Annotated in this window: 28 protein-coding genes, 6 pseudogenes and 1 riboswitch (1 of these 35 cut by a window edge); of the genes and pseudogenes, 16 read left to right on the forward strand and 18 right to left on the reverse strand. The window is 57.2% G+C overall.

Translation table 11 applies throughout. The features are described from left to right. The 6 genes in view from IB265_RS31885 to IB265_RS31910 are tightly spaced (at most 10 nt apart) and all read left to right on the forward strand, a layout consistent with a single transcriptional unit that may run on beyond the window. A protein-coding gene (locus IB265_RS31885; protein ID WP_192495746.1) for a glycosyltransferase family 2 protein crosses the window boundary here: on the forward strand, positions 1-46 show its end. Its footprint begins 2,207 nt before the window's first position; 46 of the gene's 2,253 nt are visible here — the last part of the coding sequence; its start codon lies off the left edge, out of view; the stop codon is at positions 44-46. Beyond that, the gene (locus IB265_RS31890) at positions 43-888 is read left to right on the forward strand and encodes a class I SAM-dependent methyltransferase (protein WP_112994975.1); all 846 of its coding nucleotides are present in this window, start codon (positions 43-45) and stop codon (positions 886-888) included. Before IB265_RS31885 ends, IB265_RS31890 begins: the two co-directional genes overlap by 4 nt. Next, positions 885-2,147 (forward strand): glycosyltransferase family 4 protein, encoded by a 1,263-nt coding sequence (locus IB265_RS31895; RefSeq protein WP_192495747.1) that lies wholly within the window; start codon positions 885-887, stop codon positions 2,145-2,147. The genes IB265_RS31890 and IB265_RS31895 overlap by 4 nt, the downstream gene beginning before the upstream one ends. 10 nt (positions 2,148-2,157) lie before the next feature. Further along, positions 2,158-2,889: a hypothetical protein gene (locus IB265_RS31900; RefSeq protein WP_057249436.1), complete on the forward strand. Its 732-nt coding sequence runs from the start codon at positions 2,158-2,160 to the stop codon at positions 2,887-2,889. Positions 2,890-2,898: 9 nt separating this feature from the next. Beyond that, positions 2,899-5,118: a hypothetical protein gene (locus IB265_RS31905; RefSeq protein WP_192495748.1), complete on the forward strand. Its 2,220-nt coding sequence runs from the start codon at positions 2,899-2,901 to the stop codon at positions 5,116-5,118. Then, positions 5,115-6,416: a glycosyltransferase family 4 protein gene (locus IB265_RS31910; protein WP_192495749.1), complete on the forward strand. Its 1,302-nt coding sequence runs from the start codon at positions 5,115-5,117 to the stop codon at positions 6,414-6,416. The genes IB265_RS31905 and IB265_RS31910 overlap by 4 nt, the downstream gene beginning before the upstream one ends. Before the next feature lie 156 nt (positions 6,417-6,572). Here the strand turns inward: IB265_RS31910 and thiD are convergent, their stop codons facing one another. The 5 genes from thiD to IB265_RS31935 all read right to left on the reverse strand — a co-directional run bounded on the left by thiD (position 6,573) and on the right by IB265_RS31935 (position 14,482). Continuing rightward, positions 6,573-7,382, reverse strand: coding sequence for a bifunctional hydroxymethylpyrimidine kinase/phosphomethylpyrimidine kinase (gene thiD / locus IB265_RS31915; RefSeq protein ID WP_192495750.1), 810 nt, complete (start codon positions 7,380-7,382; stop codon positions 6,573-6,575). A 246-nt stretch (positions 7,383-7,628) separates the two neighbouring features. Then, a riboswitch (TPP riboswitch) is annotated at positions 7,629-7,731 on the reverse strand. Between the two features lie 304 nt (positions 7,732-8,035). After that, complete coding sequence (locus IB265_RS31920; RefSeq protein WP_192495773.1) at positions 8,036-8,317, reverse strand: hypothetical protein; 282 nt, start codon at positions 8,315-8,317, stop codon at positions 8,036-8,038. A gap of 122 nt (positions 8,318-8,439) precedes the next feature. Next, on the reverse strand, positions 8,440-9,594 hold the full coding sequence (locus IB265_RS31925; protein ID WP_192495751.1) for an amidohydrolase: 1,155 nt from the start codon (positions 9,592-9,594) through the stop codon (positions 8,440-8,442). A gap of 314 nt (positions 9,595-9,908) precedes the next feature. Next, on the reverse strand, positions 9,909-13,220 hold the full coding sequence (gene traA / locus IB265_RS31930) for a Ti-type conjugative transfer relaxase TraA (protein WP_192495752.1): 3,312 nt from the start codon (positions 13,218-13,220) through the stop codon (positions 9,909-9,911). 371 nt (positions 13,221-13,591) lie between these two features. Continuing rightward, on the reverse strand, positions 13,592-14,482 hold the full coding sequence (locus IB265_RS31935) for a LysR family transcriptional regulator (RefSeq protein WP_192495753.1): 891 nt from the start codon (positions 14,480-14,482) through the stop codon (positions 13,592-13,594). A gap of 105 nt (positions 14,483-14,587) precedes the next feature. On the opposite strand from IB265_RS31935, the gene IB265_RS31940 reads away from it, so the two are divergent. Further along, positions 14,588-14,863: a helix-turn-helix domain-containing protein gene (locus IB265_RS31940; RefSeq protein WP_192495754.1), complete on the forward strand. Its 276-nt coding sequence runs from the start codon at positions 14,588-14,590 to the stop codon at positions 14,861-14,863. Positions 14,864-15,155: 292 nt separating this feature from the next. After that, complete coding sequence (locus IB265_RS31945; protein ID WP_043625102.1) at positions 15,156-15,566, forward strand: transposase; 411 nt, start codon at positions 15,156-15,158, stop codon at positions 15,564-15,566. 46 nt (positions 15,567-15,612) lie between these two features. Here IB265_RS31945 and IB265_RS31950 read toward each other — a convergent pair. The 4 genes and pseudogenes from IB265_RS31950 to IB265_RS31965 all read right to left on the reverse strand — a co-directional run. Continuing rightward, positions 15,613-15,728: pseudogene (locus IB265_RS31950) on the reverse strand (transposase domain-containing protein); the annotation flags it as partial. Positions 15,729-15,842: 114 nt separating this feature from the next. Beyond that, positions 15,843-16,844 (reverse strand): tyrosine-type recombinase/integrase, encoded by a 1,002-nt coding sequence (locus tag IB265_RS31955; protein ID WP_192495755.1) that lies wholly within the window; start codon positions 16,842-16,844, stop codon positions 15,843-15,845. After that, on the reverse strand, positions 16,841-17,764 hold the full coding sequence (locus IB265_RS31960) for a tyrosine-type recombinase/integrase (RefSeq protein WP_192495756.1): 924 nt from the start codon (positions 17,762-17,764) through the stop codon (positions 16,841-16,843). Before IB265_RS31960 ends, IB265_RS31955 begins: the two co-directional genes overlap by 4 nt. Continuing rightward, complete coding sequence (locus IB265_RS31965) at positions 17,761-19,002, reverse strand: site-specific integrase (protein ID WP_192495757.1); 1,242 nt, start codon at positions 19,000-19,002, stop codon at positions 17,761-17,763. Before IB265_RS31965 ends, IB265_RS31960 begins: the two co-directional genes overlap by 4 nt. 127 nt (positions 19,003-19,129) lie before the next feature. Here IB265_RS31965 and IB265_RS31970 point away from each other — a divergent pair. Next, positions 19,130-19,267, forward strand: a pseudogene (locus IB265_RS31970) (transposase domain-containing protein); the annotation flags it as partial. Positions 19,268-19,301: 34 nt separating this feature from the next. Beyond that, positions 19,302-19,762: pseudogene (locus IB265_RS37860) on the forward strand (IS3 family transposase); the annotation flags it as partial. A 291-nt stretch (positions 19,763-20,053) separates the two neighbouring features. Here IB265_RS37860 and rfbB read toward each other — a convergent pair. The 3 genes from rfbB to IB265_RS31990 form a co-directional block, all read right to left on the reverse strand. After that, the gene (rfbB, locus tag IB265_RS31980; RefSeq protein ID WP_192495758.1) at positions 20,054-21,112 is read right to left on the reverse strand and encodes a dTDP-glucose 4,6-dehydratase; all 1,059 of its coding nucleotides are present in this window, start codon (positions 21,110-21,112) and stop codon (positions 20,054-20,056) included. A gap of 154 nt (positions 21,113-21,266) precedes the next feature. Then, positions 21,267-22,586, reverse strand: coding sequence for a cytidylyltransferase domain-containing protein (locus IB265_RS31985; protein ID WP_192495759.1), 1,320 nt, complete (start codon positions 22,584-22,586; stop codon positions 21,267-21,269). A gap of 87 nt (positions 22,587-22,673) precedes the next feature. Further along, positions 22,674-24,770: a hypothetical protein gene (locus IB265_RS31990; protein ID WP_192495760.1), complete on the reverse strand. Its 2,097-nt coding sequence runs from the start codon at positions 24,768-24,770 to the stop codon at positions 22,674-22,676. Positions 24,771-25,113: 343 nt separating this feature from the next. Between IB265_RS31990 and rfbC the strand changes: the two genes are divergently transcribed. The 6 genes from rfbC to IB265_RS32020 all read left to right on the forward strand — a co-directional run bounded on the left by rfbC (position 25,114) and on the right by IB265_RS32020 (position 37,956). After that, a complete protein-coding gene (gene rfbC, locus IB265_RS31995) occupies positions 25,114-25,686 on the forward strand; it encodes a dTDP-4-dehydrorhamnose 3,5-epimerase (protein WP_192495761.1) in 573 nt (190 codons plus the stop codon). Positions 25,687-25,712: 26 nt separating this feature from the next. Then, a complete protein-coding gene (rfbD, locus tag IB265_RS32000) occupies positions 25,713-26,603 on the forward strand; it encodes a dTDP-4-dehydrorhamnose reductase (RefSeq protein WP_309140545.1) in 891 nt (296 codons plus the stop codon). Continuing rightward, complete coding sequence (rfbA, locus tag IB265_RS32005; RefSeq protein ID WP_192495763.1) at positions 26,600-27,490, forward strand: glucose-1-phosphate thymidylyltransferase RfbA; 891 nt, start codon at positions 26,600-26,602, stop codon at positions 27,488-27,490. Before rfbD ends, rfbA begins: the two co-directional genes overlap by 4 nt. A gap of 85 nt (positions 27,491-27,575) precedes the next feature. Continuing rightward, positions 27,576-28,430 (forward strand): capsular biosynthesis protein, encoded by an 855-nt coding sequence (locus IB265_RS32010; protein WP_309140544.1) that lies wholly within the window; start codon positions 27,576-27,578, stop codon positions 28,428-28,430. A gap of 275 nt (positions 28,431-28,705) precedes the next feature. Further along, positions 28,706-32,338 (forward strand): glycosyltransferase, encoded by a 3,633-nt coding sequence (locus tag IB265_RS32015; protein WP_192495764.1) that lies wholly within the window; start codon positions 28,706-28,708, stop codon positions 32,336-32,338. 47 nt (positions 32,339-32,385) lie between these two features. Further along, on the forward strand, positions 32,386-37,956 hold the full coding sequence (locus tag IB265_RS32020) for a glycosyltransferase (protein ID WP_192495765.1): 5,571 nt from the start codon (positions 32,386-32,388) through the stop codon (positions 37,954-37,956). A gap of 239 nt (positions 37,957-38,195) precedes the next feature. On the opposite strand, the pseudogene IB265_RS32025 reads toward IB265_RS32020, so the two are convergent. The 6 genes and pseudogenes from IB265_RS32025 to IB265_RS32050 all read right to left on the reverse strand — a co-directional run. Beyond that, positions 38,196-39,083 (reverse strand): annotated as a pseudogene (locus IB265_RS32025) (IS3 family transposase); the annotation flags it as partial. 114 nt (positions 39,084-39,197) lie between these two features. Then, positions 39,198-39,974: an IS21-like element helper ATPase IstB gene (gene istB / locus IB265_RS32030; protein ID WP_014330258.1), complete on the reverse strand. Its 777-nt coding sequence runs from the start codon at positions 39,972-39,974 to the stop codon at positions 39,198-39,200. A gap of 18 nt (positions 39,975-39,992) precedes the next feature. Next, positions 39,993-41,546 (reverse strand): IS21 family transposase, encoded by a 1,554-nt coding sequence (istA, locus tag IB265_RS32035; protein WP_014330257.1) that lies wholly within the window; start codon positions 41,544-41,546, stop codon positions 39,993-39,995. Between the two features lie 198 nt (positions 41,547-41,744). Further along, a pseudogene (locus tag IB265_RS32040) lies at positions 41,745-42,068 on the reverse strand (transposase); the annotation flags it as partial. Beyond that, on the reverse strand, positions 42,035-42,286 hold the full coding sequence (locus tag IB265_RS37865) for a transposase (RefSeq protein WP_375293101.1): 252 nt from the start codon (positions 42,284-42,286) through the stop codon (positions 42,035-42,037). The pseudogene IB265_RS32040 and the gene IB265_RS37865, both read right to left, overlap by 34 nt. 302 nt (positions 42,287-42,588) lie before the next feature. Next, a pseudogene (locus tag IB265_RS32050) lies at positions 42,589-42,876 on the reverse strand (transposase); the annotation flags it as partial. Positions 42,877-43,001 lie beyond the last annotated feature (125 nt).

The raw sequence follows: 43,001 nt of genomic DNA on the forward strand, positions 1-43,001 counted from the left end.
GGCAGCGCCGAGCGGTCACAGGACTGCCGCCAGGAGCGCCGCATGAACCAACCCGCACTTCGCCACGCAGACAGCCTACAAACGGCCTGGCAGCCGAACGAGGACCGCATCGACGGGATGCTTCAAACGGTTCTCAACAATCGTTTCCTGCCACAGCCCGACAGCAACAGCGTGTTCGTCGGAGACGGCAACTACCGGGCGGTTGGCGCCGAGTTTCTCGGCCATTTCATCCGCATGGGCGGATTGCAGCCGGAAAGCAACGTGCTCGACATCGGTAGCGGCATCGGCCGGATGGCAGTTCCGCTCACACAGTATCTCGACGCCGATCGCGCCCGCTACGTCGGCGTCGATCCGGTCGAAGGCGGTGTCGCCTGGTGCCGCAAGTCCGTGACGCCCGCCTACCCAAACTTCACTTTCGAGCATGTGGACATTGCCCATGAGCTCTACAATCCCATGGGCAAGATCAACGGTAAGGCGCTGAAGCTCCCCTATCCGGATCGAACGTTCGATTTCGCGATCATGACGTCGATCGTCACGCATCTCCCGCCAGATGAAGTGCTTGTCTATTTCAGCGAGATCAGCCGGATGCTGAAGCCCGGTGGCCGGCTTTTCGTGACGGCGTTCTTGGTCGATCGCGTGGCGGCGAAGAATGAAAACGGCAGGCGGGATCCGCGCCTTGGCTTCAATCGCAGCGGCGATGGTCCCTGCTGGTTCGTGCCGGGCCTGCCGCCGCTTGCCGCCGTCGGTTTCGATGACGGCTTTCTCGATCGGGCGCTCGAACGGGCGGGCTTTTCAACCATCCTGAAATCACTCGGCCATTGGCGCGGGCAGGATGCCGGCCACTACCAGGATGTCTTCGTTGCCGAACGCCGGGGTGCAAACGGATGAAGAAGCGCATTCTGGTCGCCGCGCACAATCATCCGGCGCTCCATCCGGGCGGTACGGAGATTTTCGCGCACGACCTCTTCCGCGCCTATCAGCGCGCCGGCCATGAGGTACTCTTCCTCGGCGCTACCAACCAGACCCATCGGCAGGTGCGCCCAGGCACGAGCTTCCAGGCGATTGGCTCTGAGGGCGACGAGGTGCTGTTGTGGTCCGGTCATTTCGACCGCTTCTTCATGAGCCAGATCGACCTCTATGGCGTCGTTCCTGATCTGACCGAGCTCTTGCGCGATTTCCAGCCGGACGTGGTCCACATTCACCACCTGCTGCTGCTCGGCGCCGAGTTTCCGCACATCGTGCGCCGGACTTTGCCCGAGTGTCGCATCGTCATGACGCTGCATGACTACTATCCGCTTTGCCACCATGACGGACTGATGGTGCGAACCAGCGGCAAGGAGCTTTGCCACAAGTCGACGCCCGACCGCTGCCACGCCTGCTTCAAGGATATCCCGCTCGACCGCTTCGTGCTTCGCGAGCAGCATCTTAAAGCCCTGTTGCGCACGGTGGACCGTTTCGTATCGCCGAGCCAGTTCCTGAGGCAGCGATACATCGACTGGGGGCTCGACGGGGAGCAGATCGATGTCATCGCGAATGGCTTGCCACGGCGGGACCTTCCGACGCGGAAGGATCGGCAGGAAAACGACCGGCCGATCTTTGGTTATTTCGGCAACCTCAATCCCTGGAAGGGCACCACCGTGCTGCTTGAGGCCGCGCGGCAACTGATCGACGAGGGCCTGCGCTTCGAGCTCAGGGTACACGGCGGCGCGCCGTTCCAGAGCGATAGCTTCAAGGACGAGATCGCCCGCCTGTTCAAAAAGACCGCCCCCACCGTCCAGCAGCGCGGAGCCTACCGGCGCGACGACATTGCCGACCTCATCGCCGGGGTCGATTGCACCATCGTGCCTTCGATCTGGTGGGAGAATGCGCCGCTCGTCATCGGCGAGGCGCAATCCCAGCGCAAGCCCGTGATCGCGAGCAATATCGGCGGCATGGCCGAAATGGTTCAGGACGGCGTGAGCGGCTTGACCGTTACGCCCAACGACCCGCGGGCGCTTGCCGCCGCCATGCGCCGCATCGCGGAAAACGCCGATCTCAGGCGGCGCCTTTCGGCGAACGCCCGCAAACCCGATGATATCGACGCCACTGCCCGCCGCTATCTCACGCTCATCGATAAGATAGAGCCGGCACGAACCGCCGCGGCCTAGAGGAATGACCATGTCTGTAGCAGCCGACAAACCGGATGTCGCACCGGAACAAAACAATGCAAAGCCCTTGAAGGGCCGGGTGGACGCGATCGACCAGGGCCGCGTTTTCGGTTGGGCATTCGATCCTGAGACGCCAGAGAAACGGCTCGCCATTCGCGTGCTGCTCGATGGCAAGGTGATCGCCGAGGCACTGGCCGACCGCAACCGATCCGATCTCAAGCGCAACGGGATCGGCGACGGCAACCACGCCTTCGAGATCGCGCTGCCTGACATGGCCAGTGCCCGCACCGGCGAACTGGTTGTCATGGCCTCGACGGAAAAAGGCGGCGAACTGCCGCTTCGCGTTCCCAAGCCCGACGAACAGGCGGCCGAGGCCATGATCGCCGCGCCGCTGGCAAAGGTCCTCGACAAGCTCGATGTGCTGATGGCGGCACAACGTCAACTTCAGGTCTCTCAGCGCTCGGCCATCCGGCAAAAAGTCGATGACGGCGAGGAAGGCGAAGCTGCAGGACTTGCCGCAGTCAGTGACGACGTCGCGAGCCTGCGCACAGAAATCACCCAACGATTGACCGATCTCGACGTGCACCTGATGCGCCTTGATGGGGTTGTGGCTGGCATGGAGAAGAGCCTCAATGCCTTGAAGCAACGCTCGAACGGAGACTTGAAGCCGGCATTTCTGCTTCTCTTTGTGCTTGCGGGCTTTACCGCAGGTGCGATCCTGACGCTTCTCCTGCGGACCTGAGGGCGTCTCATGCCCAATCAGGAGCTTTCCCTTTCGCCAAGCCCCGCACCGCTTGCCCGCATCATGCGCAGCGGACGGATCGTGGTGTGCCCGATCGACGAGGCGCTGCTGATGGTGATCGGCGCCGGCGGCCCGTTGGCCGATCAGCTGCCTGTCGAGATCGACGAAGAACCCGCGACCCAGGCGATCGCTGCCATCATCGGCTGGCGGCTTTCCGCGCCACAGGCATCCGCCACCCATGGTTTCGCCGCGCTTATCCCTGTCGACCGCACCCGTGGCATGCCGGCAACGCTGCGGTTCGGAAAGGAAGGTGGCGGCAAACGCTACATCGTTGCGCCCCGTACCGTGTCGGCAGGTGATGTCGCCGCCATGCTGAAAGAGCTCGCCGGCCCGCAGGTCGTACACGTGCTTGGCCGCCTGGTGGACGTGTTGATGAAGCCGCCGCTCGATCCACGGAAGCTGACGGCAATCACAGCCCTCCTCAAGGCGGGAACAGCGAAGGACGGCTACATCGAGCTGCTCGGTGAAAGTCACGATGACGCGATCGCGCTCAAGGGCTGGGCGAATGACATCGCCGCGGGCGTTAGCCGCGCCATCATCAGGGCCGAAAACGCATCGGTCGCCGAGTGCAGCATCGCGGTTTTCCCGCGCAACGACGCACCGGAAGATGCGGTCGGTTTTCTGGGCCTCCTGTCTGCGGATGATCTGCCGCGGGCGCGTGACATCCAGGGCATTTTCTATCGTGGGCGTGGCGCCTGGCGCTATGCGCCGGTCCACGAGCGAAAGTTCGTTGCTGGCCCCCTTGAAACGCCGGGTCATCTTCGCGCGATCCTGCTCCAAAGCCAGAGTTCGCCGCAGGTGCTGTTGCGCCTGCGCGAAGCGGCCAACGGCTTTGACGGTACAGAAACGATCTCAAGCCTCCCCGTTCCGGTCCGGCTCGGCGTCGACGCACTCTATCAGGGCGATGAAGGCGCCTTCCTGATCTCAGGCTGGATGCTCGATCCGGACGATCATGTGCAGAGCGTTCGGCTGCGTCGGGGGCGCGCCGGGGCGCGACTTGATGGCGCCTGGACCCGCACCGAGCGGCTCGACGTGGAAGAAGCCTTCGTGGACCGGCCGGAATTCAAGGGCGCGATATCCGGACATCGCCGTTCGCACGGTTTCATCGCTTTCGCGGATGGCCTCGTCGGCGATCCGGCAGCACCCCTTCACCTCGAAATCACCCTTCGCGATTCTCGCCGCGCCTATATGCCGCTTCACCCGACACGGCTGTCGGCAAGGCATTCGGCGCTGCGGCTGCTGAACGCTATCGATCCGACCAGTTGGGCCTTGCCCGATATCGTCGATCGCCAGATCGTTCCGTTCATCACTGCGGCTCGCACTGATGCTCCGACCATCGAGACCGTCATCGACATTGGCCGCTTCGGTGAGGCTGTGGGGGCGGCAATCCTTGTCGCCGTGGGAGCGGCCGAGGAGGATTTCGCCGCCCTGTTGGGTCTTCTGGCGCTCGATCCGCATACGCGGCAGGCGCCGATCGTGCTCGTCCTGCAATCGGAACAGTTTCGCCGGCGCGCCGCCGGCATCCGGCAGCTTGCGGAATTCTATCGCTTGCCGATGCGCCTTTTGTCCGTCGAAGGTTCGGGCGATGCCAGCGACCTGGCGCGGACTGCGGCGCGGGCCATCGACAATGAAACCGTCATCCTGCTGTCTGCGTCCCTGACGCCGGCCAATCCCGGTTGGTACCAGACGCTCGTTGCGAACTATGAGACAAAAAGCGGAAGCATCATCTCGCCGACCCTTGCCTATGAGGATCATTCGATCCGCTGGGCCGGCAGTTCGTCGCTCGATCGCGCGGATCATCTGCAGTCGAGCCGCTATGCCGGCTATCCCGTCGGCGCTGTGAACCGCCTGAAGCTGACGCGGGTGGCGACCGCGTCGCTCGAGTGCTGCATCATGCCCCGCAAGGCGCTTCTCGACGATACCGGCCCTTCGCCGGCCTATCTCGGTGCGTCTCTCAATGGGCTGGACCTTGCCTTGAGGCTGAGCCGCAGGGGCTACGAATCCTATTGGCTGCCCGCCTTGCAGATGCTCGGGTCGGATGAGGCGTCCGGCGCCGTTTCGGCAGCCACGGCCAGGTACGTGGAGCGTGTCGATCAGACGCTGTTTCGTGGCCGCTGGATGCAGACTGTCGAGACAGAAAACACGACCCACAATGAGGTTTCGGCATGAGTGAGAAACTCCGCGTGCTGGTCGTCTCGCACGGCCACCCGACCCATTCATTGGGTGGTGCTGAGATCGCCTCCCATGGCTTGCACAAGGCATTGAACGGCCTGCCGGGGATTGAATCGATCTACCTCGCCCGCGTCGGCAATCCCGTGCCGCGCCACGGCGCGTCGGCGCTGATGAGCCTTCGCCTGGCGATGGACGAGGTGCTCTACCATGCCGAGGACTTTGATCATCTCTTCCTGTCCAACGGCGATACCGACGCGATCCGTCGCGACCTCTTGCGCTTTGTGGGAGACATCAAGCCGGACATCGTCCACTTCCACCATATCATCGGCTTCGGGCTGGAAGCGCTCTATGCGGTGCGCGACGCTCTGCCGAAAGCGCGCATCGTCGTGACCTTCCACGAATACCTGCCGATTTGCCACAACCACGGACAAATGGTGAAGCGGCCCTCGGGTCAGCTTTGCAATGGCGCTTCGCCAATCAGTTGCCACACGTGTTTCCCCGAAATCCCGGTGTCGCGTTTCGTGCGCCGCGAGCAGTTCGTGCGGGGCATGCTGAACCTTGCCGACGCCTTCATCGCCCCAAGTGCTTTTCTCGCCAATCGCTATGTCGAGTGGGGCATCGCTGCCGAGAAGATTTTCGTGATCGAAAACGGCATCGTCCTGGGTGAAATGACGCCCGCGCGTGAATTGCCTGCGCCGGCGGCACGTCGCAATCGTTTTGCCTATTTCGGGCAGATGACCCCCTTCAAGGGCGTTCACGTGCTGATCGACGCGGTATCGCGCGTGCCGGAGGACATCTGGGGTGACGATTCCACGCTGATGATCTTCGGCGGCAACCTCGAGCGTCAGCCGACCGAGTATCAGGAACGCGTGGCGAAATTGATCGAAGACGCCGGCCGCCGCGTCCGCTTTTACGGCTCCTACCAAAACCAGGACATGCCGCGGCTGATGCGATCGGTTGACTGGGTTGTGATGCCATCTGTCTGGTGGGAAAACTCGCCGATCGTGATCCAGGAAGCGCTGCACCATGGCCGGCCGATTATTTGCTCCGACATCGGCGGCATGGCCGAAAAAGTCCGCGACCGGCTGGACGGCTATCATTTCCGGACCGGCAGCGCACAAGACCTTGCCGATCGCCTTATAGACGTGCTGAGCACGCCAAGGTCATGGGACAACCTCAGGGCAACGCTCAGGCGCCCGATAAGCCATGTCGACTGCGGCCGCGAACATGTCGCGCTCTACCGGAAACTGCTCAAGGAGGAGCAGCCGGTGCACCCCAGCGCCGCTGTGGCCTGAACCGAAAAGCGCTCCGTCCCCGGCACTCACCTCGCATTTACAAGCGGCCGACTTCCCGACTCGACGGACATTCCATTGCTTATCGGGCAATGGAATGTCCTGGTTTTTTAAAGGTCAACTTGAACGGTGGAACCGGCGCCAAGCGCCGGAATGGAATTAATCGCCGTTCGGTGCCCACCATCGATGGAAGTGATGAACCGGTCCCCGCCCCTGCCCGATTTTGAGCGCTGCTGCGGCAACAAGCGCCTCATGCAGATAGGCCTTGGCAGCGATAACCGCGTCTTGAAGCGTCTGCCGACGGGCAAGACCGGCGGCGATTGCGGCAGACAACGTGCAGCCGGTGCCATGATCGTTTGTCGTCTCAACCCGCGGGCGCGACAGGCGCAAGGAAGTGTCCCCGTTAAAGAGGATATCAGCCGCTTCATCGCCCTTGGCATGCCCGCCTTTCATCAGCACGGCGCGCACACCAAGCTTCAGGAGCATCTCCGCCTGCCGGGCCATTTCCGTCTCGTTCTCGGCAATCGCGCGGCCCGTCAACAGAGCCGCTTCGGGCAGGTTGGGCGTCACGATAAGCCCAAGCGGCAGCAATTCCTCCTTGAGCGTCGCGATCGCATCCGGACGTAACAAAATGTCCCCTGAAGTGGCGACCATCACCGGATCGATGACTGCTAAATGCCCGTATCGCTTCAAACCGGACGCGATCGCAGCAATGGTCTCCTGGCGGGACACCATTCCGACCTTCGCAGCGCCAACCGCGAGATCCGAAAACACGGCATCGATCTGAGCTGTGACAACAGCCGGAGAGATATCCTCGACGGCCGCTACCCCGCGGGTGTTTTGCGCGGTGATGGCCGTGATCACGCTGGCACCATAGACGCCGATCGCCGAAAACGTCTTCAGATCCGCCTGGATACCGGCACCGCCACCGGAATCTGAGCCTGCGATGGTAACGGCGATAGCGGTCATGCCTGGCTCCGCTGAAATGTAGAAGCGGGTCCAATGATGGCGAGCGCGCACTCAAGCCACCGGCTCAAACACGCGCAAACTGAGGCGGGTCTTCCGGGCAACCTGGAAGATAGATTGAGCCGATGGGTCGGTCGCCCCGCTCCCTGTAGTTCTACGTCGCTACATTCTGAACAGCGTATTGGCACCAACGATCTCCCGAAACCAAAATCACGGAGATCCGGATGAACGGCGAAGACGCGGGAGTGCCAGAAAGGCCCTTGCCGTTCCTACGCCGGTATGATCCGGATCAGGTTCAAGGGTCTGGCTCACCGCCATCTCAGCACCGTCAGGTGCGCCCCTCGGCAGGCATGAATGCTATGGGAGCGTGGGAGGGGATGTCAATTGCTTGAGTTCAGCATGCGCGTATGTAAGCCGGTTCGATGCGGGCGAAGGAGGCCCTTAAAGGATACAAACAGAAAAAGGCCCCTTTTGCCTCAAGAGCATAAGGAGCCTTCCGTCTGAGCGTTCGACTTCACAGACGCTGGTAGACTAGCCACGTCAAGGCCGTTAAGGCAAGGGGGTTTGGAACGCGAACCGGAGCTTCGGAAGGCAACTTAGGAAACCGGTCCCTGCATGTTGCTGAACGGCTGCGGGAAATTTCTGACCGCAATGTTCTATTTAGCTGTCCGCTTAGTGCACTGGTTCTCTCGCTTGATGCAAGCTATCTCCGCCGTCGAGCATTCGGCAACGCCGTTGACGACCGCGCAATGCGAGCACTGATCGGTGAACTCCAGGCAATCCGGATTGGCCTTGATGAAGGCCTGCAGACTAACATTCTCAGTCTGTCGCGGCTCAGGAACGATATCTGCAACGGGCATATCCGCCGCGTAAGCGCTCGCCATTCCCGCCATGGCAATCGCGAGGCAAACCGCGTCACGGAAGCTGAAATGGCTCATCCATTTGGTCCTCCTGAAGGCAGTTACGGACGCGGCGCGAAACGGCTCTCCGTCGGGAACTGCGCAATTTCTGAGAGTGCCGTCAAAACAACCGTTGAGCAAGCGACTTTCCGGCGCTGCCCTCACCCCAGCTCGTTGCGGATCGCCCGCATGAACACCCGTGCGCCCATGCCGATCAGCCCGTCAGGAAAATCATAGTCCGGATTGTGCAGCCGCGCGTGGTTCTCGCCGGCGCCAAGGAAGAACATCGCCGCGGGCGCCACCCGCCCGAAGAGCCCGAAATCCTCCGAGCCCTTCATCGGCAACACGCCCTCGCCGTGGTCGTGGCTGACGCCCTCCTCGTCCATGGCGTGTTCCAGCGCGATGACTGCCGCTTCCGCATTGCTGCATTGGTGGAACACGTCCTCATAGCCGATCGTAACCTTCAGCCTCGCAGCCTCCGTCTCCTTGGCAACCAGCGCCTCGGCGGGGGCCACGAGATCGGCCATGCGTTCATCGGTCAGCGTCCGCAGCGTCGCCCAGATCTCGGCATAACCGGGGCTGATGCCGAAGGCCGCCTCGCCGAGGCGGGCATGCGTCACCGTCACCAGCGTATAATCCTCGTCGAGCGGCCCGTTGTTGCCGAGCGCCGTCAGGCCGGAAAGCAGCGCGGCAACAGCGAAAGTCGGCGCAATGCCGTCCTCCGGCGTCGAGGCATGCGCCGTCTTGCCGGACAGCGAAATGCGCATACCGCGCGAAGCGCAATTGACCGGACCGGTGCGCAGCGCCGCATGGCCAAAGCTTAATCCCGGAAAATTGTGCAGCGAGAACACCAGGTCCGGCTTGATCGCCGCAAATTTCGGATCGGCGAGCACCGCCGCAGCCCCGGCACCGTTTTCCTCCGCCGGCTGGAACATCAAGATCGCCCGGCCCCTCGCCGGCCGCTTCTGTCCAAATCCCTTGGCGAGCGCCATCAGGATCGTCATGTGCCCGTCATGACCGCAGAGATGCCCCTTACCGTTGATTTCAGAGCGATGCGCGATCTGCGAAATCTCCTCGATCGGCAGCCCGTCGAGCTCGGCGCGCACCATCACCGTCGGCCCTGGTTCGCGCCCCTCATAGATCGCCGCCACCCCGTGCCCGCCAAGGCCTGTCATCACCGCATCCGGCTTCGTATCAGCCAACGCCGCAACGATCGTTTCCGCCGTCTCCCGCTCCTCGCCTGAGACCTCCGGTCGCCGGTGCAGTTCGCGCCGAAACGCCACGAGCGCCTGAAGTTCACGGTCAATCAGAAACATTATGGTACTCCACGAAAAACTCCGCGCTCTCGCCACAGCCCCGCGTCATGAAGCCGAATCACGGCTCTCTCCATCAGCCTGGACGTGTCCGAAGCCTCACGTTACACCACCTCAACACTTCAATGGAAAGCCTAAAGCGGCGAGCGATACCAACCATATGATCGCGAACCGATTTGGTGCCACGGAGCTTGTTGTTTCTCCAGCACGACCAGCGGCGGACCGACCGAGCCATTGAGAATAATTGCGCGATGGCTTGTTGCCCTTTCCGCCCCTGCTTATGAGAAACGCAATCTCCGTTCCTCACGCGCGCTTCGTTATCTGGGCGACAGCCCTTGGCTCCTGGTTTGCCGGAGAGACGCTGCTTGCTTCAACGCGACGGACACTCGTTCATGGGCAGCAACTTGTTGTATTGTCCGCAACAGACTCCAGACCGCCCGCAGATCTTCCCTTTGGGTCGCGGTCATCCCGGCTGCGACCTCTTTGAAAACCGATCCATTGGCATCTTTCGCCGCAATTACCAGAAAAGTGCGCTCACCAAACCTCTCGGTCACGGCCCTCGAGAACCGTTCAAGCTCGGCTCTCACCTTGCTGTCGGCATGCACAACGTGGAGAGCAATTTGCGCATCATTGCGGCCGATCGCATCTCGTGCCTCCGTGAGAACCTTCCTCGCCTGTGATGAAAGCGCCGGGATGTCGATCGCGAGCTTCGTTCGCAGTTTCTGCTCTTCCGCTTGGTATTTCTCTTCTGCTTGGCGACGAAGTCGGATGTAGCTCTCAAGGTCCCCTGAAAGGGCAGGCACGTTGGCCAGGGCGCGTGCGCGGTCCTGTTTGTCAGTCCGCCACGCGAGCATGCCGCTACTTCCTTTGATGGCACCAAACGTCTCTGGGCGACGTGCGATCTTGGCGAGAGTTGCCCTGGCCACGTCTCCGTTCTTAAGCATGACGTCGACGTCAATCGCATTGAGGGCCGTCTGTGGATCAGAGTAGACGAGCCGAAAACGCAAACTCACGTCCTCCCATTGGCGTTTCAAACTCACATCGGCCGCAAGCCTCTCCTCGATTGTCTCGGCTATTGTCTTCGGGAAGGTTTTGATTCCGGCCAGCATCGGAGCTTTGTCGTCGCCTGTGCCGGGCTGCTTCATTTGGGCGGCCGATGCGGCGAGCAGAATGCTATGGCCGATGGTGGTCAACCTCTGAACAAGGTCGCTGAGCCGCTGCTTCTGTCGGACAGTCCATTCGATACGATCACGAACGAGCGTTCGTGCCACTGCCATCAAATGCAAACCTCGTAACTCGGCGAAGCGCAGGGCATGCCGGTAGAGGGAACGATCTGTATAGTCGAGCGTTGATTCCTTTGCATTTGTGCGCGACAGCACTGAAACCAGCCCACCAGCATTTTCAAACGAGCGTCGTCCATAGTAGACCGCCAGTTCTTCGCGGTGTCGCGTCATACCGACATAAGCGAGATGTCGATCGAGTGAGAGGGAAGCTAGTAACTTCACACTATCGACCGTGGCACCTTGGCTTTTGTGTATCGTGGTAGCGTAACCAAGATCTACGTTCGGGTATATTCGGCTCTCGATGGTCACAGGGCGGCGATAGCCAGGCTCACCGACCTCCACAACGATCCGATTAAGGCGAGCTTCGAGTACACGCCCGATCATTCCGTTTTTGACGTTTAGTATCCCGTCGTTTTTCAAGAAGACAATTTGGTCACCCGGCGCGAAGTGGCGAACGCCCTCTTGCGTCGCAAACGGAAGCCCTTTTCCAACCACACCGCGCTCGACAAGTTTGGCACGGGCCTTCTCGTTCAATGTCCGAACGTCGCGACGCAAGTGCGCGAGGATCAACGAGGTCTTTGTTGGATTGTGGTCTCTATCCCAATCGGCGATCAGCGCTTCCACTGCTTCGGCTTTCAGCCCGGTACTGACGATTCTGTCGTGAGCTTCGTAGGCCCGGACCGCATCCCCGACTTGTCCGCGAGCGAGAGCCAGTGACGCCGTTCGCATCCAGTCTTGGCGTTGGCGGTATATAGTATCTAGTTCGGAGTAACCGATGCGCTCCACAATGGCGCGGAATGGCGCACCCGCCTCGATTGGCTGGAGCTGATCCGGGTCGCCAACCAACACGAGCTTCGCGCCCTCCTTCGCGACAGTCTCGATCAGGGACGCCATCTGCCGCGACGAGACCATGCCTGCCTCATCAAGAATGAAAACTGTCTTGTTGTTGAGGGTAGCGTTTCCCTCGGCCCAACGCCGCTCCCAAGAAGAAAGTGTTGCGGCGCAAATCCCCGCCTCCTTCTCCAATCCCTCTGCAGCCTTGCCCGCCAACGCACCACCGACCACTTGATACCCGGCTGCCGTCCAAATTTCGCGTGCAACTTTCATCATTGTGGTCTTGCCGGCGCCGGCACGACCGACAACCGCAGTAAGTCGGCCCTCACCCGTAACATTCGCGATGGCCGCCTGTTGCTCTGTGGACAGGCGCGACACGGACATAGCACGCGTCAGCTCTTTCCGGATGCCGTGGGTTGATTGACGCGCCAACCAAGCAGCCCGTTTGGCCATTTCGGCTTCCAGACGGATCAGTTTCCGCGTGGTGTATTTGGCTGGAAAACGAGCGCCGGTCATTAAGTCAATACGCTCGCGATCGATACGCAAGATCTCCGGAGATTGGAGGATACGTGCCATGAGTTGGGCGAACACCCTCTCATCGTCGGTATATCGATGAAGCACTTTGGCGATGTCGCGTTCGTCGAAGACACTTTTTTGGCTGGCAATGAGGTCAATCGCTATTTCCGGCCGGCGTTGAATGCGGCGGGTATTCCTGGCACGCAGCTCCGCTTGCAACTCAATCGACTTCGGTTTTCGGAAAACCGGTGTCTTTTCGCGCTCTATTCTCCGCTCAATAGCCTTCGTTTCAGCGCTAAAGCGGATGATTGGCTCAAGGTCGATGCCCTGCCGCTCGAATGATCTCCCATCAATCCGGAGATCGAGACCAGCAAGCGCCAAATGACGGTTTTGGCAGGCGAACCAACCGTCACGAAAGGCATTGAATTCCGCAAGTCCGCCAACCCAATTTCGGTAGACAATTCTGCCATTGGAGCTGCGCCGCGGCGTACCATCGGTTGAAACCACCTTTATTTTCTTCGATCCAAAGCCATAGACGGTGAGCGGCCGGAGCGTCATCATAAGATGTGCATGAGGATTTCCGGGAGTGTTGTGGTAGGCCCAATCAGCCACCATGCCGTTCCCTAGGACATGTTGCTCAATGAACTCGCGCACCAATGCAATGTTCTGATCGCTCGTAAGTTCGATTGGAAGTGCAAGTGTCACATCCTTGGCAAGCTGGGCGTCCAGTCTCTCTTCGAAATTCTCCACGCGGTTCCAGAATGCTTCGGATGCTCGTGCGGCCGAGGGATCAGCCGCAAGCAACCGCAACCACTCCGGCGCATCGACGGGAATGGCAAATTCCTCGTACAAAAGATCACGCTTCTCAGAATAGTTCGCCGTAGTGGCTTCGCGCTCGAAGTACATCTTAGCCCGATGCTTATAAGCAGCGGAAAGAACGGCGCTACGCCCTTTTCCGCGGCTAATAACGTTGACGTCAAAATGGGGGCTGACCATGATATTTTCTCCCGGTACAGTGCGAATTTCCGCCGATTCCGGGGGCGCCATCCGGCTATGTAAGGAGCGGAGCCTTAGGCGCATGTCTGGCCTTGCCGGGCGCTTCCCGGAAATGCCAATGAAGGTCTGTGTTCCATGCCCATAGCGAAAGGGACAAAAGTGCTCCCCAATTTGCGGGGTGAGCGCTTTGGCGGTTCAACGGTCTGGCACAGGCCCAAGTATTGCGGCTGCAGGCGCTGAAGTAGGCTTCACAAATCCCGCCCATGTCGCGCTAGTTCACAATCAAACGAGAATGCAAGCCGACGAGGTGAGAGACCGCATGCCGCGCGGTTATGCGCAAGCGAGGGCGGCAAAAGGAACCGTGGCCTACCTTACCTGCCCGGCCGCGCCAGCGACCGGGCAATGTCGATGATGTCGTCGCGTGCTGCGGTTGGATCTTCCTTGTTCCAGGCAACGCCGAGCCCGATCTTGAGATCGACGCCGCGCACCGGCCGAAGTTCGAAGTTGCGGTTCGGCAGGTCCTTCGTCCATTCCGGCGCAAAGCCGATGCCGAGCCCTGCCGAGACCAGAGACACCAAGGAGAAGGTGTCATCGCAGCTATAGGCGATGTTGCCGGTCAGGCCATGGGTCTCGAACATTTCCGAGAAATAGCGTTCGCTGTAGGAGAGGTTCTGACGGGAGAAGGCGATGATCTTCTCGGAGCGAAGGTCCTCGATGTCGATCTCGCTTCGAAGAGCAAGCGGGCTCGTCTTTTCGACCGCCAGCAGATAGCGCTCATGTGCAATCGAGAAGAAGCGCAAGGACCCGATGTTTTCGACCGGACGGATGAAGCCGAGATTGATCTGGCCGTTTTCTAGTCCGCGGATGATGTCGCTGGTCGAGCCACTCGTTACATGCAGGGCAACATCAGGGAACTTCCGGAAGATACGCGAAAGAAACGCCGGCAGCACGCCTATGGTCGCAGGATAGACAGTCCCGATCTTGATCGTGCGCGCCGCCTTGCCAGCCACCGATCGCGCCACCTCCATCGACAGCCCGACATCACCGATGATCCGGACGGCCCGATCGTAGAACACCTCCCCTGCCCGCGTCAGCTCAACCCGCCGCGTCGACCGCTCCAGCAGCCGGACACCGAGTTCCCTCTCCAGCGCCTGGATGTGCGAGCTCAACGCCGGCTGGGCGATGCACATCCGCGCAGCCGCCCGATTGAAGTGCAGCTCTTCGGCCACCGCAATGAAGTAGGAAAGTTGGCGTAGCTCCATGGCAACCTCCTTCGAAGGTGTAGCCTCGGGGCGCCACACGTACTGATTCCTTTCATAGTTCTATAATACGTGGTTTCATAGATTGTCAAATGCTGTTTTGCAGCTATGGACGTACGGCAGCTGGTCGCTCTGAATCTTCGACGATTACGGGTTGCGCGACAGATATCGCAAGATGATCTGGCGCTGGCGGCAGGTATCGAGCGCTCGTACGCCGGCCACCTAGAACGCGGCACCAAAAACCCCACCATCGTTACACTTGAAAAGCTCGCTCAAGCTATGGAATGCGAGATCGGCGAACTCTTTGAGAAATTTCCAGAAGGCACAACTGGAATAGATCCGCTCAAAAGCGGGCGGCGAACGGCGGCAATAAAGACGAGGTAAGTGTCCGGAAGACGACGTTCGCCCAAGGGCTAGTTGCCGACAACAAATACTCGTTCCATACCTCATGCGGTACGAGTATTTTTCGGGAGCAAGTTGTCCTGAGATTTCCCCTTGAAATAGTCCATTTTGAAGTAGGCTCTGGCCCATTGAGAGGACCAGGGAATGAAGTGCAATCACTTCACGGATCTGATGAGCCAACACGGTTGAGCGTAGGGTAAGCCTCCGGTGAAGGCCGTCTTGTGAGGTGATACCAAACATCGGAAGTCCTAGTGCTAGCACTAGGAGTAGTCATATGACGAAGCATCCGATTGAAGTGATCACGTCCGTCGAGCGCCGGCGGCGCTGGTCCCGCGACGACAAGGAACGCCTCGTCGCTGCCTGCCTTGAACCGGGCGCAGTGCTCTCCGAGATCGCCCGCGCCGCCGGGATCCACGTCAGTCAGCTCTTCCGTTGGCGCAAGGAGTTTTGTCGTATTGAGGAGCCGTCGATGCAGACGGCGAACACGTTGGTGCCTGTAATCGTGTCGGAGGCCACACCTGCAGCCCAACCCGTTGTCTCGGAACCGTCGGTCCCATCGCATTCTCGTCGGAAGCGCAGCGATGTGACGATTGAACTGGGACGAGGTCGACGTGTCCGGGTAGACAGCGACATCGACACCGAGGCGCTGGGTCGCATTCTCGACGTCGTGCTGGCTCGGCGATGATCCCGGTCCCGACTGGTGTGAAGGGTAAGCGACAAGCCGGGGCCGTTCAGGCGGCGTAGTTCCACGGCATGAGCGCGTCACGCTGCTGGGCCATCCATTTGCGAGGCGCTCAAGTGTCTGGGTAAGCCAGGCTTGCGGATCGACGGCATTCATCTTTGCTGTTTATGCCGACCGGCGAACTATGCCGAGCACCTCTTCCAACTTACCAGTTGAAACGCGCTTCTCTTGCCGTTTTGGTCGAAGACCCGTCGTTGGCACTCGGCATAGTTCTCATGCTCAGAGGGCGTTCAGGAATTCCAGAAGGTGGTCGTTTGGTCGAAATCGCTCGGCCTTGGCGCGTTCGTACGGCTTCAGCTTTGCGAGTGCGGATTCCTTCAGTTCAAGATGTGCATGAAGATAGGTCAGCGTCGTTTCCATCGCCTCATGGCCCAGCCACAGGGCAATGACCGAGCAGTCGACGCCCGCCTGTAGTAGCTCCATGGCAGCGCTGTGCCGCAAGACATGGGGCGACACCCGCTTCGAGCGGAGGGAGACGCAGTGCTCGCGCGCTTTGGCGACATATTTGTTCAGCAGTGCCTGCACGCCGTCGGCGCTGAGCCTGCCACCGTGCATATTCGGAAAGAGAGCCGTTGCGCCTCGCTTCCCGGGTTCCTTGAGCCAACGCCGGAGGGCTTCCTGTGCAACCTTTGTGAGCGGCGTACTTCGCTCTTTGCGGCCCTTACCAACGCATTGCACATGCGCACCGCGGCCGAGCATTACCGAGTCTCGGTCGAGGTCGATGACTTCCGAAACCCGCAGCCCCGTTTGCGCGGCCAGCAATAGCAGAGTGTAATCGCGGCGTCCCAGCCACGTGCTTCGATCCGTGCAGTCCAGGATCGATTCAATCTCGGGCCTGGTTAGGAACTGAAGCTGCCGCTTGTCGCATCGCTTGCTGGGGATCGCGAGCACGCGCTGGATGTGGGCGCTATGTGCCGGCTCCTCGAACGCCGCATATCGGAAGAAAGATCGAATGGCTGTGAGGCGGAGATTCCGGGTCCTCACCGAGGCGGCTCTCTGCGTCTCGAGGACTTCCAGGAATGCGCCGATGAACGGAGCGTCCAAATCCCGCAGTGTCAATTGAGATGGGGACCTCTCAAGGCGCGCCTGCGCGAACGCAAACAGGAGCCTGAACGTGTCGCGATAGGAGGCAATGGTGTTGGAACTTACACCTCGATGCTTCATGAGCCGATCTGTGAACCACCGCTCGATCAGCACGGCTAAGTCGTTCGTTCGTCTCATGACCGAACCTCCCACCGCTTATCCAATCGCCGAACGGCATGATTCATCAGCTCCGGCGCGGCGGACAGATACCAGTAAGTGTCGCGAACATTGGCATGGCCGAGGAAGGTCGAGAGTACCGGCAGCTCGCGTTCCACATCTTCGCCAGCGCGATGCCAGTTGATCAGGGTTTGGACGGCGAAACGGTGACGAAGATCGTGAACCCGCGGGCCACCGCGATCCCCCTCCTGCCGTAAACCAATTTGCCGGGATAGTCGCCAGAACACCCGGTGCACGTATTGATGCAGCAATCTGCCGCCCTGTTCGGCGACGAAGAAATAGGGACTGCGCGGCGTGCCAAGGTGTGCATCGCGTCGGGCAGCATAGTTTGTAAGGACAGCGATTGTCGTGGCATGCAGCGGCACCAGCCGTGACTTGCCGAACTTTGTCTCTCGGATAGTGAGGACGCCCTGCTCGAGATCGACGTCGGCCCGGAGCAGGCCGAGCGCTTCAGAATGGCGCAGTCCGGCGACCGCTATCAGTCCGAACAGGCAGTGATACGTCCAGCGTCGAAGGGCGTTGGCTGGCGGCAGCGACAGTGCTGCCGCCAGCAGCGCCTGAATCTCAATGTCGCTATAGATGTAGGGCTTTGTCCGCCGAGCCGGCGGCACTGCGTCGCTCGGTGGCACTTCCGTCAGAGGATCGAAATGACTGAGGTGCTGGGCGAAGCAGCGCACATCAGCCAGGCGGATGGACCAGCTCGGCTGTCGGCCCATCGACGTCACCCACTGCATTGCCAGGTCCGACGTGATGGTCTCGGCGCCGCGGGCTTCCATGAAGGTGACGAATGCCGACAACCGTCGTGCCGGCCCATCATATTTGTATCCCAGCCCTTGGCGCATGCCGACATAGCGGTTGAGGGCAGTGCGAAGCCGGCTCATTGGACACCTCCCGGCCAGGGCAGGCTCAGTCCACGCAGCTTCTCAACATCGAGCTTGGCATAGATCCTTGTGCTGTCGATGTTTCGATGGCGGAGCAGTTGGCCGATCTCGGCAAAACTGGCACCCGACCGTAAAAGGTCGGTCGCGAGGCTGTGGCGGAAAAGATGGGCGCCGTGATGGGCATAGCCATCAATGCCTGCCCGCTCGAGTGCCTGCTTCGCGATCATCGTGATGGCGCAGCCGGAGGCAAAGCCCACGTGCGGCGCAAGTGTTCGCAAGAAAACTCGCCGACACGCCGAAGCGGGACGCCCATGCCGGATATAAGCCACGATAGCTGTTCCGACATCGTGACGCAGCGGCATAGTCGCTTGCCGCCGTCCCTTTCCGTGTACGAGAATCGTGCCCGACTGCCAGTCGATATCATCGAGATTGAGGGTAGCAACTTCGCTAGCGCGCAAACCGAGCTTGGCCAAGATCATCAGAACCGCATAGTCCCGATGCCCCATTGCCGTCGTCCGGTCACAGGCATCGAGAACCTTCTGGACCTTCTCTGGCGGCAGGAAGGTTGGAAGGCCGGCAAGTCGCCAGCGGCGGATGGATGGCACGCAATCGGCCAACGCCGTCGAAATGAAGCCCTTCAAATGCAAGTAGCGCAGTAAGGCACGCACGACTCCGCACATTGCCTTGCCGCTGTCGGCGGAGCCATCGAGCGCATGTCGTTCGACATACCCGATGACAATCTCCGGGGTGAGCGCTGCAAACCCATTCGCGCCGGCAGGACAGACCTCCCGCAGAAATCGAAGTGACAGAAGCTTGTGGCTCCCCACCGTCGAGGCGGCGAGCCCTCTCTCATTCGAGAGATATGCCCCGAATACATCGACGATCTGCTCGTGCTCAGTGCGCTCAACCGGAAGCGCACCTGGTATTAAGCCCTCTTCCCGTAACGCTGAAAGCACGCGTCGGAGTGCCGATCGGTCGCCCGTATCGGGACTCCAGTGTTTGAAGCGATGCTCAAGAAAACGATCGACATAAGCTTCGCTCAAATCCTGCGGGGCATATCCATTGCCAACATGCCAGTCCATCAGGTCTCGAAACAGGCTCAGCGAGCGCCACGTGCATTGCCGACCCAAGCCTTCTTTCGACATGTTGGCGGCGTAAACACGCGCAAACTCCCGATACGGACCGTGGAGCAGCTTCCGATATAGGGCGCTGCGATTCAAATAGTCAGTTGTGTTCATGTGTCCTCTCCTTCGCGTCAATTGCGACGGAGAGACCCTAAGCTATGCCGACTGGGCGACCGCTATGCTGCCGGAAACGTTGGAAAAAACTTGATTAATCGGCATAGTTCGCCGGTCGGCATAAAATGCTAAGCTCAACGATATCGATCCGCAGGCCTGGCTTGCCGACGTCCTCGCCAACATTGCGGACACGCCGGTCAGCAGGCTGCAGCAATTGCTTCCGTGGAATTGGACACCAAAGGCTCTGAACGCTCAGGCCGCATGACCTGCGGCCTTCACCGGATGCTTACAGCGTAGGCCGGGCGTGGAAAGCCATCGGCTATTGCCGAATGGCGATCCGTTACGAAACCAGCCGTAGCGACGATCGTGGTCTTCGCGAACGAATGAAAGCGTTGGCAAATGAACGTCGCTGTGGCTGCCGTCGCATTGTGCCTCTGGCACGCGAGGGGCACGTCGTGAGCCACAAGAAGCTCTTTCGCCTCTATCGGGAGGAGAAGCTGACGGTGCGCAAGCGCGGCGGCCCGAAGCGAGGATAGGCGCACGCGCACCATGCTGATCCTGATGGCAACCAATGATCGTTAGTCGCTCGACTTCGTGACGGATCAATACACCAATGCTGACACCTGCCGAATTCGCCCAGCCCATCAACCCGCGACGTGAAGCGGTCTTGCGCAGCCGAAATGGCTCCGCACCGCAACCCGCCGCTACCGCCCCAGAATACAGCAACCAAAACCGCTGGAGCGAACTCAAAGCTGGATAAAAGTGGGCGGCAAGCTCACAGCCCTCGAGGTTCGCAACCCGTCACGAAGCAACTTAACGCACGTAGAGCGAGGCACGGCTTTCTTCGATGAAGGACCGGCTTCCAGCGGTGGATACTGACCAAGGCTGCGTTCAGGTCGCACACCCACGCGCCATAATGTCTCCAGCACCCTAGACCAGGAGTTTACCTCAAATGCAGTCAACCATTGCGTCGAAAATTGGCAATGGCGTGTTTTGCGGAATCACCGATATGACGCGATATCTACTATCCGGCAAACGGTGATACGCAGGCCTATTCTGATCTTGGGTCAGGAAGCCCGAGCCTTCCTCCAGTGTAGCGGTGACGCAATGGCCCCCACCACCATTCGTTCGCAAGATACCACTCAACAGTTTTCGCGACCCCCGTGTCAAAAGTCTCAACCGCCCTCCAACCTAGTTCCGTCTCGAGTTTAGTTGCATCAATTGCATATCGCGCATCGTGCCCCGGACGGTCCTGGACGAACGTAATGAGCTTCTCATAGGGCCTTGTGCCCGGTCGCAGCTCGTTCATTAGTCGACATATTTGTCGGACGACGTCCAAATTGCTCCGTTCATTGTGTCCTCCGACATTGTAGGTCTCGCCCCTGCGTCCCCGGTCGCAAATGATATCTAGCGCACGGGCGTGATCTTCCACAAATAGCCAGTCTCGGATGTTCGATCCATTCCCGTAAACAGGAAGCGCCTTCTCTTCGACCATATTGATGATCATCATCGGAACTAATTTCTCTGGGAAGTGAAAAGGACCATAATTATTCGAGCAGTTTGAGACGATGACGGGTAGCCCGTATGTGCGCATCCAGGCCTTTGCGAGGTGATCTGAAGCCGCTTTCGACGCAGAGTAAGGCGAACTCGGATCATAAGGTGTCGTCTCTTCAAAGAGTCCTTGCTCACCGAGGGAGCCATAAACTTCGTCTGTGGAAACGTGCAGGAAGCGAAACGTTTCCTTAGCATGCTCGGCCAGCGCCTCCCAATACCGCCTCGCATTCTCCAGCATCGTAAAGGTGCCGAGAACGTTCGTCTCGACAAATGCCTGGGCACCAGTAATCGACCGGTCAACATGGCTCTCAGCCGCGAGATGCATGACCCGATCGGGCTTGAAGCTTTCAAAGGCTTCAGCAACCTTCCTATTGTCGCATACATCGACCTTGAGGAATCGGTAGCGAGGATTGTTGTCGACTTGCTTCAGAGAGGTAAGAGTTCCTGCATACGTCAATTTGTCGATGTTGAGGACATCGTAACCCTTCTCGATGACCAAATGGCGAACAACCGCCGACCCAATAAAGCCCGCCCCGCCAGTCACTAGAACACGCATTGCCCGCTGTATCTCCGCTTTTGATGAGTACTATTCTGGTTTGTGTGGGGAAGGGAAAACACGGCCCTTCAAGCGCGGACTAATCTCTTCTCGCCCGTCCACGGAGTTGCTGTCCCCGACAACGCTCGCCGCTGTCGGCTGCATCGTTGGCCTTTCAGAAATACCCGTATGAGTGAATGATATCGGGGATTGGCGCTCCCTCTAAGAGTTTCTTGCGAATATTCGTCTCATTGAAAGTCGCCTGAAGCGCTCGATCTAGCACAGTTGCCCAAAGGTGTTGTGGGATAATGAGTACGCCCTCAGAATCAGCGAAAATTACATCGTCGTTCCTTGCGGTGGCACCACCTACGGTGATCGGCATATTATAGGAAATCGTCGTGCCCTCATATTTTATGTCATTGCTCCAAGCCCCTCTTGCATAGACGGGCATGCCCATTGCACGAACGTGTTCGACATCGCGCGTGAATCCGTCGACAAGTACACCGACCGCACCCGCACGAAGAGCAAGATGGCAATTGAGATCGCCAAAGTACGCTCGATCGGGCACCGAATTCTCCACGACGATGACATCTCCGGTCCTGATAAAGTTGTAGGAGTGCAGCGCCTTGTAGATGCCCTTCCACGCGTCGCTGGAATGAATGTCTCTCTCTGGACCGCTCAATTCCCCCAGCCTGAGGGTTTTAACGCGCCCGAGCATCTTGCCCGCCGACACCGCGCGCAGCGACGGATCCAACATGAAGTTGAATCCCATCTCCTTCGTCACGTCGGAAATGATTGATGAGGCAAGATGGTGCCGCAACAGACGGAAGTAGTTGAATTCCGCCATGCGGCGGCCAAGACAAATTGACTCCGCGAGTTCGAGGTCAGACTCATAGTTTATGTCCAAATCCTCAACATCGGAAAGTTCAAAAAAAATCGGGTTCATTCCGAACCGTTTGTCTGGGAATGAGGGGCTTTCCCGCCTCATCATGTAGAGGCTCATGCTCTCCACCGTCGAGGGTGGCAGATCCACACTGTTAGGGATACGGTCGCGTCCGTAGGCAGGTTCACCCCTTTCCCATTTGTAGAACCGCATGTTCCGCACGGCCAGCAAGCTGTCTTTCTGCGGATTACTCAACAAGAGATCGAGCGCACGCGATATTGCCTTCTCATCAAGAAACGGCGCGGTGCATAGAGCCTGGATGACGACGTCCGCGTCAGGCACTGCCCTACATTCATTCGCGAACATTTCGTGGCCGTCCGTCGCATTCGTCGCAAGAGCAGGATCGCGCTTGAGTATCTTAATGGGAAGATCGTTCGCCAGGGCGATAATCTCATCGGACTCAGTGTCGAGCCATACCTCATCGATACGCTCGCACGCCAACAACTGCTTTAGTTTTCTTCGGAACAGAAGCTCCCCATCGAGAATACGGGTATTCTTCGAAAGGACCCTTTCGCTGCCACCCTTAGCCGGTACAAAGGCCACTACCTTCATTTCACTTCCTTTATGGCAAATATTTTCAACGCGTTACGATTTGCACAGCCTGTTACATAAACAAGGACGACCATCGAGTCAGTGGCGTCACGCTTCATCGTTACCAGGTGATTTTAGTGTGCGTCCTTCTTTGCGACCAAAACGTTCCCAATGAAAATCAGGATCCAGGCCGGCGCAAGCAACGTCCGGGTTTGCCAACAGATATTGCACGGGATTGAACTCGGACTTCAGTTCTTTGGCGCGAGTACCTTGAAGGATGCGATAGGGGAAGCCCTCTCGCTGCATCTTTCGCCGCTTAAGGCTTTCTCGCACCCACGTCGAAAGGAGATGGCGTTCCTTGTCAATCTCGCCTATACGGGACTCTAGGGCGCGTCTATCTTCAATCGTGGATTGCAAGTCCTCGTTGACTACCTCCAGCCGTTCCTCCAGCTTATCTAGTTTCCGCGCGACATCGTTAAGTTCAGCGTTAAGCCGTTGAATAATGGTCTCCCTTTGCGCCAACTCGACCTGTCTCAAGTCAACCGCATTCGCAAGCGCACTTTCGAGGTCGTTGCAACGGGCGGCCAAACTGGCCACCTGCTCCTCCTGCGCAACACGGCCGACTTCGAACTTTTCCTCTTCCAATTGAATTCGTTCGCGAACTAATAGATCGATGGTTTCCTGGACATGTTGGAGCAGCCTCTCTGTTGCTGCCAGGCATCCGTCTCCGCTGAACTGACCGTCCGCCATTCTCTTCAACGTTTCATCGACGAAGTCGGCGGCCAATTCGGAGCGAACGTTCTCCCAGTTTTCTTGCCCGATGGCAAACTTGATTTCGTCCGCGGATAGGTTCCCGCTGTCCGGTGATGTCCAAGCCCTGAAGGCGTTGAACTGCTGAATGCGCTTGGCGGCTCCCTCCGTGGACGGGTGGCGATAGTTGACGAAGCGCGCCAGGTGCTCGACTAGGTGAGATGCTTTCAACCGGCCAGGCAAATCGTCAGAAAGCCCCACGAACTCTTCGCGAAAGAGCGCAGTGATCAGGCTTTTGGCACGCGAACGCTTTTCGTCCCAACCAACCCTTCCGACTGCGGCAGAAAGGGCGCGGTCAAGGGAGCCATCATCAACGGCTTCGTAGGTGATGTCTCGGCCAGCGAAAAAGCCATTTGCTAAAGTGACTACGGGCTTGTCATAAATAAAGCCATAAATCTGCGTCGTCGAGATCGGCGTAACGCAAGCGTCGCACTGGGATAATAGCAACCGAAAGTCCTGATCGTGACAATTGACGACGTTGACTCCTTCGAAATCATTGTGCAGATGGAAAGACGTTGCTGGATGAGGCTTCACAAGAAGCGTCGCCTTTGCGAATGACCTCTGAAGACTGCTTGCAACAGCTCGCGCGCCCTCGCCTGAGTGTCGTATCCAATTGGCATAACGATCACCTGCACGCACGCTGTCGAAGCTCATACCGCTTCCGACATCGAAGGCACCGAGGTAGAGAACGATTGGACCACCGTCCGCCGGAGCGTCCACACCAGCGAATGCTACTGATTTGTTCGATAATGCGTAGTTCCGGATCGTGAGGCTGCGGTAATAGCTTTCAATAGATCCCCACTCGCGCTCAACCTCCTCGGCAGGTATCGCCGGTTCAATAAATGACAACCGGAGTCCGATATTGCTGATCTGGCACTGGCCAAGCAGATTAACCATCAAAGTGTCTTCGGTAAGCCCCCGTTCTGCTGCATAACACGGTGTCTGGGTGATCTGGGCCAACCGCATAAGTAGCTTCGAGAAGGGAAGAGTGGAACCCCACGTAAGTATCACACTAGGACGCATAATTTCGAAAATCTTTTCCCAATACCGCAGCGCGCGCAGGATAGAGAATTCGGTATCGAACGAATTGGGCGCATGCGACCAAAGCCGCTCTGCCTCCATCAATTCGGGCAGAGCTGTCGCCGTCATGGGCAATACCGAGGGGCCCGGAAGGTTACTGAACTTCCTGCCCTGCTCAACGATGCTAAATGGCACGGCAATGTGGAAGAAGCCGACACAGCGCGAGTAATCGCCAGCGGGCCCAATTACGACTAATTGCTGCCCTCTAAGTAGCAACTGTTCTCCAATCGAGGAAATGTGGTCATAGATCCGATCGTGACTTTCAAGGAAGCAGCTCCACCAGACTATTCCCTTCAATTCCCTGTCATTCACCATTCGGGCTGCTATCCTTTCGATTCACTGCGCCTGCCTAACCAATCCACTTCCGACAAGCGCAGCGCGCCAACGGCTCGCGAAGTATTTGCACACAACGTGAAAGCATCCAGGCAAAGCTGCGAAACGATAGAGCATTTGTCCGGTTCCGAAAACTGCCAATGGATAGTGTTTCACAGGATTGCCAGCGCCGGGAAAAGCCCGTATCTGGAACGCCGCATAGTTGCATGGGTCCTTTCAATACGACCCCGCAAACTTACTCGGGAACATTTCAACGCACTATCGACCGGGTTCTGCGGTTCGTGCTAGGACAAAGCCTAGTTCGAGATTGTGTGGGAGGGTGCCGATGGCATCACAAGTTCTACTGATTAAGCCGAAGCGCTTTGTTGACGACCGAGGCTGGTTTTGCGAGCCATACAACAAGAACAGATTTAAGGACCTTGGTATTGCCGACGATTTCGTGCAAGATAATCAATCGCTTTCCGTTCGCGCCGGAACATTGAGAGGCTTGCATTTCCAGACTCCGCCTCATCAACAAGGCAAGCTGGTTCGCTGTGTCACGGGGAAGATCTTTGACGTCGTCGTCGATATACGAAGGGGCTCCCCAACCTATGGTCAATGGGTAGGAGCGGAGTTGAACGCGGAGAATGGATATCAGCTTTACGTACCTGCCGGCTACGCACACGGATTTCTCACGTTAGAGGAATCGACTGAAGTGATGTACAAAGTGACAGACTTCTACGCGCCAAAGAATGACGCGGGGCTACAGTGGAATGACCCTCAGATTAATATTCGCTGGCCCTTTCTTGAGGGAGTGGAACCATTGCTTAGCCCGAAAGACCAAGCTCAGGCACTGCTTGCGGATTTCGACAGTCCGTTCCTGTATGATGGCGTGCCGATGTCACTGGTCGAGGTTTGACGTTGGTTCCGCGCATACGCATTCTTGTGACCGGATCAACCGGACAGGTGGGATCGGAGTTGTGCCGCTACGAATGGCCGACAGCGGTGGAGATTGTATCGCCCTGTCGAACTGAATTGGATATCGCCGACCCGCTTGCAGTCAGCAGCTACTTCAAAAAGAATGAGTTCGCTGCCGTCATCAACCCAGCCGCATACACGGCGGTCGACAGAGCCGAGACAGATGACGTGACGGCATGGCGCGTCAACGCGATTGCACCAGCAGCGTTGGCCAAAGCAACGCGCCACGCCAACATCCCGCTGGTTCAAATCTCGACTGACTATGTTTTCGACGGCAAGAAAATCGGCCCGTATCGAGAAGACGATCCGATCTGTCCGGTTAGCGTTTATGGTGCCTCGAAGGCTGCAGGAGAACTTGCCGTGAGGACGGGCAACCCGCGACATGTCATCCTGCGGACCTCATGGGTTTACTCGGCCGCCGGTAGCAATTTTGTGAAGACTGTAATACGATTGGCTGCCGACCGCCCCCAAATCCGGGTTGTCGACGATCAGATCGGGTGCCCAACGGCCGCCGTCGACATCGCGGCCGCTGCCGCTCGAATTGCGCTAAGCATGGTAGCTGATCCCACCACGCCCAACGGAATCTACCACTTCTCCAACAGCGAGCCTGTGTCATGGCACGGTTTTGCCCAGGAAATACTGCGGCACTACGCGCGCGCCGGACACAAAATACCACAGCTGGAACCAATCTCGACAACCGAGTATCCGACACCGGCGAAAAGACCAGCAAACTCCGTCTTCGCTCTTTCCAAAATTGAACAGACATACGGGATCCAAGCACGCCCGTGGAAGTCAGCATTGGCGGAGACGTTTCCCGAGATATGCGATAAAGCAAAGATTTTGAGAGAATGCGAATGAAGGGCATCATTCTTGCCGGGGGCTCCGGCACTCGACTGTACCCGGCGACGCTGGCCGTGAACAAGCAACTCGTCCCGGTATACGACAAGCCAATGATATATTATCCTCTATCAGTGCTCATGCTGGCCAAAATTCAGGATGTACTGATAATCTCATCACCCGAATACATCGACAACTATAAAACGCTTTTCGGCGACGGCTCTTCGTGGGGCATACGCATACGCTATACTGTTCAGCCAAGTCCCGACGGGCTTGCTCAAGCGTTCACCATCGGTGAGGACTTCATCGGCGATGATAACGTCGCACTCATATTAGGGGATAATATTTTCTTTGGTGCCGGTTTGGACGCACTGCTTGCGAATGCCCGTGCCAGAGAGACCGGCGCAACAGTCTTCGCCTATGAAGTAGAAGATCCGGAACGCTATGGCGTTGTGGAACTCGACCCCTCCGGCCGGGCTATTTCCGTCGAGGAAAAGCCTGCAGCTCCCCGTTCGAAACTTGCCATCACAGGTCTATACTTCTTTGACAACAAGGTCATCGACTATGCCAAATCACTGGAACCCTCTGCGCGCGGTGAATTCGAGATCACCGACATAAACAGGCGCTACATGAATGAGGCTACACTCTTTGTTGAACGCATGTCGCGCGGCTACGCGTGGCTGGACACTGGCACCCACGACAGTCTGCTTGAAGCATCCGAGTTTGTGCGGACCATTCAACACCGACAGGGTACACATATCGCCTGCTTGGAAGAAATCGCTTATATCAACGAGTGGATTAGCCGAGACAAGTTATTGGAGCACGCGGCACGTTTCTCGAAAACCGCCTACGGGCGGTATCTGCAAAAAGTCGCGGGAAGCTCCGTTGAAGTCCCCGAACCCCGCTAACCGCACGGCGCTATCACGAGAAACGCGATGAGATTACAGCTGCGCCATCGTTCAAACATATCATGCGGGAACCCGGTCAGGTTCCGTGAATTTCAGCGCGGTCGGTGAAATGGATCTGGATTTAGATATCGGCCCCACTAAAAAGGGGCAAAGGCACGGGACCTGGCTAGCTGCGGCGCTGCAGGAGAAACTTCATGTCATGAAGGCAGTGATGCTTCGCGACTTGCGTACCCGCTTCTTCGACCACGGCATCGGATTCCTGATCGTATCGTGGTGGCCGCTCGCTCATATCTTCATTCTTCTCTTCATCTATCAGGTCTCTAATCGAGCCACTCCTTTTGGAGACAGCCTCCGCGTGTTCTTTGCTACCGGTCTGATTCCTACCCTCCTGTTCACGTATGTGTCGCGTTTCATGTCGCTGTCGGTCATCCTGAACAAACCGATGCTTGCCTTCCCGGTGGTACAGGTCGTGGATATTTTGATGGCACGCGCGGCCCTCGAAATCGTCGCCGCAGCGCTGACACTGGCACAGGCACTCCTCATTCTTTGGCTCATGGGCGACAACCCATTTCCGTACGACCTTGAACAGGCTGTTCTCGCTTATCTGACCATACTGCTGGCCGCAATCGGTGTGGGCATTTGGGCGGGTGTCATCACCATGATTATGCCGTTCTTTGCAACTTTGTATGCTCTCTTTTGCATCATCATCTACCTCGCGTCGGGTAGTCTATTCGTTGTTTCTGCGCTTCCAGACGCCTTTGCCATCCCTCTAGCCTACAGTCCTGTCGTTCAGGCGGTCGAATGGATGCGTAGCGCCTACTATCCATCATACAGTGACCGGCTTGTTGATAAGACGTATCTCCTACATTTCGCCCTGGTCTCTGTATTCAGCGGCTTGTTCATGGAGCGGGTTTTCCGGCGGATTTTGATTGAAGGATAGCAGCAAGATCAGTCGTAGGCTCGTGTTTGGCCTATGAATTATCGCCATCCTGCGTTTGTCGTGAGCACAATACGCAGACAGCTGTCCGCATCATCTGCGAAACGGGAACGGCGCGGAGTGGTAGACTGGCACTTGGTGCAAATGCGATTGTCCTGTATGGACTTGCTATCCAAGTCGAATCTGACTTCACACATCAACCATAGTTGCGCTGATGAAAGGGCGCGGCCGTCCTCACCGGCCTTTCTTCCTACACGTTATTTTGGAGCCTAATGCTGATGCTGGTGAAGTCCCTGCGTGAAAAGTTGCGATCGCTGAGAGCTTTCGCGAAGTTCCATCTTGGGCTAAAAGCGGGCAAATTCGGTTTCGATCCGGACTTCTATAGAAGCTACTATGCGGATCTCAATAGCCTTGAATTCAATATCGATCTACTCAAGCATTTCCTGCAGCATGGTATAGCGGAGGGTAGGTTCCCCAACTTCCATGCCCTTAGAATTGCTGTTGAGACTACGTACGGTAGGCTACCGGCGGAGTTCGATCTCGACGCTTACAAGATCCTAAACCCGGACCTAGCGAGGGTGCTGCCGACAGACGGGCACTACCTAATACATTTTTGCCAGTTTGGTCGTCTCGAAGAGCGCCCCCACCGCTTCGGTTCGAAGCTTTCGGATGGGTGGGAAAGTTTGTTCAACCCATCCCAGTTTCTCGCTTGGATAGGGACGCAGCGGGGGGAACAAGTACAGGACTTTGGTGAAGCGGTGCGGCTTTTTCGCGCGGTCAGCGCGCAAGGAATAATCGCGCCCCTTAGCTTTAGGAACGCATTCGAGCCAGATTTCTATCGCGCATACTATGAACAACCAGAGCCCTGCTCAGACGTCGAGCTTTACCGAGAGTGGCTCACGACTGGTTTTTCCCGAGCTCGTGCGCCTAGCGAACAGGCGCTTTTAAGAGAGTTGCTGGGAGAAGGCAGTTATCCACAGAGCTTTGACTGGAAGGCCTATGTCAGTGCGACGTCGGGCGTACGCGCCCACCGAGCGGATGCGTTAATCCACTATTTCAGTCATGCACAACTGAACCTCGCGGATGCAAGGCGCTTCCTCACGGATGCTTCCCCGGACCTTTTCTTGAGGATTGGAGAGTACCGCATCAGGCGGAACGATCTGACAGGCGCCCAACAGGCATTCGAGGTCGTGTTGTCCACGCAGCCCGAATTGTCCGAAGCCTGGTACCAACTTGGCATCACAAAAGCTAGGATGGGACAAACCGATGGCGCTTTGGAATGCTTCACCTCTGCAATCGCCAACGGCTCAAGCAGGATGGAGGCATATGTCAATGCTGTTGAAGGCCATTGCCAGCGAGGCTCTTTCGACTGTGCACTGGCGTTGGTTGAGGAGATGCAGAGCAGATATAGATCGGAGCACGGCTTCTTCGCTTGCGTCGATCGGCTAGCGGACATGTATTTCGCACACACCAGCAAGCAGACTATGAATCTGCTCGTTGCAGCGACCAGTCAGGAAGAACTTGCGACCGCTGGCGTCGAATCGGACCGCCTTCTGAAGGAATGCCTGGAAAGTATTGATCGCCTTTTTGGGGCTGTCCATACTGACAGCCTGCCGGCGCACTGGGTATCAGATCCAGATGGACATATCGTGTTGTTCGCCAACCACGATCTGCGCCAGTGCACACACTATCGAATCGAGCAAAGGGTCGAGCAGATCGAAGCATGTGGGTTGAAATGCGTCATCCTTCGTCACACTGAACCTGAAAAGATCGCAGCCAGCCTTCTCGGGGCAAGAGCTGTAGTTTTTTACCGTGTAGCGGCCTTCCCAGCGGTCATCAAAGCTATCCGTTTGAGTCAGGCGCTAGGGGTCAGAACATTCTACGAAATAGACGACCTATTGTTCGACTCGTCATATTACCCGGATAGTCTCGACAGCTACGGCGGCCAAATCACGTGGGAGGAATACTGCGGTCTTCGCCATGGCGTTCCACTCTTCCGCTTTGCACTCGAACTTTGCAGTGAGGGTATAGCATCGACCCGTGCCCTGGCCCACGCGATGCAGGAGGCAACTCAGAAAGCCTGCCATGTCGTTCGGAACGGATTGGATAGCCGCAACCAGGCCTTCATCGAAGAAGCTTCCTCTCGCCATTTGAGCCGCAAACGTATCAAGATATTCTACGGCTCCGGAACGAAAGCTCATACGGGGGATTTCGCTGATCAGGTCGGGGTCGCGCTCAAAACGTTGATGGAGACTCACTCTAACGTCGACCTAGTGCTGGTCGGCTTCGTGGAACTTCCTCAAGATCTCGCCTGCTTCTCCGACAGAATTATGCACCTCGGCTTTGTTAACAGCACCGACGTTTACTGGAGTATTCTGAGCGAGTGCGACATTAATCTTGCGGTTCTATCAAAGACAAAGGCTGCTGACTGCAAGTCGGAAATTAAGTGGCTCGAGGCTGCAATGCTGAAAATTCCTTCGGTAGTAAGCGACGTGTGTGCTTATCGAGAGGAGTTGCAACCGGGTAAAGATGTCCTGATCGCCAGCTCTCTGCACGACTGGTTGGCGCAACTCGAACGCTTAATCAGCGACACCAGTCAACGGCTGCGCATTGGAGAGAATGCATACGATACTGCTCTCTCCCACTATTCACTGCCCGCCCTTAGTCAGGCGGTACTTAAGATTTTCGCCGGCACGGGCCGCCTTCCGATGAAAAGAAAGAAACGACGGATACTCATATGCAACGTGTTTTACGCGCCGCAAAGTATAGGAGGCGCTACTCGCGTCGTTGAAGACAACATCCGCGATATCCTTAACGACTCCGATGAGTTCGAGTTTGTTGTCTTCGCCTCTGATGAAGGAGGCACGCGTCCGGGAGAAGTGCGCTTTGAAAGCATGTCGGGCGTTCTAATTGTACGGCTGACTTGTCCCCAAGAACGAGACATGGACCTTAGGGCGTTCAATCCGGATCACCGCGGCGTCTTCAACGCGGTAATTGATGCGGTCAAGCCAGATATGATTCATTTTCACTGCATCCAGCGTTTGACGGCAACGATCGTGGAAGTCGCTGACGAACGAAACATTCCTTTCATCGTCACACTCCACGATGCGTGGTGGATCTCGGATCACCAGTTTCTTGTCGACAAGTACGGGTTCCTGCACCTTCCGACGGGGGATCGCTTGAAGGATGCCGTATTGCATGGCCGCGGCGCAGATGCATTCGTGCGCCAGTCACAGCTTGCCGCGCTCCTTTCGCGCGCCCGTGCCCGCATTTCCGTCTCAGAGCCTTTCGCCGAGATCTACAAGGCCGCGCTGATTGACGACGTTTCTGTAATAGAGAACGGCGTTTCCGACCTTCCTCGGTGCGACCCGCGCAGCCGGAACTCGGCCGTCCACTTGGGACATATCGGCGGCCGTTCTGCACATAAAGGGGCCGATCTTGTGGAAGCTGTGTTGCGGAAATCAAATTTTGCTCGCCTCCGCCTAACAATGGTCGATGGAAATCTAAGATACGGTGAATGCTGGGAGACGAAGTGGGGAGAGACCCCCGTTCGAATAATCGGACCGTACCCGCAAAGCGAGGTTAAGGGTCTTTACCACGATCTTGACGTATTGCTTGCTCCCTCGACTTGGCCAGAGAGTTTTGGACTCGTAAGCCGCGAGGCGGAGAACATGGGGCTCTGGGTCGTAGCTTCGAAGCTTGGTGCAATCTCTCAGAATATCAGCCACGGTGAAAATGGCTTTGTCGTCGATGTCTCAAGCGACCGACACTTGTCGCAGGTTCTTTCAGAAATGAACGACAACGTGCAGCGCTACACCGCGCCGCCTACCACAAGGCCACTTTCAGTAAGGACCGCCCAGCAGCAAGCCAAAGAAATAGCCGCCACCTATCGCAGAGTTCTAGACGCCTAATTTGAAGTGCGCCACCGTTTGTTCTGCTTAAATCGACTGAGGATACAATGAAATTTAAGAGTGTATGTTCGCTTCGCGAAATCAATATCAGCAGCGTGAAGACAAGCATTATCACATTCGACATTTTCGATACGCTGATTTTTCGCCGCCGCCTAAACGTGAACGAGGTCCATGACCTTTCGAGCGCATATGCGCTCAGTGTCGTCGGGCAACTGGGGCGGATGTCTCCAGGAGAATTAACGCTGACCAGATATCACATCAGCAATATACTCAAGACCGGACCTGTCAGTGCTCTTGAAGAACCTAGCCTCGAAATGGTCTGGTCTCACGTTCTGTCTTCTCTCGGCATTGCCGGCGAACGTAGAGCGACGTTGGCTCGACAGATCGCGGATTTCGAGTTCGAGGTTGATCTCCAGAACCTTGAGGCGGTTGACGGAGCGATGGAGCTTCTGGCGGGAGCCAAGAGCGCTGGGAAGCGGATCTTCGCTATCTCTGATATGTATTTCTCATCGGGACAGATCAACAAAATCCTAATGAATCTCGGACTACTCGAGTTCTTTGAAGAAGTCCTTGTGTCAGCATCTATCAACAAGACCAAGCAAACAGGAAATCTGTTCCTCCATTTCGTCGAAACAACCGGATTCAGTTCGGCCGAAATTACCCATATCGGGGACAACCCTATTTCGGACGTCAAAATGCCTGCCGAACTAGGGCTTTCGACTATTCATATCCAGCAACATGCGTCGTTGATGATGTCGCGACCAGAATATGGCGCACGCCCCGATATTTTCACCGAAGTTGTTGATATCGTGAAGCTCTTCATAGCTCGGGTCTCTTTGGCAGCCCATAACGAAAAACTAGATGCTATTTACTTTCTAAGCAGAGACGGGCTCATCATCAGAGATATCTGGGAGAAATGGCAAAACCCGATCATCGACAAGTTCTTTGAGCTGCCCAAACCCGAAGAACTCTACCTGAGCCGTTCAACGTCCTGCTGGCTGAATGTTGATTTCCAGAAGGACTGGTTCCTACAGGTTTTGGGGCACGCATTTTGGCTGCATAACGGGTCGGCAACACTTCAGCAGTTGTCTGCCACGATGGGCATAGTCAAGATTCCGACATCACTCGCTGATAAAATTTTTCGTTCAAACACGGATACATTTGTTGTTCTGGAAGCGTACGAGAAGGATGGCCTTCTCGATGAAATTAAATGTGCCGTCTTGGAGAAAAGGCAGAGACTGCTGGAATATTTGCGCGATTGCGGCCTTCTTGGAAAGAAGAACGTTGCCATCTGCGACGTGGGATACTCGGGGACAGTTGTCCGCGATCTGAACACCTTCTTCCTGCAGATGACCGAACTCAATGATATTGATGCTCTACCCCGAATCCATTTCTTTTGTGTTTCGACCAACGAAAATCATTCCAAGAACGCCGTTCAAGCGTTACCTTACGTCCATTTCCAGAGTAAATCGATCCTAGACAACGAAAGTCTTCCCGAAGATCTTAAGAAGAGCTTTGCTTGGCTCGAGGTCTTTTTCAAACATCCAACGCTCGGCCCGCTTGACGGGTATATGCTGCGAGACGGCAAGATGCTGCCTTGCATAAATCATCAGTATAACGCAAATAAAGACCACCCCAGTGTTCGGCTTTTGCACCATACTCAATCCTCCATTGATGACATCGTTCTCATCTGGATGGCAGCGGTTGAATATTGGAACTCATTGACTGAACCTTTCATTAAAAGAATGGAGCAGCCGGACCATTCAACCGTCGAACAGATGATGCTCGATGTATATGAAGCAGACGCTGTGACGGGAAAAGTACGCTCTATTGTACTAATCGAACCGGATCTGCCGAGGAATGAGATTATATCACGCGCCGCGGACGATGATTATTGGATCGGAGGGTCCTTGGTTGCATCGGACTTCGCTCGTTCACAGGAAGTCTCTGGGGATTTGCTGATACCAGATACCGCCGAAGAGCACTCAACTTACAAAGCAAAACCCAGCGAATCGGCGCTTCCGAAAGGATTCGACCCCTATTTCTACCGCCACTTCTATCCGGATCTGCTTGTAGCATTCCACAAGGATGATGAGTTATATCACCATTACAAGCGTCACGGCCGGAAGGAAAAGCGGTTCAGATCTGAAGCACATCTCTACAAGGTGCTCGGCGGTCAAGACGATGGCTTGCCAGCGGATTTTGACTATGGAAGCTACCTGTGGCTCAACAGGGATCTCGCCCCGCAATACCCCGTGCGTTGGCGAGCCGAAGAGCATTTCCTGCGCCATGGGAGACGAGAGGGCAGGCCTTATCTCCTACCGTCATCCTCCCTTGATGATGAACTGATCAAAATGGTCATAGGAGGAAAACTTTCCTTATCCCATCAGGAGCAAGCCGCCGCCAAGCTCGGGGTCTCCATTCTTACTATACTGCTTCGGCGCTTCGGCCTCGGATACGGCGCATGGATCGAATCCCTGAATGTGGCCGAGTTTCATGCCCTCAATCATGCTTGGTGCGGACCTCTGAATTCTCGGGCAGAAGCTCTTGTGCGGTTTCTTGAGGAAGGCATAGACCGCCAGGCGCCCATTTCCCGCAATCGATTCTTCGATGCCGATTTTTATAGAGCTCACTACGAACAGGCGAAAGGCAAGTCCGACAGGGATGCATATCGGCATTGGCTGCGTGACGGTTCTTTTGTCGGGTTCTTCTCATCTGAAAGAGCACATATCGAAGCGTTGATTGGAACATGGGAATTCCCGGCATCCTTCGAATGGGAAACGTTCAGGGCACGTCAGGACAAAAAATTCCGAACCGCCTCTCGGGTTAAAGTACTAGATCGCTTCCTGTCGTCCTGGACGCCGCGAGATCCGGCGCGCTACCTGAGGGGTGCTGGTGCCGGATTCCTTTGGGAAGTGGTTGCAGATAGAGCGCTCCATCAGCGGGGTGATCAGGAGACCGCGATCGCAGCGCTCCGGAAGGGCATCGAGTGCAACGAGGGCAATGTTGGGAGTCTGTGGCACAAACTCGGCGATATCTATTTCTTCCGTCGGGGTGAGATGCAGGCCGCAGCCCATTGCTACCGCTCGGGCGTCAGTTCCCCAGTGCCTGACAACTGGAGCTACATCAACGGTGCAAATGCAGCCAAGAACTTCGGCGCGTTCGAAACGGCCCTTCAGTTCCTGACTGACGGCGAGGTGCCTTGGCAGCACAAGGAGCCATGGTTGACCGCTCGTAGGGATGTGTTCAAGATCTGGTTCTCAACCTGCATCCAACCGTTTCAGGACGGGACGAAGGCCCTCGACGTAGCCTATCTACATGCATGCCGGTTCTTGGCGGATTATGCCGACGAATATCGCAAACTCCTCATTTCGCCTCTGCCGTTGATGAATCCTGGCGGTCCGATACGTATCATTTCGGCGACTGTCGATTTTGAGCGGATACGGCGCCACTGGATGAGGCAACCCGTGTCTGATGTCATTCTTTATGAGGCTGGTGAAATCTCTGTTTTCCTTGAAGATTTGCCTGGTACACGCCATGTGATCTTCCATGATCTCGACTGCTCCGCAGAAGCAGTCGAAGCGGCCCTACTTTGTGCTGCCTTCGGGATTGCGACTTCGTTCTGGGTTGGCGAACTGAGGAGCTTCGACACGGGTCGCGACCCTCAGCATCCGCTGCAGGATTTGCGTTTGCCTCGATTGCCCGAACGCCACTCGCAAGGTGCAAGTATCCTTAACCTCCTTCTGTCCAAGATATGCGTTGACGTCATCTCTGCCGACCCGCTGATCCCAGCAACGACCTTTGCGGAGAACCGCTACATCGAACTTGCCCCTTTGCCCCAACTGAACCCTGGCGAGATGTTCGATCGTTCGAGCAGCACATTGGGCTCGCTAATTTATGTCGAGCTACCTCCGAAAACGAGCGCCGTAAACGATAGGCGCCGCGGCCTCTTCGCCAAAGTCCTTGCCGCAAGGAGCGAGACGGCTCCCCTCTCCAGAGCCAAGGTGATCGAGTTTGTTCATAAGATGCTGGCGGAGCAACCATCCATTTCGTTCGTGATCGGCGGTGACAGTAGCGATCTCTCACAGATGCTACGCTCCTTCGGAACGCGCCTGAGGCTCCTTCCTTGGAACACCAGCCACACCCAAAAGGCATGCGCAATCGCTTCCGCGGATTTCGTAATCGACGCCGCGTGCAATGTAACCAGCTTCGCTCGCCCCTCACACTGGGCATCACGGCTGGGGATCCCCTTTTCGACAAACTGCGATGCGTCATTGCCAGGGCGGGTTGAGGTCAGAACCAGCCACGATTTGGAGTTTGCAGTCGTGGTCCCAACATCCGGTGTCCGACGGGTGTCCATCACGACTGGTCGGATCATTCCAGAGACAGGCTCCGCCGCAAGGTCATCTCTCTCTCATGCGTCCAATGCGAAGAAGAGAGTCTTGATTGCGAATGTCTTTTCGCCGCTGCAGATCACCGGCGGTGCCACTCGCGTCGTGGCTGACAGCATCGATTACTTGCTGAAAAATGCCCAAGAAGAATTCAGCGTTTATGTGATCGCCGCCGATGATCAGAATGCCAACAACGGCGCCAGCCGCATGGATAACTATCGCGGTGTGCCTGTCTTTACGATCGCGACCCCACAAGAACTCGATATGGACTGGCGAACCTACAACGCCGAGGTCGATGCCTATGCAAACTGGGTCCTCGACCAGGTGAAGCCAGAATTTGTCCATATCCACTGCCTACAGCGGCTAACTATTGCCATTGCAGATGCGTGCGCGCTTCGGGCCATCCCCTATATCGTAACGCTTCATGACGCTTGGTGGATATCAGATTACGCATTTATGACCGACGAGAGCGGTAGTGTTGTGTCGGTGGCGAAGGCGCCCTCCGAACAGGATATGTTGCCGAGGGTGGGGTACGCGAGAAGCGTTGAACGGGGTGTTCGCCTCCGCAATGCGCTGAGCGGAGCCCGAAAGGTATATGCCGTATCGGCGTCGTTTGCTGCCCTTTTTCGCAGTATCGGGATCGATACAGTTGTTCTAGAGAACGGCGTGCGAGCTCCGTCGGTTGTGCGCAAGCGGAACGAAACCGGGCGGGTGCGCCTGGGGCATGTTGGTGGACTGGAGTTCCATAAAGGGGCCTTCCTGATTGAAGCAGCTCTTAAGCAGAATAAGTTTGAAAACCTGTCGTTGACTATTCTGGACCTCGCTAGAGGTGCTGGAAACGAGACCAGAACGCTGTGGGGCACGACGCCAGTGACAGTTACCGGCAAACTTCCCGCGGAGAAAGTCGGCGAATTATATGGTTCAATGGATGTCTTGGTTGCGCCGTCCATATGGCCGGAAAGTTTCGGGCTCGTCTCACGCGAAGCGCTCTTGTCCGGATTGTGGCTGATAGCCGGCAACCAGGGCAGCATGGGAGAATGCGTTCTCGAGGAGAAGAATGGCTTTGTAGTTAACGTGCGGGATCCCGTCGATTTGGCCCGCGTCCTGCGAGTGATCGACGCCAACCCCGAGAGGTTCATGCGTCCTCCAACAGAGCAAAGCCAAATCCGAACGATCGATGAATACGGGAGAGAGCTACTACAAGTTTACCGTGCTTTAGCCAGCTGAACTGTCATCCAGTGATAAGTTTTGAGTCTTCCTCAGTTGCCTTTCTAGACAACTGAGGAACTGACGGCCGTCTCTTTCTTGCAACAGCTAGAAGAATGGGCAGCGTGCGCAAACTAATTCGGCGCGCGCTCTCTCAAGGTGTCGGATGCTCCGCTGGCGATTATTAGTGCTTTCGGAAGACCGGCTACGGCGCGCAAACTGGGGAAGTGGAGTGCTCCCCGTTTCAGCGGACAGATCGGCTAGTTTGATTTAGCCCTGATGAACTGCCGAGGGGAAGCCATCTTGAGGGCGGAATGGGGATGGATTTCGTTGTAGTCCTCGATCCATCCGTCGATAAGTCGGAGCGCCGTTGCGGCGTCCGGTAGTGCCGAGATGCGGATGTAATCCCGTTTCAGAGTTTTCACGAATGCCTCGGACATGCCGTTCGACTGGGGGCTGGCGACGGGGGTGAAGCAGGGTGTCAGATTGAGCGCCTGGGCAAACAGCCTGGTCTCTCTTGCCGTATAAGCCGAGCCATTGTCCGAGAGATGCTCGATAGCATGCGGGGCTCGGGTTGCTGCGAACCGCTTCTCGACTGCCTCCAGCATCATGTCGCGCACGTCCGAGCCGGAGATGCCTGCATTGGCAACAGCCGTCCATGCGATGATCTCGCGGTCGAAAGCGTCGATGATGAAGGCGAGACGGAGGACCTCGCCGTTCCAGCAGGTGAACTCCAGACCGTCGGAGCACCAGCGCAGATTGGAGCGCATGACCATGACCTTGCCGTCATGGATGCGGCCCTTGCGAACGGCCGTATGCTTCTCCAGCAACATGGCGTGGTTGCCCATGATGCGGTGAACCCGCTTGGCGTTGACGACAGGCTTATCGGCGGCTCGCCTTTCGCGATTGAGGAGCGCGGCGATCCGCCGATAGCCATAGGTTGGCCTCTGATCCACCAACCTGCGAATGGCGGGCAGAAGCTCTGCATCCTCGGCCTTCCGATAGGGCCCGCGCGGCTTTGATCTGCCTTTCAACCGCTCCACGAGGTTGGAACGGGACACCCCCAGCGTGTCTGCGACGGCTTTCATCGGGAACCGTCCTTCGGCAACAAGATCGGCCGCGATATCCGTTTTTTTGAGTCTGCTTTCGAAAGGGCTGCGGATTTCGGATTAACGGGACAGCGATTCCGGTAAATCCCGGACAGTCGTTTCACTAAATCGCGGACAGTCTTGCGGGATCGACTTTCGTTCGCCTGGTTGATGTCATTTGTTATTGATTTCGGCGTTTCGCATTTCGGTCAAGAGCGAGGATTGCTTTTGCTTCCTCATGCTATCGCCTTCGAGCGCAATTCGGTGAGAGTTGTGAACGATGCGATCGAGGATGGCGTCAGCGATAGTTGGTTCCCCGATCATCTCGTGCCACTGCGCCACGGGGAGTTGGGCGGTGATCAGTGTTGATTTCCTGCGGTAGCGCTCTTCGAAGATTTCCAGGAGATCCAGCCGCTGCTGATCGCTGAGCGCATGGGTTCCCCAGTCATCCAAGATGAGCAGTTGAACACGTGCGAGCTTGTCGACCAATCGAGGGAACCGACCGTCGAGGCGCGCCAGGGCCAAATCCTCGAAGAGACGAGGCATCCGGACATAGAGAACGGAATAATCGAGGCGGGCCGCCTGCCGTCCGATGGCACAGGCAAGCCAGGTTTTGCCGGTTCCCGTTTGTCCGGTCAGGATCAAGTGCTCATGGGCTTTGAGCCATTCACCTTGTGCCAGGGAGAGAAGCTGTCTGCGGTCAAGGCCGCGATGGGCGGCGAAGTCGATGTTCTCGATGCAAGCGTCGGGGAAGCGCAGTTTGGCGATTGCAAGCCGGTTGGTCAGGCGCTTGTCACCGCGCACAGCCATCTCCCGGTCGAGCATCAGACCCAGCCATTCGTCGCGGTTGAGATCGCTGCCCTCGGGCTGATTGGCCAGTTCACGATAAGCTGCTGCCATGCCGGATAGACCGAGTGCGTGCATCTGGTCGAGGGTTGGATGTGTGAGCATTCAAGTGTCTTCCTTTCTTCACTGGTAATAGGAACTGCCGCGGATGTTGCCATGCGGCGGGGCAGGCTTGACCGGCTCGGCGGCTGGTGGAGCTTGATCGAGGCCGGATTTGAGGATGGTGCTGACGGAGGAATAGCTGGTCGCATTGATCGTCAGCGCCCGATCGCACGCGGCTTCAAGACGCTCAGGTCCGTACCGGCGCGCGAGTGATAGAACGCCTTGAGCGGCGCGGTATCCCTGCTGGGGATGGGGCCTGTCGCGCATCAGCCGTTCGATCAGGATCGCAGCGTTGCGGCCAATCTTTGCGGCCTGCTTGATCAGGCTCGCCGGGGTGGTGTTGGCATAGTGCTGATGCGTCTTGGGCATGTGTTCGTTGACGGTGACGTGACCAGCCCGCTGCGACGTCCGGCGGTGACTGGCGACACGTTGGTGATCATGGAAGACCTCGACAATCCGGCTTGTAAGCCGGACATCGACCTGGCGGCCGATCAGGCGGTGCGGCACGGAGTAGAAGGCCTTATCGACCTCGACATGATAGTCGGGATGAACCTTTGCCGATTTCCATTCGGAATATTCGAATGGCGTTGCTGGCAAGGGGGCGAGCGCTTCGCGTTCGATCGCCTCGAAGAGTTGATGTCGGGATTTGCCAACACGCCGCATCGGCCGGTTATTGAGATCGTCGAGGAGCTGGCTGATCCGCACGTTGAGATCAACGAGGCTGAAGAAGCGCTCATTCCTCAGTCGCGCCAGGATCCAGCGCTCAACGATCAGAACGCTGCCTTCGACCTTGGCTTTGTCCTTCGGCCGTTTTGGGCGGGTCGGCAGGACCGTTGTGTCGTAATGTTCGGCGAATGCTGCAAAAGTGGCGTTGATGGTCGGCTCGAACCACAAGGGCTTGGCGACGCCGGCCTTGAGGTTGTCGCAGACGATCGCCTTGGTTACGCCACCGAAGAAGCTCAACGCCCGTTGCTGACCCTCGATCCAGTCTGGCAGCCGTTGAGTGAAGCTCGCATAGGCGAAGGTGTACAAGGAGGCCGGCAGAACCGCGACGAAGATCTGCGCCGGCCGGATCTCGCCCGTCGCCGGATCAATGACGGGGACGGTGTGGCCAGCATAGTCGGTCTGCATCGCCGCGCCGGCGGTGTGGCGATTGCGGAAAGTGGCGCTGGCGCGTTGTTCGAAAGCGGCGAAACGCTCACAGAACCATGTGTATCCATAACCGTTGGGGTGCCGCTCGCGATATTCCTGCCACAACAGCGTCAGCGTCACGCCCTTTCGCTTTAGTTCACTGGCGATCTGGCCCCAGTCTGGCGCGTGCATGTCCTGGGGCGGGCGGCCGCGACGATGGAACAGGCGACGCTGCAACACAGCGTCCTCGTCAAGCCCAGGCGGCAACGGCCAGCCCGTCAGCCCGGCCTCACGCGCCCGCAGCAGGTAGGTCGAAATGGTCGTTTTGCTGATCTTCAGCCGTTCCGATATCGCACGAACCGAAAGCCCCTGTTCGTGCGTCAGTCGCAATATCGATCGAATGTCCTTCACGTCAATAAGTCTCGCCTGCTTCCGTCTCGCCATTCCCCGCACCCCTCTCAAATCGGGGTCCAGAATGGCAAAACGGCGCGTGCGAAAGTCGATGTTTTAATCGCCGAAAGACTGTCCGGGATTTACCGGAATCGCTGTCCGGGAATTAGCGGAAATGCTGTCCCGGATTTAGTGAAATCGCTGTCCGGGATTTAATGGAAACCCTGTCCGCGAATTACCGAAACCCGCAGAAAGGGCTTCGCGGAGTATCTCGACCTCCATCGTCTTGCGGCCCAGCATGCGCTCCAGCTCGCGGACGCGGTCTTCAAGCTTCTTCACTTCCGAATTGCCGACAACCGGCTCGTCTGAATCCACGGCGGCAGCACCTCCCTCACTCAAGAGCCTGCGCCACCGGTAAAGCAGATTGGGCGCAACGCCATGGCGGCGAGCGGTCGAAGATACCGTCTCGCCTGGTTCGAAACTCTGCTCAATGATTGTCAGCTTCTGCTCGGTTGTCCACCGCCTGCGGCGGATATCACCCGTCAGCAATTCAACATGTCGATACTCGTTAGACATAAGCCTGTCCTCAAGCCCGTGCTTGAGCCTTTCTGCTTATGCCGACTGTCCGGTCGAAAGGGGGTGCAGTTCACAACGCCATGGCGGCGAGCGGTCGAAGATACCGTCTCGCCTGGTTCGAAACTCTGCTCAATGATTGTCAGCTTCTGCTCGGTTGTCCACCGCCTGCGGCGGATATCACCCGTCAGCAATTCAACATGTCGATACTCGTTAGACATAAGCCTGTCCTCAAGCCCGTGCTTGAGCCTTTCTGCTTATGCCGACTGTCCGGTCGAAAGGGGGTGCAGTTCAGGAAGATTCAAACGGCACTAATGGGGAGTATTGTTCCGGTACTGACACCCGTGCAGCCAACATGCGATAAGGAGCCGTTAATCGGCTCTGAGCCTTCCAATTAATCTCTCGAACTCTCGCACTTTCGATGGGACCTGCTCCATAAGGTAGAGCTTCCTTATGCCGACCCTCGGCGGATTGCCGGACATAGGGTAATCCCCCCGTTTTCAACGGGGCTCCGCGGTAGAATTCACGCGGCCATTTTCAGTTTCTGTGCGGGCGTGATACCGCCGATGCCCATATTGGGACGTTCGTTGTTGTAGGTCCATAGCCACTGCGTGGCAAATTCCTGTGCCTCCTCAATGCTTTCGATGATGTGCTGGTCGAGCCATTCATGTCGGACGGTCCGGTTATAGCGTTCGACATAAGCATTCTGCTGCGGCTTTCCCGGCTGGATGTGGCTCAAGGCGATGCCCCGTTTCTCGGCCCATTCCATAAGCTTGCCGCTGACGTATTCAGGCCCGTTGTCAACCCGTATGCGTATTCCGGTGAAGTCGGCCGCTGATTCCGAAACGAAGCCGGCCACCTATTCCGATTTCATTCCGGCCACCATTCCGATCTGAAGCCGGCCAGTTGATGCTCCCCTGGGTCGTTGTTTTGCAT

The sequence above is a fragment of the Ensifer sp. ENS10 genome (assembly GCF_014852025.1).
Lineage (GTDB): Bacteria > Pseudomonadota > Alphaproteobacteria > Rhizobiales > Rhizobiaceae > Ensifer.

Coding starts and splice junctions, on each gene's coding strand:
- IB265_RS31890 (WP_112994975.1), top strand. CDS start 43: ATGAACCAACCCGCACTTCGCCACGCAGACAGCCTACAAACGGCCTGG.
- IB265_RS31895 (WP_192495747.1), top strand. CDS start 885: ATGAAGAAGCGCATTCTGGTCGCCGCGCACAATCATCCGGCGCTCCAT.
- IB265_RS31900 (WP_057249436.1), top strand. CDS start 2,158: ATGTCTGTAGCAGCCGACAAACCGGATGTCGCACCGGAACAAAACAAT.
- IB265_RS31905 (WP_192495748.1), top strand. CDS start 2,899: ATGCCCAATCAGGAGCTTTCCCTTTCGCCAAGCCCCGCACCGCTTGCC.
- IB265_RS31910 (WP_192495749.1), top strand. CDS start 5,115: ATGAGTGAGAAACTCCGCGTGCTGGTCGTCTCGCACGGCCACCCGACC.
- thiD (WP_192495750.1), bottom strand. CDS start 7,382: ATGACCGCTATCGCCGTTACCATCGCAGGCTCAGATTCCGGTGGCGGT.
- IB265_RS31920 (WP_192495773.1), bottom strand. CDS start 8,317: ATGAGCCATTTCAGCTTCCGTGACGCGGTTTGCCTCGCGATTGCCATG.
- IB265_RS31925 (WP_192495751.1), bottom strand. CDS start 9,594: ATGTTTCTGATTGACCGTGAACTTCAGGCGCTCGTGGCGTTTCGGCGC.
- traA (WP_192495752.1), bottom strand. CDS start 13,220: ATGGTCAGCCCCCATTTTGACGTCAACGTTATTAGCCGCGGAAAAGGG.
- IB265_RS31935 (WP_192495753.1), bottom strand. CDS start 14,482: ATGGAGCTACGCCAACTTTCCTACTTCATTGCGGTGGCCGAAGAGCTG.
- IB265_RS31940 (WP_192495754.1), top strand. CDS start 14,588: ATGGACGTACGGCAGCTGGTCGCTCTGAATCTTCGACGATTACGGGTT.
- IB265_RS31945 (WP_043625102.1), top strand. CDS start 15,156: ATGACGAAGCATCCGATTGAAGTGATCACGTCCGTCGAGCGCCGGCGG.
- IB265_RS31955 (WP_192495755.1), bottom strand. CDS start 16,844: ATGAGACGAACGAACGACTTAGCCGTGCTGATCGAGCGGTGGTTCACA.
- IB265_RS31960 (WP_192495756.1), bottom strand. CDS start 17,764: ATGAGCCGGCTTCGCACTGCCCTCAACCGCTATGTCGGCATGCGCCAA.
- IB265_RS31965 (WP_192495757.1), bottom strand. CDS start 19,002: ATGAACACAACTGACTATTTGAATCGCAGCGCCCTATATCGGAAGCTG.
- rfbB (WP_192495758.1), bottom strand. CDS start 21,112: ATGCGTGTTCTAGTGACTGGCGGGGCGGGCTTTATTGGGTCGGCGGTT.
- IB265_RS31985 (WP_192495759.1), bottom strand. CDS start 22,586: ATGAAGGTAGTGGCCTTTGTACCGGCTAAGGGTGGCAGCGAAAGGGTC.
- IB265_RS31990 (WP_192495760.1), bottom strand. CDS start 24,770: ATGGTGAATGACAGGGAATTGAAGGGAATAGTCTGGTGGAGCTGCTTC.
- rfbC (WP_192495761.1), top strand. CDS start 25,114: ATGGCATCACAAGTTCTACTGATTAAGCCGAAGCGCTTTGTTGACGAC.
- rfbA (WP_192495763.1), top strand. CDS start 26,600: ATGAAGGGCATCATTCTTGCCGGGGGCTCCGGCACTCGACTGTACCCG.
- IB265_RS32015 (WP_192495764.1), top strand. CDS start 28,706: ATGCTGGTGAAGTCCCTGCGTGAAAAGTTGCGATCGCTGAGAGCTTTC.
- IB265_RS32020 (WP_192495765.1), top strand. CDS start 32,386: ATGAAATTTAAGAGTGTATGTTCGCTTCGCGAAATCAATATCAGCAGC.
- istB (WP_014330258.1), bottom strand. CDS start 39,974: ATGCTCACACATCCAACCCTCGACCAGATGCACGCACTCGGTCTATCC.
- istA (WP_014330257.1), bottom strand. CDS start 41,546: ATGGCGAGACGGAAGCAGGCGAGACTTATTGACGTGAAGGACATTCGA.
- IB265_RS37865 (WP_375293101.1), bottom strand. CDS start 42,286: ATGTCTAACGAGTATCGACATGTTGAATTGCTGACGGGTGATATCCGC.